The sequence below is a fragment of the Kribbella sp. NPDC059898 genome, assembly GCF_042730855.1.
Taxonomy (GTDB): Bacteria; Actinomycetota; Actinomycetes; order Propionibacteriales; family Kribbellaceae; genus Kribbella.
On record NZ_JBHWKR010000021.1, the window covers coordinates 1 to 57,059 of the forward strand.

51 protein-coding genes and 1 rRNA gene are annotated in these 57,059 nt (G+C 69.7%); 37 read left to right on the forward strand and 15 right to left on the reverse strand.

The features are described from left to right. Nucleotides 1–193: 193 nt before the first annotated feature. A 5S ribosomal RNA gene (gene rrf / locus ACFV9C_RS40015) occupies nt 194–311 on the forward strand. 61 nt (nt 312–372) lie between these two features. On the opposite strand, the gene ACFV9C_RS40020 is transcribed toward rrf, so the two are convergent. Next, nucleotides 373–1,308 carry an NADP-dependent oxidoreductase gene (locus ACFV9C_RS40020; protein ID WP_380202385.1) on the reverse strand — a complete coding sequence of 312 codons (936 nt, stop codon included), beginning with the start codon at nt 1,306–1,308 and terminating at the stop codon, nt 373–375. Between the two features lie 94 nt (nt 1,309–1,402). Here ACFV9C_RS40020 and ACFV9C_RS40025 point away from each other — a divergent pair, with 94 nt between their 5' ends. The 4 genes from ACFV9C_RS40025 (at nt 1,403) to ACFV9C_RS40040 (ending at nt 6,260) form a co-directional block, all read left to right on the forward strand. Beyond that, nucleotides 1,403–1,969 carry a TetR/AcrR family transcriptional regulator gene (locus ACFV9C_RS40025; RefSeq protein ID WP_380202387.1) on the forward strand — a complete coding sequence of 189 codons (567 nt, stop codon included), beginning with the start codon at nt 1,403–1,405 and terminating at the stop codon, nt 1,967–1,969. A 1,970-nt stretch (nt 1,970–3,939) separates the two neighbouring features. Then, nucleotides 3,940–4,488 (forward strand): hypothetical protein, encoded by a 549-nt coding sequence (locus tag ACFV9C_RS40030; protein ID WP_380202389.1) that lies wholly within the window; start codon nt 3,940–3,942, stop codon nt 4,486–4,488. Further along, the gene (locus ACFV9C_RS40035) at nt 4,485–5,396 is read left to right on the forward strand and encodes a hypothetical protein (RefSeq protein ID WP_380202391.1); all 912 of its coding nucleotides are present in this window, start codon (nt 4,485–4,487) and stop codon (nt 5,394–5,396) included. The genes ACFV9C_RS40030 and ACFV9C_RS40035 overlap by 4 nt, the downstream gene beginning before the upstream one ends. A gap of 3 nt (nt 5,397–5,399) precedes the next feature. Continuing rightward, nucleotides 5,400–6,260, forward strand: a complete 861-nt coding sequence (locus tag ACFV9C_RS40040; RefSeq protein ID WP_380202393.1) for a CHAD domain-containing protein — start codon at nt 5,400–5,402, stop codon at nt 6,258–6,260. A gap of 1 nt (nt 6,261) precedes the next feature. Here ACFV9C_RS40040 and ACFV9C_RS40045 read toward each other — a convergent pair whose 3' ends face one another. Continuing rightward, nucleotides 6,262–7,407 (reverse strand): DUF1015 family protein, encoded by a 1,146-nt coding sequence (locus ACFV9C_RS40045; protein ID WP_380202395.1) that lies wholly within the window; start codon nt 7,405–7,407, stop codon nt 6,262–6,264. A 24-nt stretch (nt 7,408–7,431) separates the two neighbouring features. On the opposite strand from ACFV9C_RS40045, the gene ACFV9C_RS40050 reads away from it, so the two are divergent. The 14 genes from ACFV9C_RS40050 to ACFV9C_RS40115 all read left to right on the forward strand — a co-directional run bounded on the left by ACFV9C_RS40050 (nt 7,432) and on the right by ACFV9C_RS40115 (nt 24,635). Next, a complete protein-coding gene (locus ACFV9C_RS40050; RefSeq protein ID WP_380202397.1) occupies nt 7,432–8,538 on the forward strand; it encodes an HAD-IIA family hydrolase in 1,107 nt (368 codons plus the stop codon). A 65-nt stretch (nt 8,539–8,603) separates the two neighbouring features. After that, nucleotides 8,604–9,146 (forward strand): polyhydroxyalkanoate synthesis protein PhaF, encoded by a 543-nt coding sequence (locus ACFV9C_RS40055; RefSeq protein WP_380202399.1) that lies wholly within the window; start codon nt 8,604–8,606, stop codon nt 9,144–9,146. 1 nt (nt 9,147) lies between these two features. Further along, a complete protein-coding gene (locus ACFV9C_RS40060) occupies nt 9,148–9,624 on the forward strand; it encodes a hypothetical protein (RefSeq protein ID WP_380202401.1) in 477 nt (158 codons plus the stop codon). 10 nt (nt 9,625–9,634) lie between these two features. Beyond that, nucleotides 9,635–10,450: a TlyA family RNA methyltransferase gene (locus ACFV9C_RS40065; protein ID WP_380202403.1), complete on the forward strand. Its 816-nt coding sequence runs from the start codon at nt 9,635–9,637 to the stop codon at nt 10,448–10,450. 9 nt (nt 10,451–10,459) lie between these two features. Further along, nucleotides 10,460–11,383 carry an NAD kinase gene (locus tag ACFV9C_RS40070; protein ID WP_380202405.1) on the forward strand — a complete coding sequence of 308 codons (924 nt, stop codon included), beginning with the start codon at nt 10,460–10,462 and terminating at the stop codon, nt 11,381–11,383. Nucleotides 11,384–11,386: 3 nt separating this feature from the next. Further along, nucleotides 11,387–13,117, forward strand: coding sequence for a DNA repair protein RecN (recN, locus tag ACFV9C_RS40075; RefSeq protein ID WP_380202407.1), 1,731 nt, complete (start codon nt 11,387–11,389; stop codon nt 13,115–13,117). Nucleotides 13,118–13,214: 97 nt separating this feature from the next. Beyond that, complete coding sequence (gene steA, locus ACFV9C_RS40080; RefSeq protein WP_380202409.1) at nt 13,215–14,396, forward strand: putative cytokinetic ring protein SteA; 1,182 nt, start codon at nt 13,215–13,217, stop codon at nt 14,394–14,396. Then, the gene (locus ACFV9C_RS40085) at nt 14,393–15,340 is read left to right on the forward strand and encodes a copper transporter (RefSeq protein WP_380202411.1); all 948 of its coding nucleotides are present in this window, start codon (nt 14,393–14,395) and stop codon (nt 15,338–15,340) included. Before steA ends, ACFV9C_RS40085 begins: the two co-directional genes overlap by 4 nt. Before the next feature lies 1 nt (nt 15,341). Next, a complete protein-coding gene (locus ACFV9C_RS40090; protein ID WP_380202413.1) occupies nt 15,342–16,151 on the forward strand; it encodes a hypothetical protein in 810 nt (269 codons plus the stop codon). Beyond that, a complete protein-coding gene (gene murJ / locus ACFV9C_RS40095) occupies nt 16,148–17,794 on the forward strand; it encodes a murein biosynthesis integral membrane protein MurJ (protein WP_380202415.1) in 1,647 nt (548 codons plus the stop codon). The genes ACFV9C_RS40090 and murJ overlap by 4 nt, the downstream gene beginning before the upstream one ends. After that, nucleotides 17,791–18,816, forward strand: coding sequence for a glycosyltransferase family 4 protein (locus ACFV9C_RS40100; protein ID WP_380202417.1), 1,026 nt, complete (start codon nt 17,791–17,793; stop codon nt 18,814–18,816). The genes murJ and ACFV9C_RS40100 overlap by 4 nt, the downstream gene beginning before the upstream one ends. Nucleotides 18,817–18,837: 21 nt before the next feature. After that, nucleotides 18,838–20,547: a CTP synthase gene (locus ACFV9C_RS40105; RefSeq protein WP_380202419.1), complete on the forward strand. Its 1,710-nt coding sequence runs from the start codon at nt 18,838–18,840 to the stop codon at nt 20,545–20,547. Further along, nucleotides 20,544–21,197, forward strand: coding sequence for an NUDIX domain-containing protein (locus ACFV9C_RS40110; protein ID WP_380202421.1), 654 nt, complete (start codon nt 20,544–20,546; stop codon nt 21,195–21,197). Before ACFV9C_RS40105 ends, ACFV9C_RS40110 begins: the two co-directional genes overlap by 4 nt. 87 nt (nt 21,198–21,284) lie before the next feature. Then, nucleotides 21,285–24,635, forward strand: a complete 3,351-nt coding sequence (locus tag ACFV9C_RS40115) for a GH92 family glycosyl hydrolase (RefSeq protein ID WP_380202423.1) — start codon at nt 21,285–21,287, stop codon at nt 24,633–24,635. On the opposite strand, the gene ACFV9C_RS40120 is transcribed toward ACFV9C_RS40115, so the two are convergent. After that, nucleotides 24,625–25,209, reverse strand: a complete 585-nt coding sequence (locus ACFV9C_RS40120) for a hypothetical protein (protein ID WP_380202425.1) — start codon at nt 25,207–25,209, stop codon at nt 24,625–24,627. The two genes, ACFV9C_RS40115 and ACFV9C_RS40120, sit on opposite strands and share 11 nt — an antisense overlap. A 116-nt stretch (nt 25,210–25,325) precedes the next feature. On the opposite strand from ACFV9C_RS40120, the gene ACFV9C_RS40125 reads away from it, so the two are divergent. Beyond that, a complete protein-coding gene (locus tag ACFV9C_RS40125) occupies nt 25,326–27,287 on the forward strand; it encodes a family 43 glycosylhydrolase (protein WP_380202427.1) in 1,962 nt (653 codons plus the stop codon). Between the two features lies 1 nt (nt 27,288). Here ACFV9C_RS40125 and ACFV9C_RS40130 read toward each other — a convergent pair whose 3' ends face one another. Together ACFV9C_RS40130 and ACFV9C_RS40135 are read right to left on the reverse strand one after the other, a co-directional pair. Further along, on the reverse strand, nt 27,289–27,987 hold the full coding sequence (locus ACFV9C_RS40130) for a hypothetical protein (protein ID WP_380202429.1): 699 nt from the start codon (nt 27,985–27,987) through the stop codon (nt 27,289–27,291). Between the two features lie 81 nt (nt 27,988–28,068). Continuing rightward, nucleotides 28,069–28,893 carry an LLM class F420-dependent oxidoreductase gene (locus tag ACFV9C_RS40135; RefSeq protein WP_380202431.1) on the reverse strand — a complete coding sequence of 275 codons (825 nt, stop codon included), beginning with the start codon at nt 28,891–28,893 and terminating at the stop codon, nt 28,069–28,071. 232 nt (nt 28,894–29,125) lie between these two features. Between ACFV9C_RS40135 and ald the strand changes: the two genes are divergently transcribed. The 8 genes from ald (at nt 29,126) to ACFV9C_RS40175 (ending at nt 37,332) form a co-directional block, all read left to right on the forward strand. Further along, entirely contained in the window at nt 29,126–30,241 is a 1,116-nt protein-coding gene (gene ald / locus ACFV9C_RS40140; protein WP_380202433.1) for an alanine dehydrogenase, read from the forward strand. Continuing rightward, nucleotides 30,238–31,173: a site-specific tyrosine recombinase XerD gene (gene xerD, locus ACFV9C_RS40145; RefSeq protein WP_380202572.1), complete on the forward strand. Its 936-nt coding sequence runs from the start codon at nt 30,238–30,240 to the stop codon at nt 31,171–31,173. The genes ald and xerD overlap by 4 nt, the downstream gene beginning before the upstream one ends. 11 nt (nt 31,174–31,184) lie before the next feature. After that, entirely contained in the window at nt 31,185–32,438 is a 1,254-nt protein-coding gene (locus tag ACFV9C_RS40150; RefSeq protein ID WP_380202435.1) for a low temperature requirement protein A, read from the forward strand. Nucleotides 32,439–32,783: 345 nt separating this feature from the next. After that, nucleotides 32,784–33,695 carry a ParA family protein gene (locus ACFV9C_RS40155; protein ID WP_380202574.1) on the forward strand — a complete coding sequence of 304 codons (912 nt, stop codon included), beginning with the start codon at nt 32,784–32,786 and terminating at the stop codon, nt 33,693–33,695. Next, on the forward strand, nt 33,680–34,042 hold the full coding sequence (locus tag ACFV9C_RS40160) for a hypothetical protein (protein WP_380202437.1): 363 nt from the start codon (nt 33,680–33,682) through the stop codon (nt 34,040–34,042). Before ACFV9C_RS40155 ends, ACFV9C_RS40160 begins: the two co-directional genes overlap by 16 nt. Nucleotides 34,043–34,044: 2 nt before the next feature. After that, complete coding sequence (locus tag ACFV9C_RS40165) at nt 34,045–35,001, forward strand: segregation and condensation protein A (protein ID WP_380202439.1); 957 nt, start codon at nt 34,045–34,047, stop codon at nt 34,999–35,001. After that, nucleotides 34,998–36,608 carry an SMC-Scp complex subunit ScpB gene (scpB, locus tag ACFV9C_RS40170; protein ID WP_380202441.1) on the forward strand — a complete coding sequence of 537 codons (1,611 nt, stop codon included), beginning with the start codon at nt 34,998–35,000 and terminating at the stop codon, nt 36,606–36,608. The genes ACFV9C_RS40165 and scpB overlap by 4 nt, the downstream gene beginning before the upstream one ends. Further along, nucleotides 36,598–37,332 carry a pseudouridine synthase gene (locus ACFV9C_RS40175; protein WP_380202443.1) on the forward strand — a complete coding sequence of 245 codons (735 nt, stop codon included), beginning with the start codon at nt 36,598–36,600 and terminating at the stop codon, nt 37,330–37,332. The genes scpB and ACFV9C_RS40175 overlap by 11 nt, the downstream gene beginning before the upstream one ends. Nucleotides 37,333–37,429: 97 nt before the next feature. Here ACFV9C_RS40175 and ACFV9C_RS40180 read toward each other — a convergent pair whose 3' ends face one another. After that, nucleotides 37,430–39,079: an APC family permease gene (locus ACFV9C_RS40180; RefSeq protein WP_380202445.1), complete on the reverse strand. Its 1,650-nt coding sequence runs from the start codon at nt 39,077–39,079 to the stop codon at nt 37,430–37,432. Nucleotides 39,080–39,244: 165 nt separating this feature from the next. Here ACFV9C_RS40180 and ACFV9C_RS40185 point away from each other — a divergent pair, with 165 nt between their 5' ends. From ACFV9C_RS40185 to ACFV9C_RS40195, 3 genes are read left to right on the forward strand one after another with little or no spacing between them, the layout of a single operon-like run. After that, entirely contained in the window at nt 39,245–40,354 is a 1,110-nt protein-coding gene (locus ACFV9C_RS40185) for a sugar ABC transporter substrate-binding protein (RefSeq protein WP_380202447.1), read from the forward strand. After that, nucleotides 40,351–41,109, forward strand: coding sequence for an ATP-binding cassette domain-containing protein (locus ACFV9C_RS40190; protein ID WP_380202449.1), 759 nt, complete (start codon nt 40,351–40,353; stop codon nt 41,107–41,109). The genes ACFV9C_RS40185 and ACFV9C_RS40190 overlap by 4 nt, the downstream gene beginning before the upstream one ends. Beyond that, entirely contained in the window at nt 41,106–42,386 is a 1,281-nt protein-coding gene (locus tag ACFV9C_RS40195; RefSeq protein ID WP_380202451.1) for a sugar ABC transporter permease, read from the forward strand. The genes ACFV9C_RS40190 and ACFV9C_RS40195 overlap by 4 nt, the downstream gene beginning before the upstream one ends. Before the next feature lie 14 nt (nt 42,387–42,400). Here the strand turns inward: ACFV9C_RS40195 and ACFV9C_RS40200 are convergent, their stop codons facing one another. From ACFV9C_RS40200 to ACFV9C_RS40225, 6 genes are all read right to left on the reverse strand, one after another. Next, nucleotides 42,401–42,751 (reverse strand): response regulator, encoded by a 351-nt coding sequence (locus ACFV9C_RS40200; RefSeq protein ID WP_380202453.1) that lies wholly within the window; start codon nt 42,749–42,751, stop codon nt 42,401–42,403. A gap of 49 nt (nt 42,752–42,800) precedes the next feature. After that, nucleotides 42,801–44,177: a CHASE3 domain-containing protein gene (locus tag ACFV9C_RS40205; protein WP_380202456.1), complete on the reverse strand. Its 1,377-nt coding sequence runs from the start codon at nt 44,175–44,177 to the stop codon at nt 42,801–42,803. Beyond that, nucleotides 44,177–44,830, reverse strand: coding sequence for a response regulator (locus ACFV9C_RS40210; protein WP_380202458.1), 654 nt, complete (start codon nt 44,828–44,830; stop codon nt 44,177–44,179). The genes ACFV9C_RS40205 and ACFV9C_RS40210 overlap by 1 nt, the downstream gene beginning before the upstream one ends. Nucleotides 44,831–44,879: 49 nt before the next feature. Then, a complete protein-coding gene (locus tag ACFV9C_RS40215; RefSeq protein ID WP_380202460.1) occupies nt 44,880–45,773 on the reverse strand; it encodes a hypothetical protein in 894 nt (297 codons plus the stop codon). A 42-nt stretch (nt 45,774–45,815) separates the two neighbouring features. Then, nucleotides 45,816–46,871, reverse strand: a complete 1,056-nt coding sequence (locus ACFV9C_RS40220; RefSeq protein ID WP_380202462.1) for an alpha/beta hydrolase — start codon at nt 46,869–46,871, stop codon at nt 45,816–45,818. 83 nt (nt 46,872–46,954) lie between these two features. Next, entirely contained in the window at nt 46,955–47,872 is a 918-nt protein-coding gene (locus tag ACFV9C_RS40225) for a hypothetical protein (protein WP_380202464.1), read from the reverse strand. A 132-nt stretch (nt 47,873–48,004) separates the two neighbouring features. Between ACFV9C_RS40225 and pafA the strand changes: the two genes are divergently transcribed. The 3 genes from pafA (at nt 48,005) to ACFV9C_RS40240 (ending at nt 51,798) form a co-directional block, all read left to right on the forward strand. Continuing rightward, nucleotides 48,005–49,366, forward strand: coding sequence for a Pup--protein ligase (gene pafA / locus ACFV9C_RS40230; RefSeq protein WP_380202466.1), 1,362 nt, complete (start codon nt 48,005–48,007; stop codon nt 49,364–49,366). Nucleotides 49,367–49,417: 51 nt separating this feature from the next. Then, on the forward strand, nt 49,418–50,683 hold the full coding sequence (locus ACFV9C_RS40235) for a GNAT family N-acetyltransferase (protein ID WP_380202468.1): 1,266 nt from the start codon (nt 49,418–49,420) through the stop codon (nt 50,681–50,683). A gap of 143 nt (nt 50,684–50,826) precedes the next feature. Next, nucleotides 50,827–51,798 carry an FKBP-type peptidyl-prolyl cis-trans isomerase gene (locus ACFV9C_RS40240; RefSeq protein ID WP_380202470.1) on the forward strand — a complete coding sequence of 324 codons (972 nt, stop codon included), beginning with the start codon at nt 50,827–50,829 and terminating at the stop codon, nt 51,796–51,798. Nucleotides 51,799–51,848: 50 nt separating this feature from the next. Here ACFV9C_RS40240 and ACFV9C_RS40245 read toward each other — a convergent pair whose 3' ends face one another. Both ACFV9C_RS40245 and ACFV9C_RS40250 read right to left on the reverse strand, forming a co-directional pair. Further along, on the reverse strand, nt 51,849–52,346 hold the full coding sequence (locus tag ACFV9C_RS40245; protein WP_380202472.1) for a hypothetical protein: 498 nt from the start codon (nt 52,344–52,346) through the stop codon (nt 51,849–51,851). A 76-nt stretch (nt 52,347–52,422) separates the two neighbouring features. Then, complete coding sequence (locus ACFV9C_RS40250) at nt 52,423–53,505, reverse strand: DUF3866 family protein (RefSeq protein WP_380202474.1); 1,083 nt, start codon at nt 53,503–53,505, stop codon at nt 52,423–52,425. A gap of 87 nt (nt 53,506–53,592) precedes the next feature. Between ACFV9C_RS40250 and ACFV9C_RS40255 the strand changes: the two genes are divergently transcribed. Together ACFV9C_RS40255 and ACFV9C_RS40260 are read left to right on the forward strand one after the other, a co-directional pair. Next, nucleotides 53,593–54,549: a helix-turn-helix transcriptional regulator gene (locus ACFV9C_RS40255; RefSeq protein WP_380202476.1), complete on the forward strand. Its 957-nt coding sequence runs from the start codon at nt 53,593–53,595 to the stop codon at nt 54,547–54,549. Next, on the forward strand, nt 54,546–55,517 hold the full coding sequence (locus tag ACFV9C_RS40260; protein WP_380202478.1) for a helix-turn-helix transcriptional regulator: 972 nt from the start codon (nt 54,546–54,548) through the stop codon (nt 55,515–55,517). The genes ACFV9C_RS40255 and ACFV9C_RS40260 overlap by 4 nt, the downstream gene beginning before the upstream one ends. A gap of 25 nt (nt 55,518–55,542) precedes the next feature. Here the strand turns inward: ACFV9C_RS40260 and ACFV9C_RS40265 are convergent, their stop codons facing one another. Further along, complete coding sequence (locus ACFV9C_RS40265; protein WP_380202480.1) at nt 55,543–56,733, reverse strand: winged helix DNA-binding domain-containing protein; 1,191 nt, start codon at nt 56,731–56,733, stop codon at nt 55,543–55,545. Nucleotides 56,734–56,861: 128 nt separating this feature from the next. Here ACFV9C_RS40265 and ACFV9C_RS40270 point away from each other — a divergent pair, with 128 nt between their 5' ends. After that, on the forward strand, nt 56,862–57,053 hold the full coding sequence (locus ACFV9C_RS40270; RefSeq protein ID WP_380202482.1) for a hypothetical protein: 192 nt from the start codon (nt 56,862–56,864) through the stop codon (nt 57,051–57,053). The last annotated feature ends 6 nt before the right edge of the window (nt 57,054–57,059 follow it).

A 57,059-nucleotide genomic window follows, 5' to 3' on the forward strand; every position in this document is an offset into this window, starting at 1 on the left:
ATAGGCCAGAGGTGGAAGCGCCGTGAGGTGTGGAGCTGACTGGTACTAATAGGCCGAGGGCTTGTCACTCACACAAACTTCAAGCTCAATGCGCTATGTAACGATGTTCGCGTTCACTGTACGGTTCCCAGGATACGGTCAACCCCAGCCTCTAGTGTGGCTTGTGTTGGTTGACATGTGTTCCTTATAGAGTTTCGGTGGCCATAGCGTCGGGGAAACACCCAGTCTCCATTCCGAACCTGGAAGTTAAGCCCTTCAGCGCCGATGGTACTGCGACCGGGAGGTCGTGGGAGAGTAGGACGCCGCCGGACATTCACACTGTTAAGGGCCACCCCCACTGGGGGTGGCCCTTAACATTTCCCCAGGCATTTTCTAGAGGTCGATGACGACCTTGCCGTGCACGTGTCGCCCGGCCTGAAGCTCAACCGCTCTGCGGATCTGCCCGACCGGATAGGTTGCTGCGATCGGCACGCGGAGCTGACCCGTGGCCACCAGGTCGGCGATCTCCTCGAGAGCACCCGGAGCGGCGTTGGCGCCGTTCGCCGGCGTGATCCCGTCGACCTGGGCGGCAATCGTGGTGATGTGCCGGTCGGGTACGCCGAGCTCGCGTGCCGCCTGTGCGGTATCGGTGCCGTGCAGGTCCATGACCGCATCGACGCCGGCGGGAGCCAGCGCGCGGATCCGGTCGACCAGTCCGTCGCCGTACGCGACCGGCTCGGCCCCGAGTGCTCGGAGGGCATCGGCCGAGGCCGCTGACCCTGTCCCGATGACCCGTGCGCCCGCAATCCGTGCGAGCTGGACGGCGAAGACACCTACGCCGCCGCCCGCACCGCCGATCAGCACCGTTTCACCTGGTGCCGGGTGGACCACGGCGAGAGCTGCGGCCGCCGTACGGCCGGCGATCGCGAGGGTTGCGGCGGTGCGGTCGTCGACGCCATCCGGCGTACGGTGTGCCTCGCCGCCCACTGCGATCGTGCCTGTTACGTCCACGACTACGTGGTCAGCAACTGCGCGCGACAGCGCCCCGCCGTACACGCGGTCACCGATCACGAACCCGCTCACTCCATCTCCGACCTGATCCACGATCCCGGCATAGTCGGTGCCGAATCCACACGGCAGGCTCAAGCCGAATCGCGCGGCGGTCTCCGCGTCTGAGGTCATGTACCAGTCCATAGGGTTGAGGCCGGCCGCGGTCACGCGTATGCGGATCTGTCCCGGGCCGGTCTGCGGCACGGGTACCTCACGGACGTTCAGGGTCGCCGGCCCGCCGAACGACTCGAACTGGACCGCCCGGCTCGTTTCCTTCATGCTCACCTGTCTCCCTTGCCAGCTCGTCGTCCGCCATAAACGGAGTATGCTCCGTTTCAGACTCGAATCTAGCATAAGTGGAGCGTGATCCGTTTTGCCTTCCGCGCAGAGCCGCCGACCGCGGGCGGACGCGACCCGCAATCGCCAACAGCTCCTCGACGTAGCGACCCAGCTGTTCGCCGCGGCCGACGCGGAGCCGTCGATGCGCGCGATCGCGAACGAAGCCGGCGTCGGCATCGCCACGCTGTACCGGCACTTTCCTACCCGCGAGTCGTTGGTCGACGCGGTCTATCAGGACCAGGTTCTGCGGCTTACAGCCGATGCCCGTGACCTGCTCACCGAGCTGGACCCGCCCGCGGCGCTGCGCCGCTGGATGGATCTGTTCGGGGACTGGATCGCAACCAAGAACGGCATGCTCGACACCCTGCTCGCCATGGTCGAATCGGGCGAGATCGCCCATGCCCACACCCGAACCCAGTTGCTCGCAGCCATCGACGAGATCCTCGAGGCGGGTCGCACGACCGGCGAACTCCGCGCCGACGTCCCCGCCGAAGACATCGCCGCCGCCCTCATCGGCATCTTCACCGTCGCGAGCTCACCCGACCACAAAGCACTCGCAGCCCGCCTGCTAAACCTCCTGATGGACGCCCTCCGACCCTAGGCGCTGAGGTAGTCGGCGACGGCGCATCGGCCACCGTCGGCGCGAAAGTTCGGCGCTGCTGTGTTCCCAACCGCAGCATCCCGAAGTACTCCCGGATCGATCCTGAAGAAGCCACAACTCGCCGGCCAGGCGGCTCCGGCCAGGGCGAAGCGCTCTACCTGGTGGCCAGCCCGCACAGACGACCCGCAACTGATCCCCGACACCGACTTCACCACCGAACACCTCACCCACCGAACCCTCCCACCCGCCACGCCCTCGCCACCCAAAGACACCGAGGCGCCGGAACCCACACCCACAACCCCATCCACGCCAAACCCAGCCACCCGAGCTCCACGGCCCGGTCCATCCACCCGCACCATCCACCCGCGCCGCTCACCCGGCCCACCCGCGCCGCTCACCCGGCCCACCCGCGCCGCTCACCCGCACCACGCGCGCCGCTCACCCCGCACCGTCCACCCGCACCACGCGCGCCGCTCACCCCGCACCGTCCACCCGCACCACGCGCGCCGCTCACCCCGCACCGTCCACCCGCACCACGCGCGCCGCTCACCCGCTGGTGCGAACGCGTGACGCCATCCGTGCACCACGGATGCCCACCGCCAACGGTCCAGCGTGGCGCCGGAAGCCACACCCGCGACACACCACCTGCCCCGGGCTGCTCACCTCTGGGCTCATGGCCACCACTCGCATGCCAGCGACCCGCTCCTCGTGACCCGCTCCTCGTGACCCGCTCCCCGTGACCCGCTCCTCGTGAGCGCTCTCGGTGTCCAGTGCCTCGTGGCCCGCTTCCTCGTGACCCGGTGACCCGTGACCGGGCCTCGTGACGCCGCTCCTCGTGACCGCTCTCGGTTCCTGGCGGCCCGCTGCTCGTGACCAGATGCTTCGTGACCAGGCCGGCGCGGGAACGTGGCGCTTCGCCAGATATGCCTACCGGCGGCTGGCCGATGCGGGGGTGGGGGATGAGGGGTGGGGTGTTCGGGGGGAGCGGGTGGGGGTTTGTGGGGCTTGGGGGTGGGGTTGGTGGGGAGGCGTCGATGCGGTGGATCGTTGGTGGGGACGGTAACGTTTGTCCGATTACTGTTCTTCAGCATTGTTAGGAGTCATCGTGGCGACGCCACCTCGCAATCCTCGCTCCGGTTCTGGGGACCGTCGCGGTTCCTCCGGGGGCGCCGGCCGTTCCGGCCGTGCCGGTGGTGGACGTTCTGACTCCGGCAATCGGTCGGGTTCTGGTGGGGCCGGTGGTGGCCGTTCCGGGGCTGGTGGTGCTGGGCGTTCGGGGGGCCGGCCGGCGGGTGGCGCTGGTGGGTCTGCGGGGGGCCGTGGTGGTGCCGGGGGTGCTGGCGGCGGTCGGGCTGGCGCTGGGCGTGGGGCTGCGGGGAGTGGGCGGTCCGGGGCTGGAACTGGTGCCGGTGCTGGGCGTGGTGGTTCGGGCGCTGGGCGGTCTGGGTCGGGTGCTGGCTGGTCGGATTCCGGCGGTGGTTGGTCGGGCGACGGCCGGTCCGGCGGTGGTCGGTCGGATGACGGTCGGTCGGGCGGTGGGACGTCGGGTGGTGGCCGGTCTGGGGGCGGGCCGCGGTCGGCCGGTGGGCCTCGGTCGGGTGGTGCGCCGCGGTCAGGTAGTGGGCCTCGGTCTAGTAGTGCACCGCGGTCGAGTGGTGGACCTCGGTCTGGCGGTGGGGCCCGGTCGGGTGGTGGGGCTCGGGCTGGTGGGATTGCCGGCGGGCGGTCGCGTGGGTCGGGGTACAGCGATCGGGATGAGAACTCGTTCGAGAACCGGCGGGGGTTCGTCGGGTCTCGGGGGGATGACAAGACGCGGCGGGATCCGTTCGGCGGGCAGATGTCCGGTGAGGGGCGGGACGAGCGCGGTGGGTACCGGCGGGACGAGCGCGGCGGGCGTGGGCCTGGTGCAGGCCGCGGGGTAGCCGGCTCGCGACGCGACGACCGCGGCGGGTATCGGCGGGACGAGCGTGGTGGGGACGATCGTGGATTCCGGCGCGATGAGCGTGGTGGGGATTCGCGGGGTGGTCAGGGCGCTGGTGGGTATCGGCGGGATGACCGTGGTGACAGTCGGGGTGCGTACCGGCGGGACGAGCGCGGTGGTGACGATCGTGGGTCTCGCCGTGATGAGCGGGGTGGTGATGACCGTGGGTTCCGCCGTGACGAGCGGGGTGGGGATTCGCGGGGCGGGTATCGGCGGGACGACCGTGGTGATGAGCGCGGGGGTTTCCGGCGGGACGAGCGCGGTGGTGATGATCGCGGGTTCCGGCGGGACGAGCGTGGTGGTGATGATCGCGGGTTCCGGCGGGATGAGCGGGGTGGGGATTCGCGGGGGCGTGGGGCTGGGGCCGGTGCGGCTGGGCGTGGGGCTGCTGGGCGCGGTGGGTTCCGGCGGGATGAGCGGGGGGACGAGCGGCGTGGGGGGCCGCGGCGGGAGGATCGGGAGGAGAAGGTTGGGCCTCGGCGCGACGATCCGAAGATTCCGGAGGGGATCACGGGGGCCGAGCTCGATCGCGGGGTGAAGGCCGAGCTGCGGTCGTTGCCGCGGACGCTGGCCGACCTGGTCGCGCAGCACCTGGTGGCGTCGGGGCGGTTCCTCGACGACGACGCGGAGCTTGCGTACCAGCACGCGCGGACCGCGCGGCGGTTGGCGGCGCGGCTCGGTGGGGTGCGCGAGGCGGTCGCGATCACGGCGTACCTGGCTGAGCACTACGACGAGGCGTTGACCGAGTTCCGGGCGGTACGGCGGATGACCGGGAACCACGAGGTGCTCGCGATGATGGCCGACTGCGAGCGTGCGCTCGGGCGGCCGGACAAGGCGCTGGCGCTGCTGAAGGACAAGCACGTTCGCGAGCTGTCGGAGCCGACGCAGATCGAGCTGCTGATCGTGGCGGCCGGTGCGCGGCGGGATCTCGGGCAGACGGCGGCGGCGGTCCAGATGCTCGACGTGCCGGAGCTGGCGAAGCGGACCCGGGCGGACTGGCTGCCGCGGCTTCGGTACGCGTACGCCGACGCGCTGGCGGAGGCCGGCCGTACCGATGACGCGCTCGTCTGGTTCCACCGGGCGGCCGGCGTCGACGGCGACGGGGTGACCGGTGCGGCCGAGCGGGCGGCGGAGCTGGAAGGGCTGGAGTTCACCGACCTCGAGGACGACGATGTGGTCGTGGAGGACGAGGACCTCGACGAGGACGATGTGGTTGTCGAGGACGAGGACGAGGACGAGGACTTCGACGAGGACGATGTGGTCGTGGAGGACGAGGACGACCTGGTCGAGGGCGACGAGGACCTCGACGACTTCGAGGACGACAACCCCGGCGACAACGACGACGACCTGGACGAGAAGCCGGGCGACGGCGACGAGCCGGACGTGAAGCCGGGCGACGAGCCAGACGTGAAGGCCGGCGGCAGCGACGAGGCGGGCGAGGAGTAGGTCGTGGGGGTTGCGGGCCTGGCGGCCGAGGACCCTGTCGGTGTGTTGGTGGCGGCCGCGCTCAGCAAGGGAACGCGGCGGCTGCAGAAGTCGGTGCGGATGGTGGCGGACGACGAGGACGACGCCATCCACCAGGTACGGGTGTCCTGCCGCCGGCTGCGGAGCGACCTGAAGCTGTTCCGCAAGCTGCTGGCGGGGGACTGGGCGACCGGTCTCCGGACAGAGCTCGCCGCGCTGGCCCAGGCCTGCGGTGAGGCCCGCGACCTCGAGGTGATCGCGGATCTCGTCCGGGAGAACACCACCAGCGAGGACAACGCCGAGCACGTCGACACGATCCTCACCACGCTCACCCTCGGCCTGGATCGCGCGGCTGCCCGTTCCGCCGAGGTCGTGCTGGGCGACTCGACCAAGGACCTGCTGGCAACCCTCGAGGCCGTCTCAGCAGCGCCTGACCTGAAACCCAAGGCAGACAAGCCCTGCGGCGAGGTCCTCCCGCAGTTGCTGCGGTCAGCCACCGACAAGTTCACCCAGGAAGCCGACAAGCTCCAGCCCTGGAGCCCTGACGACGACTGGCACGAGGTACGGCTGCTGGCCAAGCGTGTGCGGTACGCCGCCGACACCAGCGCCGACGTACTGGGTGACGAGGCGAAAGCCACCGCCACGCACGCTGCGACGTACCAAGAGTTGCTGGGGCAGCACCAGGACCACTGTGCCGCGGCGGACGCTCTAACGGCCATGGCAGAGGATGCTGCCGCTCAGGACGACCCAGAGCTCTCGTTCACGCTAGGACGGCTCACAGAGCGCCACAGGGCCGCGCGGAAGCCGCTACGCGAGCAGTTCCTCAGCCTTTACCGCCGGCCCTGACTCACAGCATCCGGAACAGCAGCCCTACTCGCGGCTTAGGGCCGAACGACGTGGCCTTCTGGGGCAGTACGACGCCTTGCGCCGCAGAACGCAGTACCTGGTCCATCCGAGGTGCTGTGAGCTCTACAGCGAGCTGTTGAGAGTCAGCGAGCGCCAATGCGTCTGCGAGAGTGTGGTGGAAGCTGAGCGTTTCCTCAGCGACTCCCCAGGCCGGCAACAGCACCTCGTGCAGCAACGCGACTGTGGGTGCGTCTGACGCCGCGTGCAGTGTCAGCCAGCTGGAACCGTCTGTCACCGAGATGCGGTTCGGGTCGCCCTCTACGCGACCGGGCTGCATCTGCCAGCCGGACGGCGTACGGCGCTGCACACTGGCGAGGTCGAGACCCGGTACGACGCGGTGGATCGGGTCCAGCGTCAACGGGTGCCGTACGTAGTCCACCAGCATCGCCAGCCCGACCTGTGTGCTGTCTCGGTACGGCTCCCGCAGTTGGCGTTCCAGGTATGCCGCATAGCGGTGGTGTCCGTCGGCGATGAGCGCCTCGTGCTTCGACAGCTCGTTCGAGATGTCGGCCAGCACCGCAGGGTCGGAGATGCGCCAGATGCGGTGTTCGGCCCCGTTGTAGGTCTCAGCCTCCACCCAGGGCTCGCCGGACCGTGCTGCGTCCACGGCATCGCTGGCGACGCCACCGTTCGAGTACGCGAGCAGGATCGGCTCCAGGTCCGCGTCTGTCGCCTCCATGAGCTGCAGGCGGTCGTCGACCCAGTGCGGCATCACGTCCTCGTGCGGCAGTACGACGTGACGCGTCGGATCCAGCTGCAACGAGCCGACGAGCCCGCACAGTACGGCGTCTCCCAGGCGCTGCTCGTACACGTACAGCGCGGGCTGCTCGTCCTGCACCACCACGCCGTCCCGCTGCCACCCGGACAGCCGGTGCGCCGGTTCGTCGTACCGGGCGGGTCCGAGGTCCGGATCGCGTGGAAGGATGAGCCTCACCATGTTGTGCAGATCAGAGTCAGTCAGCCGCCGGACGATGGCGGGTTCCAGCACGTCGTACGGCGGCGACGTGACCGCGCCCAGCGCGCTCACCTTGCCCGCCACGAACCGCCAGGCCCGCAAGGGATCGAGTCTCAGTACCGCATCCGGCATGCGCGGAATCGTACGGGGTGATTCATGAGCAAGGAACGAACCGCCCCAGAACCGCTGTCGGCGTGTGACGAACCGCTCGCGAGCCGGTACGACGTGGCGCTGCTGGACCTCGACGGCGTCGTGTACGTCGGCCCGGACCCGGTCCCGGACGCGCCCGAGAACCTGCGCAAGGCCGCCAAGGAAGGCATGCGGATCGGGTTCATCACGAACAACGCCAGCCGGCCGGCCGCGGTCGTTGCCGAGCACCTCGCGTCGTTCGGGCTGGACGTGATCGCCGACGACGTGGTGACGTCCGCGCAGGCCGCGGCGAAGCTGGTCGCGGGCGAGTTCCCGAAGGGCTCGCCGGTGCTCGTGGTCGGCGGCGAGGGGCTGTACGTCGCGCTCGAGGAGTACGGGCTGACGCCGGTGCGGAGCAGCGACGGGCACCCGGTCGCGGTCGTGCAGGGCTTCGACCCGGACGTGAACTGGGTGATGCTCGCCGACGGCGCGCACGCGATCAACGAGGGCGCGAAGTGGTTCGCGACCAACCTGGACGAGACGATCCCGACCGCGGCCGGCAAGGCGCCCGGGAACGGCATGCTCGTGCGGGCGATCCGGGCCGCCGTCGAGGTCGACCCGGTGGTCGCCGGGAAGCCCGAGCCGCCGCTGCTGGAGACCAGCATCGAACGGCTGGAAGCCAAGCGCCCGTTGATGATCGGGGACCGGCTCGACTCCGACATCGAGGGCGCGCACAACGTCGGCATCGCGAGTCTGTGGGTGGCGACCGGGGTGCACGACGCGTACGACCTGGCGCGGGCGCCGAAGAATCAGCGGCCGACGTACGTCGCGGCCGGGCTCGGCGCGTTGGCGGAGAAGCAGCCCGGAGTGACGGTCGAGGGTGGCAAGCACACCTGCAAGGGCTGGACGGCCGAGGTCGTGAACAACGCCGTCACGGTGAAGGGCGAGGGCGAGCCGTACGACGGTCTGCGGGCGATCCTGTCCGCGGTGTGGGCGGCTGTCGACGCGCCCGCCGAGCCGGCCAAGCCCGCGAAGGCGACCGCCCGGGGCCGCCGGCCGCGGCCGAAGCCTGCGCCGACAGCCGATTCGATCGCGCTCGACGCCGCGCTGCACCGGATCGGCCTCGACAAGTAGGCGGGGCCGGCTGGTATTGCGGGAGCGAGGCGATACCGTTGCTGGGACGACGCTAGGAGGCAGTCATGGTGATGGACGCGCTGCGCGGGTACGTACAACTGGCGAACGGGTTGACCGAGGTCACCAAGCAGAAGGCCCAATCGGCTGCGAAGGCGCTTTTGCAGCAGACCGGGGCGGACTCGCTGACGACCAGGGTGAGTGACCTGGCCGACGAGATCGTTGCCACCAGCAAGAGCAACCGTCAGCTGCTGCAGGCGATCGTGGCGAACGAGGTCGAGGGCGCGGTCGCGCGGCTCGGGTTCGTCCGGTCCGAGGAGGTCGCGGCGCTCACCCGGCGGGTGAAGGCGCTGGAGACCGAGCTCGCGGAGGCACACGCTGCCGCGGCGGAGCGGGCTGCCGCGCCGGCGCCGGTCGTCGAGGAGGTCGTCGAGGCGACGGTGGTCGAGGACGCGCCGGCTCCGGTCAAGAAGGCCGCTGCGAAGAAGGCTGCTGCCAAGAAGGTTGCGCCGGCCAAGAAGGTTGCCGCCACGAAGGTTGCGGCGAAGAAGGCTCCGGCGAAAAAGGTGGCCAAGAAGGTGCCGGCGAAGAAGACGGCGAAGAAGGCCTGAGATGACCGAGCATCCTGGCGAGCAGTTCCCGCCGGACGTGGATCCGGACGTCGAGCCCGGGTTCGATCCGTACCGGTCGGAGGAGACGCCGGAGCAGCCGGACTACGACACCGAGCCCGGTGCGCAGGACGTGCACGAGCATGTCGATCCGGCGGCGGTGGAGTTCGGCCCGGAGTTCGCGCGGGCGCCCGGCGAGGAGCACGAGCACTCCTTCGAGGCGGGCTCCGCCGAGGACCCGGCGTACGACGAGCCGGTCGCCGCGGGGCCGGCGTACGACGAGCCGGTTGCCGCGGGGCCGGCGTACGGCGGCAGCGTGGCTGAGGAAGGTGGGCATCCGTTGGTGGAGGAGACGATGGGGCGGTTGGACTCGTTGCGGGACAAGCCGGTCTCCGAGCACGGTGAGGTGTACGCCGACCTGCACGAGCGACTGCAGACCGCGCTGGTCGAGGCGGACGCCGAGCAGAGCGACCGGGGCTGAGCAGCCGCCGGTGGCCAAGGGAGTCAAGCGGTCGCGGCTCGATGCGGAGCTGGTACGGCGGGGCCTCGCGCGTTCCCGGGAGCATGCGAGCGAACTGATCGCGGCCGGCAAGGTGAAGGTGTCCGGCACCGTGGCCGGCAAGCCCGCGACCGGGGTCGGTGCGGACGCTCCGATCGTCGTCGACACGTCCGACCACGAGGACCCCGGGTACGCGAGCCGTGGTGCGCACAAGCTGATCGGCGCCCTCGAGGCGTTCCCGGACGTAAGGGTGAAGGGCCGCCGTGCCCTCGACGCCGGTGCCTCGACCGGCGGGTTCACCGACGTACTGCTGCGCAACGAGGCCGCGCAGGTGATCGCGGTCGACGTCGGGTACGGGCAGCTGGTCTGGGCGCTGCAGACCGACGACCGGGTCACCGTGATGGACCGGACCAATGTCCGGACGTTGACGCTGGCGGCGATCGGCGGCGATCCGGTCGACCTGGTGGTCAGCGACCTGAGCTTCATCAGCCTGACGCTCGTGCTGCCCGCGCTGCTGGGCGTGGTGAAGCCGGACGGGGAGCTGGTGCTGATGGTGAAGCCGCAGTTCGAGGTCGGCAAGGAGCGGCTCGGCAAGGGCGGCGTGGTCCGGGAGCCGGAGCTGCGGGCCGACGCGGTGCGTACAGTCGCGGGTAAAGCGCAGGAGCTCGGGTGGGGGATCGCGGGCGTTGCGGCCAGCCCGTTGCCTGGTCCGTCAGGAAATGTCGAATACTTCCTGTGGATACGCCGGAAAGCGTCGCCGCTCGATGAGACGATGCTCCGGACGGCCATCGACAACGGACCGCAATAGGAGGCAGGGGTGGCGGAGCACGAGCCACGGCGCGTGCTGCTGGTGACGCATACCGGCCGGGAGCAGGCGGTCGAGGTCGCGCGGGAGGCACACCGGCTGCTGACCGGCGCCGGGATGCAGGTCCGGCTGCTCGGCGGTGAGGCCGCGGAGCTCAAGCTCGACCCGGCCGAGATCGTCGACGACCCGGAGAAGGCGGCGAACGACGTCGAGCTGATCATGGTGCTCGGCGGCGACGGCTCGATCCTGCGCGGCGCCGAGCTGGCCCGCCCGCACGGTACGCCGGTGCTCGGGGTGAACCTGGGCCACGTCGGGTTCCTCGCCGAGGCCGAGGTGGACGACCTGGAGCGGATCGTCCAGGTGGTGGTGGACCGGACGTACACGGTCGAGGAGCGGATGACGCTCGCGGTCGACGTCCGGTACGACGACGAGCTGATCTTCGAGACCTGGGCGCTGAACGAGGCCAGCGTGGAGAAGGCGGCCCGGGAGAAGATGCTCGAGGTGCTGGTCGAGGTGGACGACCGGCCGCTGTCCCGCTGGGGCTGCGACGGGGTCGTGGTCGCCACGCCGACCGGCAGTACGGCGTACGCGTTCTCGGCCGGCGGGCCGATCGTCTGGCCCGAGGTGGAGGCGATCCTGATGGTGCCGCTGAGCGCGCACGCGCTGTTCTCGCGGCCGATCGTGGTGGCGCCGACGTCGCGGCTGTCGATCGAGCTGGTGCCGTCCTGGCACGGCCACGGGGTGCTGTGGTGCGACGGCCGGCGGATGGTCGAGGTGCCGCCCGGCGCCGAGATCCAGGTCCGCCGGGGTACGACGCCGGTCCGGCTGGCGCGCGCCCACGAGGCGCCGTTCACCGACCGGCTGGTGGCGAAGTTCGACCTCCCGGTGCTCGGCTGGCGCGGAGCCGCCGAGCGCAAACGCAACGGAAACGGATGACCCATGCTGTCAGAGATCCGCATCACCGGGCTGGGCGTGATCGAGGACGCGACGCTGGACCTCGACCCGGGTTTCACCGCGGTCACGGGTGAGACCGGCGCCGGCAAGACGATGGTCGTGACCGGGGTGAACATGCTGCTCGGCGGTCGTGCCGACAGCGGGCTGGTGCGGCACGGGACGCGGCGGGCGCGGGTCGAGGGCCGGGCGAGCGCCGTGCCGCGGGCGATCGTGCAGCAGGCCGAGGACCGGGGCGGCGAGCTGGACGACGACGAGTTGCTGATCGCGCGGGAGCTGTCGTCGGAGGGCCGTTCGCGGGCGTTCCTCGGTGGCGCGTCGGTGCCGGTGTCGGTGCTGGGCGAGGTGTCGGGCGACCTTGTCGCGATCCACGGGCAGGCGGACCAGTGGCGGCTGCTGCAGCCGGCGCGGCAGCGGGAGACGCTGGACACCTTTGCGGGCAAGGCGGTTCTGGTCCCGCTGCAGGAGTACGCCGCGGCGTACAAACGGCACCGCGAGGTCGAGGCCGAGCTGACCGAGCTGACCACTCGCGAGCGCGATCGGCTCGCCGAGGCGGACCTGTTGCGGTTCGGGCTGGACGAGGTCGCGAAGGCGGAGCCGTTGCCCGGCGAGGATCTCGAGCTGGCGGCCGAGGAGCAGCGGCTCGCGTACGCCGACGGTCTCCGGCGGGCGGCCACCACCGCCGCGGACGCGATCGCTTCCGAGGACCTCGACTCGACCCGGCCGAACGACGTACTCGGCCTGCTGGCGTTGACGAAACAGGTCCTCGACGGCGAGCGCGAGCACGACCCGAAGCTTGCCGAGCTGGCCGACCGGGCGGGCGAGCTGGGCTACCTGGCGGCCGACCTGGCGCAGGAGCTTTCGTCGTACGCCGCGGATGTCGACACCGATCCGGCGCGGCTGTCCGTGGTGAGCGAACGGCGGTCGCTGCTGACTGCTCTGGTGCGGAAGTACGGCGCCGACGAGGGGATCGTCGACGAGGTCCTGGAGTGGGCGAAGCGGTCCGCGACCCGGCTGGCCGACCTGGACGGCAGCGACGAACGCGTCGAGCAGTTGAACGCCGAGCTGGCCGAGCTGGACGCGACCCTGGCGGACCTCGGGCAGCAGATGCGGGACGCCCGGATCGAGGCGGCCGAGCGGCTCGGCGTCGCGGTGTCGGAGGAGCTGACCGGGCTGGCGATGCCGCACGCGAAGCTGTCGGTCGAGGTGCACGAGACGGCCGCCGGCCCGTTCGGGATCGACGAGGTCGAGTTCTGCTTCGCGGCGAACCCGGGCAGCCCGGCGCGCCCGCTGCAGCGGGCCGCGTCCGGCGGTGAGCTGTCCCGGGTGATGCTCGCGCTCGAGGTGATCCTGTCCGACACCCACCCGGTGCCGACGCTGGTGTTCGACGAGATCGACGCCGGGATCGGCGGCCGCGCCGCGGTCGAGGTCGGCAAGCGGCTCGCGCGGCTGGCGGAGAAGACCCAGGTGATCGTGGTGACGCACCTGCCGCAGGTGGCGGCGTTCGCGGATCGTCATGCCGTCGTACTGAAGAGTGACGACGGCTCGGTCACTACCAGCGGCCTGGTCGCTCTGGACGACGACGCCCGGCTCAAGGAACTGTCGCGGATGATGGCCGGCCTGGAGAACTCCGAGGCCGCGCAGACGCACGCCGAGGAGTTGCTCGCACTCGCCGCGAAGCGGCACAAACCGCGCCGGAAAACTCGTTCCAAAGGATGATTTGACGGACAGTCACCGTTAATTCGGTGCGTGAACAAGGGGCCTGCCGGGTAAATGCGCAGGTAAGGGGCTCTTGACATGGCAGGATAAGAGCGCGATGAAACTGCCCAGCCTGCGGAGAGCACGTACCACTGAACTGCCCGGCGTCACCGGCGTGGTCCGGCTGGATCGGCGTACCAAGAATCTCACCAAGCGGCTCAAGCCGGGTGAGATCGCGGTCATCGATCACGTCGACCTGGACCGGGTGAGCGCCGAGGCGCTGGTCGACTGCAAGGTCGCCGGGGTGGTGAACGTGGCCGACTCGATCAGCGGCCGGTACCCGAACCTCGGGCCGGAGATCCTTGTCGAGGCGGGCATCCCGCTGGTCGACGGGGTCGGTCGCGAGGTGTTCTCGGTGCTGCACGAGGGCGAACACGTCCGGCTCGACGAGGGCACGCTGTACCGCGGCGGCGAGGCGGTCGCGAAGGGTGTCGCCCAGGACAGCCAGACGGTCGCGGAGCTGATGGACGACGCGCGGTCCGGGCTGTCCACCCAGCTCGAGGCGTTCACCGCGAACACGCTGGAGTACCTGCGGCGCGAGAAGGACCTGCTGCTGGACGGTGTCGGCGTACCGGCGATCCACACGCCGATGGAGGGCAAGCACGTCCTGATCGTGGTCCGCGGGTACGACTACCGCGACGACCTGGTCGCGCTGAAGCCGTACATCCGCGAGTACCGGCCGGTGCTGATCGGGGTGGACGGCGGCGCGGACGCCCTGGTCGAGAACGGGTACGTCCCGGACCTGATCGTCGGCGACATGGACTCGGTCAAGGACGAGACGCTGAAGTGCGGCGCCGAGGTGATCGTGCACGCGTACCGCGACGGCCGCGCGCCCGGGTCCGAGCGGCTGGAGCGGCTCGGCGTGGACTCGATCGAGTTCCCGGCCACCGGCACCAGCGAGGACGTCGCGATGCTGCTGGCCGACTCCAAGGGCGCCTCGCTGATCGTCGCGGTCGGCACCCACAACTCGCTGGTGGAGTTCCTCGACAAGGGCCGCTCCGGGATGGCGAGCACCTTCATCACCCGGCTGCGGGTCGGTGCCAAGCTGGTGGACGCGAAGGGCGTCGGCCGGCTGTACCGGAGCCGGGTCTCGACGTTCCAGGTGGCCGCGCTGATCGTGGCCGGCCTGTTCGCGGTCGGCATGGCGCTGGTCGCCATCGGCGCCGACGATGTGCTCTGGTCGATCCTGCGGGCGCGCTGGAACGACCTCGTCTACTGGATCCGGGAGCTGTTCGCGTGATCGACTTTCGTTACCACATCGTCTCGATCGTGGCGATCTTCTTCGCCCTGGGCGCCGGTGTGGTGCTCGGGGCCGGCCCGTTGAAGGGCACCGGAGACCAGTTCGTCGCCAGCCAGGCCGAGAAGGACCGCCAGCAGCTCGCCGACGCCCGGGCGGAGCTGGTCCAGGTGAAGGCGCTGGACAAGTACCGCGACGACTACGTCGCCAAGGTGACCGCCGGGCTGACCGACGGCAAGCTCGCGAACAAGAAGATCACGATCGTCTCGATGCCGAACGCCGACAGCGACCTGAGCGACGGCGTCCAGGCCGAGCTGGAGAAGGCCGGCGGCACGGTCTCCACGAAGGTCTCGCTGGACGCGAAGCTGTTCGACAGCGGGCAGCGCCAGCTGGTCGAGACGCTGGTCCAGCAGCTCGTCACCGCGGACATGAACTTCCCGGCGAACAGTACGACGTACCAGCGGGCCGGGCTGCTGCTCGCCCGCGGCGTGGCCGCCAAGGAAGAGGGCAAGACCGTCGACGCGGACGCGACCAAGGTGCTCAGCGGGCTGACCGGCGCGAAGCTGCTGTCACTGAAGCCGTCGACGGTGAAGGACCGGTCCAGCCTGATCGTGGTGATCGCCGCGGACCCGCCGACGCCGGTCCCGGACAACTCGACGTACACCGATGCCGTGGACTTCATCAAGGGCCTGGACCTGGGCAGCGGCGGGGTCGTCGTGGCCGGTACGCCGGCCGCGGCGAACGACGGCGGACTGATCAAGGCCTTGCGGAGTGACTCCGACGCCACCAAGATCGTTTCCTCGGTGGACGTGGCCGATCTCCCCGCCGGCCAGATGACGGTGGTGTTCGCACTCGCGGAGCAGCTGACCGGGAAGGCGGGGCAGTACGGCGCGATCAACGCGAAGAACGGCATCGCGCCGGCGGCCGTACAGACCAAGGGAAACTGACGTGGGACTTCTGAGCGCGGCCGTCGCGGCGGCCGCTGTTTCCGGGCTCGAGCGCGCGGCGGAGAAGCTGCCGAAGGAGAACCGGGAGCCCTTCGAGCGCACGAACCACCGCGGTGAGCCGGTGACGCTGCTCGAGGGACCGGGCGCGGTGCTCGGCGCACTGGCCGGGGTGCTCGCCTCCCGCGGCAGCAACAAGGTCAAGGCGGCCGCCGTGGTCGCGGGTGCGGTGTCGGGCGCGGTCGGCGCGTACGACGACCTGCGCGGGACCACGCAGGCCAAGGGTTTCCGCGGCCACCTGAGCGCGTTGCGGCGCGGCGAGGTGACCAGCGGCGCGGTGAAGATCCTCGGCGTCGGCGCGGCCGGAATCGCCGCCGCCGCGCTGCTGCCGCGCAGGTCGCGCGGTGTGAAGGGCTTCGCCGGGGTCGTTGCCGACGGCGCCTTGATCGCCGGTACGGCGAACCTCACCAACCTGCTGGATCTCCGTCCGGGCCGCGCGCTGAAGGCCGTGACCGCGCTGAACGCACCGCTCGCCGTGGTCAACGGCCCCGCCGGCGCGGTCGTCGGCGCCGCGGCTGCTTCGGCCCCGGCGGACCTCGGCGAACGCGCGATGCTCGGCGACTGCGGCGCGAACGGCCTCGGCGCGATCACCGGTACGGCGCTCGCCGCCTCGCTGCCGCGCCCGCTGAAGACGCTCGCCCTGGCACTGGTCGTCGGACTCAACCTGGCCAGCGAGAAGGTCAGCTTCACCAAGGTCATCGCCGACACCCCTGCCCTGGACAAGATCGACCAGTGGGGCCGACGACCCCGGTGAGTGAAGACGGCCGGGGCGCCGACCGCCCGGCCGACGCCCCGCACACCTCCTCCGCGCAGAACGGTTCGCCGGGTGGGTTCGGGGGCGCGCGGATCGCGCAGGCCGCGTTGCTGGTGGCTGCTGTCACCGTGCTCGCGCGGGTTGTCGGTTTCGGCCGGTGGCTGGTGTTCTCGAAGACCGTCGGCGCGGGGTGCCTGGCGGAGGCGTACACGACCGCCAACCAGCTGCCCAATATCCTGTTCGAGGTTGTTGCCGGTGGCGCGTTGGCGGGCGCGGTGATCCCGGTGCTGGCCGGTCCGGTCGCCCGGGACGACAAGGCGGCGCAGGGGCGGATCATCGGTGCGCTGTTGTCCTGGTCGTTCGTGCTGCTCGCGCCGGTCGCCGTTCTGGCGTGGTTGCTTGCCGGCCGGTACACCGACGCGATGCTGGACCCGGGCGCCGAGTGCGGTGGCTCGACGGCGACTGCGACCCGGATGCTGGCGATCTTCGTACCGCAGATCTTCGGGTACGCCGTGGCCGTGATCGCGACCGCGGTTCTCCAGTCTCACAAGCGTTTCGCGGCCGGCGCGCTGGCTCCGCTGATCTCCAGCCTGGTCGTGGTCGGGACGTACTTCGTGTTCGCGGCCGCCGCTCCGGACGCGGACCACGCCTCGCAGGGTGCCAACGACGTACTGGCCTGGGGCACCACGGCCGGTGTGCTCGCGCTTGCGCTCACGGTCCTCGTCCCGATGCTCGTGCTGCGCCTACCGATCAAGCCGACGCTCAGGCTCGACCCTGGCGTCGGCCCGGTACTGCGGCGGCTCGCATTCGCCGGACTTGCCGTACTGGTCGCGCAGCAGCTCACGTTCGTCGTCACGACGTACCTGGCCAATCACCGTGGCGTAGCGGGCAGCATTGCCGTTTACACGTGGGCCAACGCGATCTACCTCCTGCCGTACGCCGTCTTGGCTGTGCCGATCACCACTGCGGTCTTCCCGCGCCTGGCAACGGCTTTCGAGGCAGGGGAGGGGTTCGACCGGTACGCGGCCACCTCCACGCGGGCCGTGATGCTGGCGGGCGGTGCGGGCGCGGCCCTGCTGATCGGTACGGCGGTACCGGTCGCCAGGATCTTCGCGTACGACCACGGCGCGGTACAGGCGGACAAGGCGACCTCACTGGCCAACGGCCTGCTGGCGTTCGCGCCGGCGGCCATCGGGTTCGCCGTACTCATGCATCTCGGTCGTGTGCTGTACGCGCGCCACTCGGCGCGTGAGGTGGCTGTTGTGACCTCGGGCGCCTGGGTGCTCGTAGCGGTAGCCGGTGTGGTGCTCACGGCCCGCTGGGACGCCGTACCGGCGCTGGCTGCGGCTATGTCGATCGGCATGGTCGTCGGGGCGTTCGTACTGCTGCTGGTGCTGCGTCGTGAGGCAGGCCCGGGTGTACTGACCGGGGTGCCGCGTGCGCACCTCACAGCGCTCGCAGGTGCTGCCCTGGCGGGTGCTGCGGGCTGGGTGGTCGCCCTGCCTGCAGGACACGGCGGAGTCGGCAAGGCGGTCCTGTTCGCGCTCCTGTCCGGGCTGGCCGTTGTCGTCGTGTACGCCGTTGTCGTGCTTGCATTGGACCGCGCGGACGCTCGCGCCCTCGTACGACGGGAGAAATCATGAGGATCGGGCTGCTGCTCGCGGAATCGCGGGGCGGGATCGGGCAGCACGTTGCCTCGCTGGTGCCGCGGTTCGTCAGTGCCGGGCACGAGGTCGTGGTGTGTGCCCCGCCTGGTACGGCGGAGCACTTCGACTTCGGGCCCGCGACCGTTGTGACCCAGGCGACCGGGCTGCGCGGCTGCGACGTCATCCACGCCCACGGGTACCGGGCCGGCATGGCCGCGCTGCGGGATAGATCCCGTTTGCGGCCTCTTGTCGTCACTTGGCACAACGCGGTGATCGCGCCCGGCCCACGGGGGTTGGTGATGCGCATGGGGCAGCGGCTGGTTGCCAAGGGCGCTGATCTGACGCTGGGCGCCTCCAGCGACCTCGTGGAGCTGGCCAAGAGCCTCGGCGCCCGTAACGCCCAGCTGGCGCCAGTAGCCGCTCCTGCGATGCCTACGGTGCGTACGTCGCGTGCGGCGGTCCGTCGTGAGCTAGGCCTCCGCGACCAGCCCGTCGTACTCACGGTCGGCCGGCTGGCGTCGCAGAAGGACTACCCGACGCTCCTGTCGGTAGCGGCGCGCGTACACGAGTCCACGCCGGACGCGGTGTTCGTAGTCGTCGGTGACGGGCCGTTGCGGGACAACCTGCAGGCGCGGATCGACGCCGAGCAGCTGCCGGTCCGCCTGCTGGGACACCGCAACGACGTGGCGGATCTTCTCGGGGCCGCGGACGTGTTTCTGCTCACGTCGCACTGGGAGGCGCGGGCACTGGTACTCCAGGAGGCCATGCAGGTCGGCGTACCGGTCGTCGCCACGGCCGTCGGCGGGGTGCCGGAACTGGTCGACGACAGCGCAGTACTGGCGTTTCCCGGCGACGCGGACGGTCTGGCGGACGGGGTCCGGGCGGTGCTGTCCGAGCCCGACACGGCGAACGCTATGCGGACACGGGGCCGGGAGTTGGCCGCCAGATGGATGGACGAGGACGCGGTGGCAAAGAATCTGCTCGACATCTACGCGGGTCTCGTCGCGACCGGTGCTTGACAGGAGGTAGGCTGGAGACCCGTGGACAGGGCTTCGACTTCCCAGCAGACCAAGCACGTATTCGTCACCGGTGGCGTGGCATCCAGTCTCGGTAAAGGACTGACAGCGTCCAGCCTCGGCAGTCTGCTGACGGCTCGGGGCATCCGCGTCACGATGCAGAAGCTGGATCCGTATCTGAATGTGGATCCCGGCACGATGAACCCGTTCCAGCACGGCGAGGTGTTCGTCACCAACGACGGCGCCGAGACCGACCTCGACATCGGCCACTACGAGCGCTTCCTGGACCGGGACCTGTCGGCCGTCGCCAATGTGACGACCGGTCAGATCTACTCCAGCGTGATCGCCAAGGAGCGCCGCGGCGAGTACCTGGGCGACACCGTCCAGGTGATCCCGCACATCACCAACGAGATCAAGGAACGGATGCTCGCGATGGCGGGCCCGGACGTCGACGTCGTACTGCACGAGATCGGCGGTACGGTCGGTGACATCGAGTCGCTGCCGTTCCTCGAGGCGGCTCGGCAGGTGCGGCACGACGTCGGCCGCGACAACGTGTTCTTCCTGCACATCTCGCTGGTGCCGTACATGGCGCCGAGCGGTGAGCTGAAGACCAAGCCGACCCAGCACTCGGTGGCCGCGCTGCGCTCGATCGGTATCCAGCCGGACGCGATCGTGTGCCGGGCCGACCGGCCGATCCCGGACAGCGTGAAGCGGAAGATCTCGCTGATGTGCGACGTCGACGTGGAGGCCGTGGTGGCCGCCGTCGACGCGCCGTCGATCTACGACATCCCCAAGGTGGTGCACGCCGAGGGCCTGGACGCGTACGTCGTACGCCGGCTGAACCTGCAGTTCCGGGACGTCGACTGGACCCGCTGGGACGAGCTGCTGCGGGTCGTGCACCACCCGAAGGACGAGGTCACGGTCGCGCTGGTCGGCAAGTACATCGACCTGCCGGACGCGTACCTGTCGGTCGCCGAGGCGCTGCGCGCGGGCGGGTTCGACAACGACGCCCGGGTGAACCTGCGCTGGATCGCCTCCGACGAGTGCGCCACCCCCGAGGCGGCGGCCCGGCTGCTCGGCGACGTCGACGCGATCTGCATCCCGGGCGGGTTCGGGGTGCGCGGCATCGAGGGCAAGATCGGCGCGATCCGGTATGCCCGCGAGCAGGGCGTCCCGATCCTGGGCCTGTGCCTCGGCCTGCAGTGCATGGTGATCGAGGTGGCCCGCGACCTGGCCGGGCTCGACCAGGCGAACTCCAGCGAGTTCGACCCGGACGCCGAGCAGCCGGTGATCGCGACCATGGAGGAGCAGAAGCACATCGTCGACGGCTCCGGCGACCTGGGCGGCACGATGCGGCTCGGGTTGTACCCGGCGAACCTGACCGAGGGCTCGATCGTCCGCGGCCTGTACGGCGCTCCGTCGATCCAGGAGCGGCACCGGCACCGCTACGAGGTGAACAACGCGTACCGGGACAAGCTGGAGGCGGCCGGGCTGGTGTTCAGCGGGCTGTCGCCGGACCACGAACTGGTCGAGTTCATCGAGCTGGACCGGGCCGTCCACCCGTACTTCGTGGCCACCCAGGCGCACCCGGAGCTGCGGTCCCGGCCGACCAAGCCGCACCCGCTGTTCTCCGGCCTGGTCGCGGCCGCCCTCGACCGGCAGCGCGAGTCCCGGCTCCCGGTGGAGGACCCGAAGCCGGCCGCCGCGTCGAAGAAGGCCACGGTCAAGGCGTGAAGAAGGACTACCCCGAGCTCCGGTTCGGCGCCGGCCTCGCCGACCGGCCGGAGCACTGGCCGGTCTCCGCCTCCGAGGTGGTGCACCGGACCGGCCGGGTGATCTCGGTCCGCCGGGACACCATCGAGCCCCCGGGCGGTACGCCGTTCGTCCGCGACGTCGTCGTACATCCCGGAGCCGTCGGCGTGGTGGCGCTGGACGAGAACAACCGGATGCTGCTGGTCCGCCAGTACCGCCACCCCGTCGGCCACAAGCTGCTGGAGGCACCCGCCGGGCTGCTCGACGTCCAGGGCGAGCAGTACCGCCTGGGCGCCGAACGCGAGCTGTGGGAGGAAACCGCGACCAAGGCCGCCGACTGGCGGATCCTGGTCGACGCCTTCACCTCGCCCGGCCTGACGAACGAGGCCGTCCGGATCTTCCTGGCCCGCGACCTCTCGCCCGCCGACGAGTCCTTCGAACGCGAGGCCGAGGAAGCCGACATGGAAACCGTCTGGGCCCCGCTCATTGACGTGGTCGGCGCGGTCCTGGCCGGCCAGCTCCAGAACCCCATCCTCATCATGGGCGCATTGGCCGCCTGGACCGCCCTCAACGGCCCGGGCTTCGACACCCTCCGCCCAGCGGACGCCCCCTGGCCCGCAAAGGACCGCTGAACTACGCGGAGGGCTTGACCGGTTGCGGTGGGTGCGGGTATTTGTTGCTGACAACGATGTCACCCATCCGTGAAGGTTGGTCCGCCCATGCGTCGTTCTGTGCTGTCGCGTTTTCTGCTGGCTGGTGCGTTGGTGGTGGGGGTTGCTCCCGCCGCGCATGCCATTCCGTCACCGTCGCCGTCACCTACGGCCTCTCGTCCGACGACTGCGACGCCGCCTGATCCGTTGGCGGCGCGGTCATTCGGGCCGGAGGCGGTGGGGAAGAGCCGGATCACCGGGAGTTCGGGGGATCCGACGGAGCACGTGGATCCGTTGGTGGGGACCTCCAACGCGGGGGACACCTTTCCGGGTGCGGTGATGCCGTTCGGGATGTTCTCGTTCAGCCCGGAGACGAGCCGGGGGAACGCCTACCGGACGGCGGCGCCGGGTGGGTACCTGTACTCGGCGACGAAGATCCGCGGGTTCAGCCTCACGCACATGAGCGGGTCCGGTTGTGCGGGCGGGTCGGGGGACATCCCGATCTTCCCGCTGGCAGGCGACGTGACGACCTCGCCGCAGAGTGACGCGAAGGACGCGGTCTACGCCTCGACGTTCAGCCATGCCAACGAGGACGCGAAGCCGGGGTACTACAAGGTCGGTCTCGACTCCGGCGTGACGGCCGAGCTGGCCGCGACGACCCGGACCGGTTCGGCAGCCTTCACGTTCCCGGCGGACAAGGCCAAGACGCTGATGTTCCGTACGTCGAACTCCGAGGTCGGGTCGAGCGACGCGCAGCTCAGCATCGACCCGGCGCACCGGTCCGTCAGCGGCTCGGTGACCAGCGGCAATTTCTGCGGGTACCTGGCCAGCGTCGGGCAGCGCAGCTACTACACGTTGCACTTCGTCGCCGAGTTCGACCAGCCGTTCGCGAACCAGGGCACCTGGACCGACACGACCGTGACGCCGGGCAGCACGAGCGCCCGGGGCGGGACGACGTACGGCAAGGACGGCTGGATGCCGGCGGACCAGGGCTCCGGCGGGTACGTCGGGTTCGCGAGCGACAAGGTGACGATGCGGATCGGCATTTCGTACGTCAGCGAGGCCAACGCCCGGCAGAACCTCCGTGCGGAGAACCCGCGCGGTACGTCGGTCAACGTGACCGCTCTGAAGGCCGAGCAGGCCTGGCGACAGCAACTGGGCCGCATCGAGGCGACAGGCGGTACGACGGACCAGCGCACCACGTTCTACACCGCGCTGTACCACGCCCTGCTGCATCCCAACGTGTTCAGCGACGTCAACGGTCAGTACTGGGGCTTCGACCAGAAACCGCACACGGTGTCCCGCGGGCAGCAGGCGCAGTACGCGACCTTCTCCGGCTGGGACGTGTACCGCTCACAGCTCCAGCTACTGACTCTCCTCGAACCACGCCGCGCCGGTGACATCGCACAGTCCCTGTACAACCAGGCCTCACAGAACGATGGCGTCTGGGACCGTTGGACGCACGCCTCGGGCAGTACTGCGGTGATGACGGGCGACCCGTCGGCGCCGGCCATGGCGGGCATCTACGCGTTCGGCGGCACGAACTTCGACGTTCAGAAGGCTTTGAAGTCGTTGGTACAGGCCGCGAGCGTCCCGACCGCGAAGGACCTGAGCTCGGCCGGTAAGCCGGTGATGTCGATCGGTCAGCGCCCGTCGCTGGACAAGTACCTGGCGCTGCACTACATCCCGACCAAGTCGAACGCGTGGGGCGGTGCGGTCGAGACGCTCGAGGACGTGACCGACGACTTCGCGCTCGCCCAGTTGGCGCAGCGGACCGGCGACACCTCGACGTACCAGAGGTTCCTGACCAGGTCGCAGTACTGGCAGAACGTGTTCAACCCGGACAACGGCGGCTACGTGCAGAACCGGGACGACAACGGTGCCTGGCCCGCGTTCACGCCGTCGACGTACGACGGGTTCGCGGAGGGCAGCAGTGCGCAGTACACGTGGATGGTGCCGCACAACCGGGCCGGGCTGATCGAGGCGATGGGCGGGACCGACGCGGTGAACCAGCGGCTGGACGCGTTCTTCAAGAACCCCGACGGGACCTGGGCGCTGACCGGTGCGGGTGAACTGCACGCGGAGATGGACAACGAGCCGTCGATCAACACGCCCTGGATCTACAACTACACGGGCCGTCCGTACCAGACGCAGGAGACGTTGCGGCAGGCAATGAACCAGCTCTGGAACACCAGCACCGGTGGGATCCCGGGGAACGACGACCTGGGTGAGATGTCCTCCTGGTACGTGTGGACCGCGCTGGGCCTCTACCCGGACGTGCCGAGCCGGGCAGAGCTGCAGGTTGCTGCTCCGCTGTTCGAGCGGACCGTGATCCACCGCGACGGCGGCAAGACGATCCGGATCAACGCTCCCGGCGCGGACGCGCAGTACGTGCAGTCCTTGAAGGTCAACGGGAAGCCTACGAACCAGCCGTGGCTGCCGGAATCCTTTGTGCAGCACGGGGGAACGCTGGACTTCACTCTTGGTACGACGGCCAACAAGAGCTGGGGTACCGGGCAGGCACCGCCGTCGTGGCGGACCGGCGAGATCCTGTTCCAGACCTCTACCGACACCAGTCGAGTTGTCGTGGCTCCCGGTACCAGTGCATCGATCAAGCTGCAGGCGCACCGGTTGAGTGGAACCGCACAGGACGTCACCTACACGGTTAACGCGCCCGCAGGCCTCACAGCAACGCCTGCTACGGGCACCTTCCATGTGGACCAGAAGGGGAGTGCGGCGGTCACTATTACCGCCCCGGCCGGCACGCCAGACGGCCGCTATGCGGTCACAGTGCAGATGAAGGCAGCAGACGGAACCGCCTTGCCACAGGTCGGTTTCACCGTGGTCGTGGGCCAGCCGAACTCGTTCTTCGTACTACGGGAAGGTGCAGGCATCTCTGACGACAACGGCGACCACACCGAGGCCGATTACGACGGCGGCGGCGTCAGCTACTCCCGCCAGGCGCTGGCCGCAGCAGGGCTGACTCCTGGCGGCACAGGCACCGTGCAGGGCCTCAGCTTCACGTGGCCCGACGTACCGTCCGGCGACCCCGACAACGTGCCCGCCGACGGCCAGCTGCTCAACCTGAACCTGCCCGCCGGTACGACGAAGCTGTCCTTCATCGGCAGCGCCGTCAACGGCAACCAGCAGACCACCGCGACGCTCAACTACGCGGACGGTACGACGTCGCAAATCGACCTGTCTTTCAGTGACTGGACCCTCGGCGGTGGCGGCGACACCCTGCACTACGGCAACGTGATCGTCGCCACGACGCCGTACCGCAACGAGTCCGGCGGCGGCAAGGACAACGTGACGACCCACATCTTCGCCACGGCCCCCGTCACGTTGACTCAGACCCCGGTCAGCATCACCCTCCCCAAGAACCGGGACCTGCGCCTGTTCACGCTCGCTAGCGGCTGATCGCCTCGCCGCCGCCCTGCGCCAGGGCGGTGGCGACCTGACGGGCGTTCGCGGCGAACTCGTCCGCGGGGATCGGCGGCAACAGGTCGTCCCAGGCCGCGATCATCGCGCCGCGGAGCTGCATCATCCCGAGCGGGCGAGCCTGGAACCACAGGTGGAAGTGTTCGCTGCCGTCGCCCCAGCGGTTGAAGTGGGTGCGGGCGACCGGGTCGAGGTCCTGGATCGCCTTCGCGACCCGCTGGATCGTCGGGCCGAGGGTGGCGGTGAGTTCGGGCGGCAGGTTGTCGAGGCGGTAGTGCGTCCGCGGCTCGAGGATCGCGACGAACGGCAAGCCGCTCGGCTTGAACGCCTTCAGCTTCCACTGGGCGTCCCGCCAGATCACGTCGCGGTCCGGGTCCGCGCACGACCAGCAGTCCTCGCCGTTCTCACCACCGCGCGGCGGCTCGGGGAGCACCGGCTCGTCCAGCGGTACCACCTGGACGTCGCCCTCGAACGGGAAGAACGGGTGGCCGACGAGCGGCTCGGCGGACAGGCGCTCGCCGTACGGGAGCCGGCGGTGGTAGTCGGAGGTCATGCCCGCACTCTGCCGCAGCGGCGGGGCGCGGAGAAGTTTCGGTCGTGGTTTCACTGGTTGACGGGGTGCCGGGCGAACGGTCACGCTGCGGGGAATCGATTTCCGTGAGGTGGCTGATGGAGCTGAGGCGGCGGACTGTGGTGCTGGGCGGACTAGGGCTGGCGGCCACCGGGCTGATCGGGCTACCCGCGGAGGCGGCGGCGTTGGCGTGGGTAGGGGCCGGGCCGTTGCGGCATGTGTACGACCCGACGCCGGACGGGCCGCCGTACGAGTACCTGAACGACCACTGCGTGGTCCAGGGCCCGGACGGCACGTGGCACCTGTACGGGATCATCGGCGACTCCGCACCGCCCGGCGGCTTCCCCGACGGCGCGAAGGAGATCCACTTCGCGCACGCGACCGCTCCCGCGCTGGACGGGCCGTGGACGACGCAGCCGCCCGTACTGACGGTCGACCCGAACTACTACGGCGAAGTACACCTCTGGGCGCCGCATGTGATCGAAAGCGGCGGCACGTACTACATGTACTACGCCGCCGGCGGTAACGGCTGTGCGATCAACCTGGCAACGTCCACGGACCTCTTCACCTGGACACGGATCCCGCAAGGCCCGGTGTTCCGCGGCCTGGTCGCGCGGGACCCGTACGTGACCCGCATCGGTGACCAGTGGGTCATGTACTACTGCGAGCTGAAGGACTGGCAGTCGAACCACATCGTCGCGGCCCGCACCAGCACCGACCTGATCCACTGGAGCGCCGCACGGACCGTCTTCACCGACCCGAGCACCGACGCGAACGCCTCGGTCACCGAATCGCCGGTCGTGGTCGAGCGCGACGGCACCTATTACCTGTTCATCGGCCCACGCTTCGGGTACGTCGGTACCGATGTGTTCCGCAGTACCGACCCGTTCAACTTCCAGCTGTCCAACTACGCCGGCCACGTCCCCGGGCACGCCATTGAGGTCGTAGGGGACCACGTGACCGCGGCAGGCTCGTTCCAGCACGGTATCTACCTGGCCGACCTGCAATGGCGCAGTACGCCGCCTGTCTGGCACAGCCCGGACAACCCGGCCGCCGGCCTGAACCCGCAGGGCGCCATCGAACTGTTTGCCCTCGACAACAACCACCGGATCGTACGGCGGATGCTGCCGGGGGACTGGGAGTTGTTCAGTGACGAGGTGACCACCGTGCCGACCGTAGGCCGCAACACGGACGGCAGGCTGGAGCTCTTCACGGTTGCGAAGGATCAGGGCCTCATCCACCGCGTCCAGCGAGCAGACGGGACCTGGGGCGACTGGGAGGTGTTCGGAGGCGCTGCAGGTGCCGCACCGACCGTGTCACGCAACGCGGACGGCCGTCTCGAGGTGTTCGCGCTCGGCCCGGCCGGGGCGTACATCACGCACCGCTGGCAGAACGGGGGCGGCTCTACAACCTGGAGTGACTGGGAGAGCTTCGGCGGCCCAGCTGGAGCACCACCGGTCGTCGGTGTGAACGCAGACGGCCGCATGGAGGTCTTCGCGCTAGGCCCTGGCGGTGCGTACGTCGCACACCGTTGGCAGAACGCACCGAACGGCGGTTGGAGCTCCTGGGACACGTCGTTCGGTGGACCGGCTGCTGCACTCAGTACGGTCAACCGCGACGGCCGTGGGCTGCTCAACGTGTTCGCGCTCGCTCCGGTGAGTACCGGCGTACACAGGAGAGTGCAGGCCGCACCGAGCGGTGGCTGGGCCGGTTGGCAGCAGGCGGACTCGTGGGCCGACGCCTCCGCGCGTACCGCGGTCAACGCGGACGGCCGGCTCGAGATGTTCTGCATCCCGCCCGGTGGCGCACAGATCACGCACCGCTGGCAGACGACACCAACCAGCGGTACGTGGAGCAGCAGCGAGGTGTTCGACACACAGCCGGTCGCAGCCGGCCCCACGGTGATCGTGGACGCGAGCGGCCGTCAGCACGTGTTCGCCGTGTCGCCGGACGGCGTACTGCGCGAACGCGTCCAGGTCGCCCCGAGCAGCGGCTGGGGACCCTGGCAGACGTTGCCAGGAGCCCCCATCCTGCCGCTGCCGACAGGCCACCCCTCCTAGTTCACATCTGCGGTACGGCGGTCTCCGGGCCGGTGGTGAGCTCCGGGAGGTGTTCGCGGACCATGTAGCCGCTCGCCGCCAGCACCCAGATCGCGGACACCAGCAACGGGACGGTGCTCATCAACCAGCCGCCCGCCACGAACGCGCCGCTGGTGGCGAACACACCGAACGCGCCGAGGAAGGACACCACGGCGGCCAGCAGGGACAGGTAGCCGAGCCAGTCCGGCATCACGTGCGTCCGCAGTACGCCGATGCCGGCCGCGCCCAGCGGGAGCGCCGCGGCGAAGCCGATCAGCGTCGTCGTCAGCGCGCTGAGCTGGAACATCGACAGCGTGATCGCCGCATCCCGCCCGCTGATCCCGGACGCCAGCGCGGCCTGCATGCCGGCGTTCACGAAGATCGCGCCGCCGACCAGGACCGCTCCGGCCATCAGGGCGAGGTGGACGTCGCTGCGCTCGGCCCGCTCGCGCATCGCCTCGGCGAAGGCCACCGCGAACCAGATCACCAACCCGGCGGCGGCCGCCCACAACAGCGAACTGAACAGGATCGTGGTCCGGTGGTCGCTGACCCAGCTCGAGATCGTGCTGTCCGAGTCACCGACCGTCGGAGGGTTACCGGGCAGGAACCTGCCCAGCATTGCCAGGACGACGAAGGCCAGTCCGGCGAAGCCGCCCCATCGCAACTCGTGCCGCTCAGTCATGGGGAAACACCTCCAACGCGCACCACACCGATGTGGTGCACCTACTGCCGATGTTCCCCCGTTTCAGCCGGGAATCAAGACCTATCCGAGCACGGTCGCGAGCGCCTCGTAGCCGGGCAGCAGATCGATCCCTTCGTGGCCCAGTTGCTGGATCGCGACGTGGTCGGCGCCGGCGTCCAGGTGTGCCTTCAGGCCGGTCGCGACCTCGACCGCGGAGCCGTGCAGCACCATCGCGTCGACGAGCCGGTCGCTGCCGCCGTTCGCGAAGTCCTCCGCGGTGAACCCGAGCCGCTGGAAGTTGGTCGTGTAGTTGCTCAGCTGCAGGTACCGCTCCAGCCAGTCGCGGCCGGTCGCGCGGGCGATCTCCGGATCGGTCTCCAGCACGATCGCCTGCCCGGGCGCCAGCAGTACGCCGCCGCCGAGGATCCGCCGCGCCTCCCGGGTGTGCTCCGGCGTGACCAGGTACGGGAGCGCGCCGGCCGTCCGCGCGCCGGACAGCTGCAGCACCTTCGGGCCGAGCGCCGCGAGGGCCCGCCGGTCCTCCGGCACCTTCGCGTCGTCGAGTTCGTCCAGGTAGCCGACGATCGTCCGGTACGGGGACCTGTACTCGCCGGTCGCCTCCCGGTGCCCGATCCCGACGCCGAGCAGGAACCGCCCGGGGTGCTCGTCCTCGAGCCGGTGGTACGACGCCGCGACCTCGGCCGCCGGCGACTTCCAGATGTTGACGATGCTGGTGCCGACGGCAACCGAAGACGTTGCGGCCAGCAACACCTCGGCGTCGCGGAGGCCCGCCTCCGGCGAGCCGCCCAGCCAGAGCGTGCCGTACCCGGCGCGCTCGAGTCCGGCCGCCAGCTCCGGGCCGTGGTGGTGCCCCGCGTGCCAGATCCCGTAGCGTCCCAGTTCCATCGCCACTCCCGTGTTCCTCTCGTCGAGCGTCCTGGTCAAAGCATCCCTGACCACTACGAATAGCCGTCAATGATGGTTGCCGTGTCAGCCGCAGTACCATCAGACCATCCGGCCGAGTGGTATGAACCCGACAGGCATACACTCGGCAGCGACCTGGCAGCGTCCCCTCAACCGCCGGGCCGCGGACACAACGATGTGGGCCGCACACCTGGACGGGAAAGAAGGGCGTGTTGTGAAGGTCGGAGTTCCCAAGGAAGTCAAGAACCACGAGTACCGGGTGGCGATCACCCCGTCCGGCGTGCACGAGTTCGTGCGTGGCGGGCACGAGGTTCTGATCGAGCAGGGGGCAGGCAACGGTTCACTGATCCCGGACGAGGAGTACGTAGCCGCCGGGGCACGGATCGTGGCCGCAGCGGACGACGTCTGGGCGGACGCGGAGCTGGTGCTCAAGGTGAAGGAGCCGGTGGCGGAGGAGTACCACCGGATGCGCAAGGACCAGGTGCTGTTCACCTACCTGCACCTCGCCGCCAGCCAGGACACCACCGAGGCACTGCTCGAGTCCGGCATCACCGGCATCGCGTACGAGACGGTGCAGTTGCCGGACGGCACGCTCCCGTTGCTGGCGCCGATGAGCGAGGTGGCCGGCCGGCTCGCCCCGCAGTCCGGCGCGTACCACCTGATGGCGCAGGGGGGCGGCCGCGGCGTACTGCTCGGTGGCGTGTCCGGCGTCCACCCGGCGCGGGTGGTGATCCTCGGCGCAGGCGTCTCCGGGATGAACGCGGCCGCGATCGCGCTCGGTATGCAGGCGCAGGTGCAGTTGTTCGACCGGAACATCGCGCGGCTCCGGCTCGCCGACCAGATCTACCAGGGCCACCTGCTGACGATCGCCTCGAACGCGTACGAGATCGAGCGCGCGGTCCTCGAGGCCGACCTGGTCATCGGCGCGGTGCTGGTGGTCGGTGCGAAGGCGCCGAAGCTGGTCACCAACGACATGGTCAGCAGGATGAAGCCCGGCAGCGTGCTGGTGGACATCGCGATCGACCAGGGTGGCTGCTTCGAGGACTCGCGGCCGACCACGCACGCCGACCCGGTGTACAAGGTCCACAACTCGCTGTTCTACTGCGTCGCGAACATGCCCGGCGCGGTGCCGAACACGTCGACGTACGCGCTCACCAACGTGACACTGCCGTACGCGATCGAGCTGGCGAACCTGGGCTGGCGTGAGGCGCTGAAGTCGGACCACAGCCTGGCGCTGGGGCTGAACACGTTCGACGGCCACGTCACGTACGGACCGGTCGCGGACGCGCACAACCTGTCACAGCTCAAGCTCGACGAGGTGCTGGTCTGAGCATCACCAGAGCGGTTGGCGCATACCTGGACCACCTCACGGTGGAACGCGGCCTGGCCGCCAACACTCTGGCGTCGTACCGGCGCGACCTGCGCCGGTACGGCGGCTATCTGGCGGCTGTGGGCATCGACAGCCTCGGCGGGATCACGGAGGCCGTGGTCGCCGACTTCCTGATGCGGCTGCGCGAGGGCGACGCGGACCACCCGCCGCTCACCGCTTCCAGCGCCGGACGGACCGTTGTGGCGGTCCGCGGGTTCCATAAGTTCTGCGTACGCGAGGGACTGACCGCAGTGGACCCTGCCGCGGCCGTGAAGCCCCCTGTGCCGCCACAACGGCTGCCCAAGGCACTGTCTGTCGACGAGGTCACCCGGATCCTCACAGCGGCGGCTGGCGCCGAGGCTGAGCCGGCCGTTTTGGCCACTCGTGACGCCGCGTTGCTGGAGTTCTTGTACGGCACAGGCGCCCGTATCTCGGAGGCGGTCGGGCTGGACGTCGACGACATCGACGTAGACGCCGGTGGGGTCCTGCTGCGCGGCAAGGGCAGCAAAGAGCGGGTGGTGCCTGTCGGTACGTACGCCCGCGACGCCCTGTCGGCGTACCTGGTCCGTGGCCGTCCTGATCTCGTCGCACGCGGCCGTGGGACCCCAGCACTGTTCTTGAACGCCAGAGGTGGCCGTTTGTCCCGGCAGAGCGCCTGGACGGTACTGCGTCGCGCTGCGCAACGTGCAGGCATCTCCAAGGAGATCTCGCCGCACACGCTCCGTCACTCGTACGCAACGCACCTGCTGGACGGTGGGGCCGACGTACGTGTAGTCCAGGAGCTCCTGGGGCACGCGTCCGTGACAACGACCCAGGTGTACACCCTGGTCACCGTCGACAAGCTGCGCGAGGTCTACGCGACGTCGCATCCACGGGCCCTCTCCTCGTCGTAGTCTTGGCGGCCGTGGCTGACCAAGCTGAGGAACGGCACGCCAGCTGGCTCGAGCTGTTCTTCGATCTGACTGTCGTGGCGGCTGCCGCCCAGATTGCCCACCGGCTGCACCAGGCCGAGACCGTTGGGCAGGTGGCCGCGTGTGCTGCGATGTTCTACGCGGTCTGGAGCGTGTGGACGACGACCAGCGTGTACGCGAACGTGGCTGGTGCGCGTACCCGTCGCAGGGCGGTACTGCGGACCATGCTGGGCGTCGGCGTGATGGCTGCCGCCGTACCGGGCGTCTTTCCCGGGCTGCTGCCGCACCACGGTGAGACCGACCTGCAGGATCGTACTGCGGCGTTCACGGTCGCCTTCATCATCTGTAGAGGCATCGCGTCGCGGGCTGCGTCACGTGACGGGCAGGTGATCGCCTTCTGGCCGGCTACGCAGACGGCCGTGGCAGCGCCGTTCATCGTCTCGCTGTTCACCGATGAGCCCGTGACGTACTGGCTGTGGGGTGTGGGCGTCGTACTCGACCTCGTGACGTCTGTGCTCGGCGCGCGGAACCCCCGCTCGATGGAGGAGCGCGCCAAGCGCATCAGGCACGACCTGGAGCAGGGACAGCACCGCAGCCAGTGGCTCAGCCGGTTGCTGCGTGGTGGTTCGTCTTCAGAGCCTGCGACGCCCGCATTGGTCACAGTTGCGCAGGCAGAGCGCGGTCACCTCGACGAGCGGCTCGGTCTGTTCGTGATCATCGTCCTGGGCGAGGCCGTGGCCCAGGTCGTCACTGCGGACACCGGCAAGCCCTGGAACGGTGCTGTGGTGCTCTCGTCCGTCGCGGCGTTCTTCCTGGTCGTCATCCTGTGGCAGCTGACCACGCTGTACGGGTTCACCCCGGCGCCCCGCAGTACCAAACCGCTCGAGCCGTGGCAGGCGCTGCCCGCACACCTGGGAGTGACAGCGGCGATCGTCTCCGTCGCCGCCGGCCTCGGTGCGCTCATCCCGGAGGCGGAGGGGCACCTGCTCACGAGGGACCGCTGGCTGATCTTCGGCGGGCTCGCGTTGTACTTGGTCAGCAGCGTCGGCGCAGGTGTCGCCGGGCGGGCGCCGCTGCGGTGGTACGCCGGGTGGGCCGGGCCGAGCCTGGTGGCCGCCGTACTGCTCGGTGTCCTGGGGCACGGGCTGGAGGCGTGGCTGCTGGCGTCGCTGGCGGTGGTCGTGCTGGGCTGGTTCGCGCTGTACAACTGGTTCGCGAAGGGCCGGACCCCGGTATCCGTGACCTAGAAACCGTGTGCGATCATCTGGTGACGGTTGGTCACTCCGGGAGGGCGACCGGCCGCGTTCGGAGCTTTGTCGACAAACAGCCCCACCCCGGTGCGGAGTGGCTGGTTGAGAGTGCTTGAATGCACGCTTACAGTCGCTGGGATCGCCCGTATCGGTTGAAAGGTTTGACGAGTCATGAACGAGTCGACATTCCCGGGCACCGAACACGTGATGGGCCACTACGCCGCCCCGGAGCAGGCCCATTCGATCAGCACGCCCCTGAACCCTCAGGAGCAGCCCCAGCACAGCACCCCGCCCCGTCCGGCACCCGTGCCGGCGCGAGCCCTGCCCGACAACTATGCGGAGATGCCGAAGCCGACGGCCAAGCTCACCGCGGAGGACCTTGCACCCGTGAAAGACCCGAACGGCCCGCGTCACACGATCGGGCCGACCGGCCGGCCGATGCCCGACCTGCCGGAGCCGCAGCCCCCGACCAGGACCGGTCCGGCGCAGGTGATCGCGATGTGCAACCAGAAGGGCGGCGTCGGCAAGACCACCACGACGATCAACCTCGGCGCGGCGATCGCCGAGACCGGTCGCAAGGTGCTGCTGATCGACTTCGACCCGCAGGGATCCGCCTCGATCGGCCTCGGCGTCCAGCCGCACGACCTCGAGCTGTCGGTCTACAACCTGCTGATGCAGCGCGACATCACTCCGGACGAGGTGATCCAGCCGACCCGGGTGGAGAACCTCGACCTGCTGCCGGCCAACATCGACCTGTCCGCGGCCGAGGTGCAGCTGGTCCAGGAGGTCGCCCGGGAGTACACGCTGCAGCGCGTCCTGGACCCGATCATCCCGCTGTACGACGTGATCCTGATCGACTGCGCCCCGTCGCTCGGGCTGCTCACCGTGAACGCGCTGACCGCGTCGAACGGCATCGTCGTACCGCTCGAGTGCGAGTTCTTCGCGCTCCGCGGGCTGGCCATGCTGACCGACACGATCGCCAAGGTCCAGGACCGGCTGAACCCGAAGCTCGAGATCGTCGGGATCCTCGGCACCATGTTCGACGGGCGGACGACGCACGCCCGGGAGGTCCTCGACCGGGTGGTCCAGGCCTTCGACGAACGCGTCTTCCACACAGTCATCCGGCGTACCGTGAAGTTCCCCGAGACCACGGTCGTCGGCGAGCCGATCACGACGTACGCCCCGTCATCGAGCGCGGCCGCGCAGTACCGCGATCTCGCCAAGGAGGTGCTGGCGCGTTGTCCCGCCGGGTGAGCCTGCCAGGTGCCAGTGAACTCTTCGGGGGTGCGGCACCTCAGCAGACCAGACCCGAGAAGCGCACCACCACCACCGAAGGGCCCGGCACCGTCCGGGCCCGGACGACGGTCGTCGACGACCGGAAGTCGAGTGGTCGGATCCGGCACGACACGAAGATCACCGTGTACGTGACGGAGGAGGAGCTGCTCGGCCTGGAACAGACCAGACTCGCGCTGCGCGCGGAGCACGGCCTGACGGCCGACCGGGGCCGGATCGTCCGGGAGGCGATCGACGTCCTGCTCGCCGACTTCGTCGACCACGGGCCGGACTCGGTGCTGGTACGGCGGTTGAAGGCCTCGGAGTGACCGTGTCCGCCACGGACCCGCTGGACCCGCCCGCCGAAGGTGCTGTTGCCGAGGGCAAGGGGTTCAGCGTTCACCTGGTGAACTTCGAAGGACCGTTCGACCTGCTGCTGCAGCTGATCTCGAAACACAAGCTGGACATCACCGAGATCGCGCTGTCGGTGATCACCGACGACTTCATCGCGCACATCAAGGCGCTGGGGTCGGAGTGGGACCTCGACCAGACGTCGGAGTTCCTGCTGATCGCGGCGACGCTGCTCGATCTGAAAGCGGCCCGGCTGCTGCCCAAGGGCGAGGTCGAGGACGACGAGGACCTGGCGCTGCTGGAGGCGCGCGACCTGCTGTTCGCGCGGCTGCTGCAGTACCGGGCGTTCAAGCAGATCGCGGCGCTGATGCAGGAGCGGATGGCGCTCGAGGCGCGGCGGTTCCCGCGGGCCGTCGGGGTGGAGCCGCGGTTCGCGGAGCTGCTGCCCGAGGTACTGCTCGGGATCGACCCGGCCGGCCTGGCCGCGCTCGCGGCGCGGGCGCTGGCGCCGAAGGACGACGTACCGCCCGGGGTCTCGCTGGCGCACCTGCACGCGCCGGCCGTCACGGTGCGGGAGCAGGCGATCGTGATCGTCGACCGGCTGCGCCGGCAGCGGAGCGCGACGTTCCGGTCGCTGGTGGCGGACTCGCCGGACACGGTGACGACGGTCTGCCGGTTCCTGGCGTTGCTGGAGCTGTTCCGTGAGGCGGCGGTGTCGTTCGACCAGGTGACACCGTTGGGTGAGCTGACGATCCGGTGGACCGGCACCGACGAGGGCGAGATCGACGTCAGCGACGAGTTCGACGAAGAACACCAACCCGAGGACGAGTCCGGCGAGGCTCCCCGCGTCGAAGAAGACCCCACCTTCCTCGAGCCCGGCGCCAGCCTCACCGACGAATCCGACCTCCCCACACCCGACGAGACGGCAAACCAGTGACCGACAACTCCAACCCTGAGGCCACACCCACCGAGCAACCTGCCGCCACAGACGGGCCGACCACCGAAGCACCTGAGGACCACCAGGCGCCGGTTGCAGCGGACGCCGACCAGACTCCTACCTCCACCGACCAGCCGACGCAGGATGCACCCACCGCGGGCAACGAAGCGGACGAGGACGACCGGACGCCACTCGCAGACGACGAGACCCCTCCCGCCTCCACCGACCAGTCGGCACCCGAAGCACCCGCCGACAGCACGACCACGGACGCCGCGGACGGCGCCGACGAGGCGGACGAGGCGTCGGGGGACGGCCGCGGTACGACCGGGAACGGCCGCGGTACGACCGGGAACGGCCGCGGTACGACCGGGAACGGCCGCGGTGCGACCGGGAACGGCGACGGTGCTGTCGATGGCTCGTCCGGTAGCGAGGAGGACGAGCAGCCCTCCACCGCCGATGACCAGCCGACACCGGCCGCGGGTGAGGGGTCGGACGAGGGCGAGCGGGCGGTGGCGGGTGCGTCGGCTGGTGGGTCTTCCGGTGGGGGTGATGAGGAGTTCTTGCCGGCGGGGCAGATGGTGTTGGGGGATGAGGTTGTTGTCGACGACGACACGATGCGGCGGGCGGTCGAGGCGATCTTGATGGTGACGGACGAGCCGTTGCCGGTGTTGACGCTGGCGCGGGCGGTGGGGCGGCCTACCGGGGATATTGCGGCGGCGCTCGCGGGGCTGGCGGCGGAGTACACCGAGCAGGGGCGCGGGTTCGACCTGCGGGAGGTCGGCGGCGGGTGGCGGTACTACACGCGCCCGGAGGCCGCGCAGTACGTCGAACGCTTCGTCCTCGACGGCCAGCAGTCGCGGATCACCCAGGCGGCGCTCGAAACGCTTGCGGTGGTCGCGTACAAACAGCCGGTCAGCCGGGCGCGCGTCTCCGCGATCCGCGGCGTGAACGTCGACGGCGTCATGCGTACGCTCGTCGCCCGCGGCCTGGTGGAGGAGGCAGGCGCGGACACGGAGTCGCAGGCCACGCTTTATCGCACCACGACGTACTTCCTGGAACGCATGGGCATGCAGTCCCTCGACGACCTCCCGGAACTGGCGCCGTACCTCCCGGAGATGGACGACATCGAGGAAGAACTGGCCGCTCAAGCCCTCCCACCGACTTCGTCCCCGGAGGACGGAGAAGCGGCCGGCGAGCCCGCCGCCGAACAACCCCACCTGACCTCCGAGCCCTCGGACAACGCGGACGATGAACTCGAGCCGGGTACGCCGCAGCCCGCGACGTCCGGCGATGTCACACCCGACCAGGCGCCGACCGACGAGCCCGCGGATGATGCACAGGCCGACGACGCGCTGGCCGAGGAAGCGCTGGCCGACGACACGAGCGACGAGCCCGGTACGCACGCGCCGGAGCACGTCGTGGTGGAGGACCACGAGGAGCCGACGGGTGCTGCCACGGACGATGACGCCGTAGGTGATGCGCAGGCGGATGCGTCCGAGGATGAGTCTGGTGTGGCGGAGGACGGCGGAGTATCCGTGGAAGACGGCGCGGTAGATGGGGCGGGCGTTCGCGACCCGGCCGAGGATGGGGTGCGGCATGGGGGATGAGGCCGGGGTTCGGTTGCAGAAGGTTCTGGCTCGGGCGGGCGTCGCTTCGCGGCGGACCGCGGAGTTGATGATCGAGGAGGGGCGGGTCGAGGTCGACGGGCGGGTGGTGACCGAGTTCGGGGTGCGGGTGGACCCGGAGAGCGCGGTGATCCGGGTGGACGGCGAGCGGATTCCGCCGGTCAGTGCGAACGTCTACCTGGTGCTCAACAAACCCCGCGGCGTCGTCACCACGATGTCCGACCCGCAGGGGCGGCCTTGTATCACCGACTTCGTGCAGGACCGGCCGGAGCGGCTGTTCCACATCGGGCGGCTGGACACCGACACGGAGGGGCTGCTGCTGCTCACCAACCACGGTGAGTTCGCGCACCGTCTCGCGCATCCGTCGTACGAGGTCTCCAAGACGTACGTCGCCGAGGTCGACGGCAACGTCAAACCGGCGGTACTGCGCCGGCTCCTGGACGGCGTGGAGCTCGAGGACGGTCCGGCGCGCGCCGACACCGTGAAGATCGTGTCCACCGTCCCGGGCCGGACGCTTGTGGAGATCAGCCTGCACGAGGGCCGGAACCGGATCGTACGGCGGATGTTCGACGCCGTCGGGCATCCGGTGAAGCGGCTGACCCGCACCGCGATCGGCCCGGTCCGCCGCGGCAACCTGCACACCGGGGAGCTGCGCGAGCTCGATCCCAAGGAACTCGGGCAGCTGCTAGACCTGGTTGAGCTGTAGGGGCGGATCTGCAGGCCATCACAACCGCACACGATCGGCGCAGCTGAGCGTGGATCAGCTGCGCCGACGGCGATTGTGATGGCCTGGGGATCCGCCCCTACGCCTGCAGGTCCGCCTCCTCCGGCAGCACAACCTGGTTGACCATGTCGGTGATCCGCTCGGACGGCAGCGCGACCGCCATCGCCCAGAAGTAGATGACCAGGCTGAACACCGCCACCGCGGCGATGTCCCACCAGAGCGGGAACCACGGGTGCTTGAGCGGCCCGAAGTCGCTCAGGTACACGATCAGCCCCATCCCGACCAGGTAGACGGGCAGCCACTGCGCGGCCTTCAGGTCGAGCTGCGGCGTGATCGGGTTCATCTTGAACACCCGGTTCGCGACCAGGATCACGTACCCGATCAGGATCGCGACGCCGAGCTTCCAGTCGGTGACCCAGCCGGACCACAGGATCAGCAGGTTCGCGACCACGAACGCCAGCGGCGACATCCACGTTGCCCCCGGCAACCGGTACGGGCGGGTCGCCTCGGGCAGCCGGCGGCGGAACACGCCGAGCGACAGCGGCGCCCCGGCGTACATCAGCACGCTGGCGCTGGTGATCAGCCCGACCAGCGACCGCCAGCTCGGGAACGGCAGGAAGCACACGCACCCGATGACGAAGGCGGTGATCAGGCCGACCCACGGTACGCCGCGCTCGTTGGTCTTCTCGAACACCGACGGGACGTACCCGTTGCGGCTCAGCCCGTACGAGACCCGCGAGCTGCCGGTGATGTAGATCAGGCCGGTACCTCCTGGCGAGATGATCGCGTCGATGTACAGGATCGTGGCCAGCCAGCCGAGTGACGCCAGTGTCGCGACCTGCGCGAACGGGCCGGTCAGCGTGTTGAACGCCGCGGTCGCCCAGGTGCCCTGGACCTGCGACGCGGGCAGCGCACCGAGGAACGCGACCTGCAGCGCGATGTAGATCAGCGCACCGATCACGATCGAGCCGATCACCGCGCGCGGGATGTCGCGGCGCGGGTTGCTGCTCTCACCGGCGAGCTGGTCGGCCTGTTCGAAGCCGAGCAGGGCGAAGATGATGCCGCTGGTGGAGACCGCGGACAGGATGCCCTTCGCGCCACCGGGGTTGAAGCCGTCGGCGGCGGTGAAGTTGCTGCCGTGGAACTGCGCGATCGCCAGCACGAAGATGGTCAGCAGCGGGATGCCGACCTTCCACCAGGTGGCGACGCTGTTGGTCCGGGCGAGCAGCCGGATGCTGAGGAAGTTGATCGCGGTGATCGCGGCCATCAGCAGCACGGCCACCACGATTCCGGGTCCGGTGAGGATGTGCTCGCCGCCGCTGGTCCGCTCCCAGCCCCTCGCGAACGAGTAGTGGGTGCCGTAGGTGATCATCGCCAGCACCTCGATCGGTGCCACGGTGGCGGCCTGCAGCCAGGAGAACCAGCCGAACGACGCCCCGGCCGCGCCACCGAAGGCGTAGTGCGGGAACCGCGCCGTACCGCCGGAGACCGGGTACATGCCGCCGAGTTCGGCGTGCGTCAGCGCCAGGATGAGGATCGCGACACCGCCGATCACCCACGAGATGATCGCCGCGGGGCCGGCGGTCGCCAGCGCCCCCTGCGCTCCGAACAGCCAGCCGGAGCCGATGATCGACCCCTCGGACGCCCAGATCAGGCCGACGAAACCGATGTCGCGTCGCAGTCCGGGCCGGTTCCGCTCCGTCGAGGGATGTGCAATGGAAGTGGCCATACCTGCACGATCGCTCCGGTCCGCGACGCGTGCAGTCACGCTGGCTGGAGATCCGCCCCCCTGCTAGCAGGTACGGCGGTGTTCCGGCCTGCTGCGAGGACGCGACGGCGTACCGGATCGCATGCTGGCGGGGAGAGAACACTGCGGCGATCACGAAGGACGCACATGCGAACATTATCCAGAGCTGTCGCGCTGACCGGGACCACCGTGGTACTGCTGGCCGGCCTTGTTGCCTGTGGCAACAGCAACAACAATTCGTCCTCGAGCGGCGGTACGTCGGCGCCGCCGGCGAACGCGAAGGTCGGCGTCCTGCTGCCGGACACCGCGACCTCGCCCCGCTGGGTGTCGGCGGACCCGAACGAGCTGCGCAAGCAGTGCACCGACAACAAGCTGACCTGCTACATCGACAACGCCAACGGCAGCGCGACGAACATGGAGTCGCAGGCCCAGGCGCTGATCAACAAGGGCGTCGGCGTGCTGCTGGTGACGAACCTGGACTCCGGCTCCGGCAAGGCGATCGAGTCGCTGGCCAAGCAGCACAACGTCGTCACGATCGACTACGACCGGCTGACGGCCGGCGGCTCCGCGGCGTACTACGTCTCGTTCGACGGTGTGAAGGTCGGCGAGGAGCAGGGTACGGCGCTGACCGCCTGCCCGCAGGTGGCGGGCAAGAGCGCGGTCGGGTACGTCGAGATCGACGGCGCGCCGACCGACAACAACGCGACGCTGTTCGCGGAGGGCTACAACTCGGTGCTGTCCAAGCAGAAGGGCTGGACGAAGCTCGGCGACCAGACCGGCAACTGGGATCCGGCGACCGCGCAGGCGGTGTTCACCACGATGCTCGGCAAGAACCCGAACCTCGGCGCGGTGATGGTCGCGAACGACACCATGGCGCAGTCGGTGATCAACGTGCTGAAGTCGCAGAACCTGTCCGGCAAGGTGGCGGTGTCCGGTCAGGACGCGACCGCGGGCGGCCTGGACAACGTGATGTCCGGCACCCAGTGCTTCACGATCTACAAGCCGGTCGCCGGTGAGGCGGACGTGGCGATCAAGCTGGCGGGCCAGATCCTGGCCGGCCAGAAGCCGACCGCGCCGGCCACGATCAAGGACCCGGCGAGCGGCCGTCAGGTCCCGTCGTACCTGGCGACGCCGACCGTGATCACGAAGAAGAACGTGGCGCTGCCGGTGACGGACGGGTACGTGCCGGCGAAGTCGGTCTGCCCGACGCCCGCGCTGGTGCAGCTGTGCGCCCAGAACGGGATCCACACCCCGTGAGAACCCTGGAACTGCACGGCATCGGCAAGTCGTTCGGCCCGGTGATGGCGCTGACGTCGGTGGACTTCGGCGCCGAGGCCGGGGAGGTGACCGCCCTGGTCGGGGACAACGGCGCGGGCAAGTCAACGCTGGTGAAGTGCATCGGCGGCATCTACCGGATCGACGAGGGCGAGATCCTGGTCGACGGTACGGCGCAGCAGCTGCACGAGCCGCGGGACGCCGCCCATCTGGGCATCGAGATCGTCCACCAGGACCTGGCGCTCTGTGACAACCTCGATGTCGTCGGCAACATGTTCCTCGGCCGCGAGCGGATCAGCCGGCTGCACACGCTGGACGAGAACTCGATGGAGCAGCTGGCCGCGCAGACGCTGGCGTCGCTGTCGGTCCGGACGGTGCGTTCGGTCCGGCAGAAGGTGGCCAGCCTGTCCGGTGGCCAGCGGCAGACGGTGGCGATCGCGAAGTCGGTGCTGTGGAGTTCGAAGATCGTCATCCTGGACGAGCCGACCGCGGCCCTCGGCGTCGCGCAGACCGAGCAGGTGCTGGAGCTGGTCCGGCGGCTCGCGGACCGCGGCGTGGCGGTCGTGCTGGTGTCGCACAACATGAACGACGTGATGCAGGTGGCGGACTCGATCGCGGTGCTGTTCCTGGGCCGGATGGCGACTCAGGTACGGCGTTCGGACGTGACGCAGACGCAGGTCGTCGAGCTGATCACGTCCGGCCGATCGGGTGACCTGGGACTGGCGGGAGCCGTATGAACACGGTGGTTGCCGACACACCACGGCACGACGACAAGGCGCCGCGGCACCGGGAGGCTGCCGCGCTGAGCTCCTACCTGCGCGACTACCTGGCCCGGCTGCGCGGCGGCGAGCTCGGGTCCGCGCCGGCGATCGTCGGGCTGATCGTGATCACGGCGTTCTTCGCGATCGTCCACCAGGGCTTCCTGAGCGCGTACAACCTGGAGGCGCTGGTGATCCAGGCCGCGCCGATCATCGTGATGGCGATGGGCCTGGTGTTCGTGCTGCTGCTCGGTGAGATCGACCTGTCGGCCGGGACGACCGGTGGTCTGTGCTCGGCGATCACGGCGGTGCTGATGCTGCGGCACGGGTGGTACTGGTGGCTGGCGATCCTGGCCGGGCTCGCGGTCGGGCTGGTGATCGGGTTCGTGATGGGCTGGTTGCGGGCGAGGGCGGGGATCCCGTCGTTCGTGATCACGCTGGCGACGTTCCTGGCGTTCCAGGGCCTGACGCTGATCCTGATCGGCGGCCAGGGCTCGGTGACGCTGCCGGCCGGTACGCCGTTGATCTCGCTGGAGAACAGCTTCGTGCCGCTGTGGCTCGGCTGGGTCCTGCTCGGCGTGTTCGTGCTCGGGTACGCCGCGGTGAAGCTGATCGACGCGCAGTCGCGGCGGCGGAACGGTCTGTCCGCGACGCCGGTGGTGGTGATCGCCGCGAAGGTGATCGGCGTGGCCGTCCTCGGCGTCGCGTTCACCTACGAGATGGGCATCAACCGGAACCTGGTCAGCAACGCGTTCTTCAGCAACAAGGCGCAGGGCGAGCCGTGGGTCGTCGTACTGCTGGCGGTGCTGTTCGTGGTCTGGCACTTCACGCTCAGCCGGACGCGGTACGGGCGGCACGTGTACGCCGTCGGCGGCAACGAGGAGGCGTCCCGGCGCGGCGGCGTCGCGGTCTCCCGGATCCGGATCTCGGTGTTCGTGCTGTGCTCCGGGATGGCGGCGATCTCGGGCCTGGTCGCGGCGTCGCTGCTGCAGTCCGTGCAGTCGAACGCGGGCGCCGGGAACACGCTGCTGCTCGCGGTCGGCGCGGCGGTGATCGGCGGTACGTCGTTGTTCGGCGGCCGTGGGCGGATGATCGACGCGATCCTCGGCGGTCTCGTGGTGGCGGTGATCATCAACGGGATGAGCGACCTGATCCAGGGCTCGAACTCGTCCGGGTACGAGTGGGTCGTGACCGGCGCGGTCCTGCTGCTGGCGGCCGGGTTCGACGCCGTCGTACGGCGTGGCCGAACAGCATGATGGAGACGGCGTGATCAGCTGCTGAGCAGGCGGCGGATCGCGCCGGCCGAGAGGCTGGTCTTGGCGACGAACCCGATCGCCGGGCTGGCCGCGATCAGCTCCGCGTAGTCCTGCTCGGCGTGGCTGGAGATCAGGATCATCGGCGCGGACTCGCCGGCCGCGCGCAGCCGGGCGATCAGGTCGAACCCGCTCTCGCCGCCGAGGTCGATGTCGACCAGTACGACGTCCGGGCGGAGCTGCCCGATCAGTCCGGTGGCCTCGGCGGTCGTGGTCGCGGTACCGACGACCGCGACGCCCTCGCGGACCAGCAGTCGGTGAGCCGCGTCCAGGAAGCGCCGGCTGTCGTCGACGATCACGCACCGCATGGCACCAGGATCGCAGGGCCGGACCGCGGCGGCATCCCTGCTGCCTGTACTACACCGGCAGTGTCGCGGTGAGCGTAGTGCCTTTACCTGAAGGGCTTTCGACTTTCAGCGTGCCGTCGAGCGTCGCGATCCGGTCGGCGAGTCCGACCAGACCGGAACCCTTCGCCGGGTCCGCGCCGCCCCGGCCGTCGTCGCGGACCGAGAGCCGCAGCCGGTCCTGTTCGAGCCGTACGTCGACCACCGCGGCGGACGCGTCCGCGTGCTTGGCGGCGTTCGTCAGCGCCTCGGAGACCACGTAGTACGCCGCGGCCTCGACCGGTTCGGGGAGCCGGGCCGGTACGTCGACCGTGACCTCGACCGGGAGCTTCGAGCGGCGGGCCAGCATCCGGACCGCCGGGGCGATCCCGCCCTGGGTGAGGATCGCCGGATGGATGCCGCGGGCAATCTCCCGGAGCTCGTCCAGGGCGGCCGCCAGGCCGTTGGCGATGCCATCGAGTTCGGCGGCCGCGCCGTCCGCCTGCAGGGCGCGGACGTCGAGGGTGAGCGAGACCAGCCGCTGCTGGATGCCGTCGTGCAGGTCGCGCTCGATCCGCCGCCTGGTCTCGTCGGCGGACCGGACGATCCGGGCCCGGGACGCCTCCAGGTCGGCGCTCGCCCGGCCGAGGGAGGCCGCCATCGTGTTGAAGGTCCGCTCCAGCGTGTGGATCTCGCCGACGCCCGTCTCCGGGACCCGGACGGCGAGGTCGCCCGCGGCCAGCCGGTTCGCCATCTCGGCGGTGACCCGGACCGGCCGGACGATCGCGCGGGTCAGGTACATGGTGAACCCGAGCACCAGGAGGACGGAGCCGGCCAGCCCCTCGACCGCCGCCACCACCGCGCGGTCCGCGATCGTGTCCGTCTTCTGCTGCTGAGTTGTGGACAGCTGCTGTTCGGACGTGATCAGCGCGTCGAGCACCGAACGGATCGCGCTGACCCGTTGGGTGCCTTCGGCAATGGCTGCCGCGGTCCGCGCCGAGTCCGGGTCCTTCTGGGCCGCCTCGATCTGCGGGAGCGAGTAGCCCTGCAGGTACGACGTGATCATGCGCCCGGCCGTCTGTACACGGGCGAGCTCGTCAGGGGTGCCGGCTACCAACTGCTGCAGGTCCTTGGTCTGGGCAGGCAGCGCCTCGGCCGCCTGTTCCCATGGCTGCAGGAACCGCTTCTGACCGGTGATGACGAAATCACGTTGCCCTGCAGCCAGATCGGACACCAGCCGCTCCACCTGGTGCGCGCTGGTCAGGACTGCGGACGTGTGCTGCGCCTGGTGCTCCGACGTACGCAGACCCTGAACAGACACCAGCAGTACGACGAAGCCGGAGCCGACCAGCACCATCAGCAGGCCGCTGGCGATCACCACCCGTCCGGCAACACCGGCGTGGCGGTTCATCAGCGACCGTCCAGGTACCTCAGGACGGCCAGGACGCGACGGTGGTCGTCAGTGGTCTCCGGAAGGTCCAGCTTGGTCAGGATGCTGCGGACGTGTTTCTCCACGGTGCCTTCGGTGACCCAGAGCCGGCGGGCCACCCCGGCGTTCGAGCGGCCTTGTGCGACGAGCGAGAGCACCTCCCGCTCGCGCTCGCTCAGCACGGCCAGCGGATCATTGCGGTGCTGGGCGTCGACCAGCTCCTGCACCAACGCCGGGTCGACGACGGACCCGCCGCGGGCAACGCGGCGGAGGCTCTCCAGGAACTCCTCGACGTCGGTCACACGGCTCTTCAAGAGGTAACCCACGCCGTGTCCCGCGGCCATGAGTTGCAGGGCGTGCTCGACCTCGACGTGCGCGGACAGCAGTACGACGGCGGTGTCCGGGCGCTCGCGGCGGATCACGTCCGCCGCGTCCAGTCCTTCGGTGAGGTGCTCCGGGGGCATGCGGATGTCCACCACGACCAGGTCCGGCCCGTGCCGGCGTACCAGCTCCAGCAGCTCCGGGCCGTCGCCCGCCGTACCGAGGACCGCGAACCCGGAGCGCTCGAGCAGGCTGGCAAGTCCCTCGCGCAGCAGGACGTCGTCGTCAGCAATAGCCACTCGGGTCCGGGTCACGGTCTACCCCTTGGTTGCCTGGTGGTTCCAGTGTCACCAGGCACTCAAGTCACTCTCCGTACAGCAATGCGTCCGCTTCTGTGCTCGACGGGTAGTAGCGGAAGTACGCCTTGTCCTCGGGGGCCGCCAGCTGGCCGCCGACCTGGCCGAGGCCCTTGATGACGGTGGCCGCGCCGTTGGCGTGGCTCACGGCGTACAGGTACCCGACCCTGGTGTCCTTGTCGATCGCCAGCAGCAGGGTGCTCTGCTTGCCGCACCTCTCCGCGACGAGGGTCTCGAACTTCTGCCAGGTCGCCGTACGCACCTTCTTGACCACAGGGGCACCGCTAGACGGGATGCGAATCGTGTAGAGCGCCCCGCCGCGCGTGTTGGCCAGGAACGTGTCGTACGTCCGCGTCTGACTGAGCAGGGCCATCGTCTTGACGGCCGAGAACCCGGTGTATGTCGCCTTGTTGCGCCAGACGGACCCCTCCACTGTCCAGCGCGTGATGACGTTGCCTTCCAACGCGTACGTGTGGTTCGCCGAGTTCTCGAAGTACGTCTGGTGGATCCAGCCGCCGCCCACCTTCGTCTTCTCGAAAGACGTCGGGTCGAGCTGGCCGGTTGTCACGTCCGTGACGTAACGGAATCGGTAGACGTCGTTGACGATCGTTAGGTACCCGCTGTTCGCCATGCCCGACGGCGGGTCCGGTTCCCAGCCGACCGACGACGCGAGTCGTACCTGGTCCACCGGGAACAGCGCCTTCGGCCCCACATGGGGCGCCCCGACCGTCACCGGTGTGGTCGCCGTGATCCGCTGGAACTTGTGGTCGCCCTGCACGGTCACAGTGCCCAGGGTCATCGAACAGGCAGCTGTTGCCTGCTCAGTGGTGGCTTGTGCGGGCACAGGTACCAGCGCCGCCACCGTCATCACCGCCCCCACGGCGATCGCCGTTCTGGCCATCCGGCCTCCTTCGGAGAGTCGTGTCACCCACCTCGATGCACGTCAGCGCCGAAAGGTTGGGCCGAAGAATCCGCGGACCAGGCGCCGTACTTCGGGGACGCCGCAGGAGGACGAGCCGATCAGCTTGGCGCGTTGAGCCGCGGTCATCAGGCCGGCTGACTGCAGCTGGGGTGCCAGCGCCGCGTAGTCGCTCCAGATCCAGTGGTTGGCGTTCGACAGTTCGACCCGGCGTACCGGACCGCCCTGGGCCATCACTGCGGACCAGCTGCGGTCGAAACGGGCGTCGCGGAAGCCATCGGTCCCGGCCAGCAGCAAGGGCTTCTTGGCGATGTCGTAGAGCTCGCCTTCGAGTGTGTCGAGATAGCCCTCCAGGTTGACGGCTGCACGCACCTTTGGATGTGCCAACGACACCGCGGCGGTCGCACCGCCGGCCGAGTGCCCGTACACGCCGACAGGCTCGTCCAGCTGGTCCAGGACGAAGCGCATGTCCGCGAAGCGCGTGTCCATCATCAACCGCGACTGCACTGGGTCCGTTTGAACGTCAGGGCTGATCTCGATGACCCGTAGGCGTCCGTCCGGGAAGACGACCTCGCTGGCTTCACCAGGGTGGTCCATGGTCATCACGACGTACCCGTGGCTCGCCAGGTCCTCGGCCAGTGACGTGCCGACGGTCCGTGGGTCCGCACCGGCCGGGCTGTAGAGCAGGGTCGGGCGCCGGCCGGGCCGAGCGGGCGCGTCGACGTACGAGTGCGTCAGAGTGGCGGCCCAGTCCACACCGCTCGCGGGGAGCTCTGGATGCAGTACGCCGGCGTCCAGCTGCTTGAACACGTCAGCCGCGGCAGGGGCGAGCTGTGGAGCGCGTTGACATCCACGTACGCCGGTTGCCGGGTAGAAGACGGTCAACACGATCTCGCGGGTGGGCGAGCCGTTCCACGGATCGGAACGCGTCCGGTCGGTCAGCGCGCGGGTCGTCGTACCGACAGGCCACGGGCCGGTCGGTACGGGGAGGCGCAGGATGCGGTCGGTGGCCGCGGACGCCGTCTGGATCCCTGTCAGCGAAGCGCCGGCGACCGAAGCGAGAAATGTACGTCGTCTCATGCCTCCGACGCTGTCAGTCGCCGACCGGGCACGTCAGTAGCCGTCAGGGCATCTCCACCCGGACTTCCAGCCCCGGGTGGAGGTCAGGCCCCGGTGAGGACGGTGCCGCCGGCGTAGTAGCGGAAGTAGGAGTCGGCCGCAGGGAAGGTGGCCGGAACCTTGCCAAGGCCCTTGATGACGGTGGCCGCACCGTCCGCGTGGCCGACGGCGTACAAGTAGCCGGTGCCGGTGTCCTTGTCGATTCCGAGCAGCAGCGTCCCGTAGTTGCCGCACTTCTCCGCGATGAGCGTTTCGAACCCCTGCCACGTCGACGTGCGGACCTTGGTCACCACCGCCTTGCCGGACCCTGTGGGGACCTTGACGGTGTAGAGGGCACCGCCCTTGGTGGTCGCGAGGAACGTGTCGTACGTGCTGCCCTGACCGATCAGCACCATCGTCTTGACAGCACCGAAGCCGGCGAAGGTCGTGTAGTACTTCCAGCCGTCCGGCGTCACAGTCCACCGAGCGATCAGCCCGTCGGTGAACTGGTTGATCAGCGAGTAGACGTTCGAGCGCTCGATTCCTCCGGGAGCGGCATGGCTCAGCTCGACGTACTTGTGCAGGTCGTCCCAGCCCCCACCGATCAGGGTCTGCTTCAGAGTCCGCGGTACGACGGCTGTGCCGCTCGCGTCGGCGAAATAGCTCGTCGCGTACATCCGGACGCCGAGCACGACCAGACCTTCGCGCTGCTCGAGGCCGTCCCACGGCTGGAACGAAGTCCGCACGGCGGTCGGCAGGCGCGCCTGGCCGTCCGGGTACAGGTCCTTCGGCCCCACCGTGCGCGCACTTGCTGACGGCGCAGCGGTGATGGTCTGGACCGTGTGGTCGCCACCGGTGGTGACGGAGCCGAGCCGCAGCGAGCAGGCCGCGGTGGTGGTGGCCGGTGCGGCGTGGGCCGGAGAGGCGGCGAGGCCGGCGGCGAGCAGCGCCCCGGCGGCGAGCGTTCGCCCGTATCTGATCATCTGAACACCTTTCGTCACACGTCTCGATGCGGGCGGTCGCAGCATTGTTGCGGGCATCAAAGGGGTAACGGGGGACGACGGCGCGCCTGGGACAGCACCCGGTTGTCGGAGGGGCGCCGTAGTGTGGGTGATGTGAACCGGCGAATCTTCGGTCTCGAGAACGAGTACGGCGTCACCTGTACGTTCCGCGGGCAGCGGCGACTGACCCCGGACGAGGTCGCGCGGTACCTCTTCCGGCGCGTCGTGTCCTGGGGACGGAGCAGCAACGTCTTCCTCCGCAACGGCGCCCGGCTGTACCTAGACGTGGGCTCGCACCCGGAGTACGCGACCGGCGAGTGCGACTCGGTCACCGACCTGATCGCACACGACAAGGCCGGTGAGCGGATCCTCGAGGGCCTGCTGGTGGACGCGCAGAAGCGGCTGCACGACGAGGGCATCTTCGGCGACGTCTACCTGTTCAAGAACAACACCGACTCGGCCGGCAACAGCTACGGCTGCCACGAGAACTACCTGGTCTCCCGGCACGGCGACTTCGCCAAGCTCGCCGACGTGCTGATCCCGTTCCTGGTCACCCGGCAGCTGATCTGCGGTGCCGGCAAGGTGCTGCAGACGCCGCGCGGCGCGGTGTACTCGGTGTCCCAGCGCGCCGAGCACATCTGGGAGGGCGTGTCGTCCGCGACCACCCGGTCCCGGCCGATCATCAACACCCGCGACGAGCCGCACGCGGACGCCGAACGGTTCCGCCGGCTGCACGTGATCGTCGGCGACTCGAACATGTCCGAGACCACCATGCTGCTCAAGGTGGCCAGCACCGACCTGGTGCTGCGGATGATCGAGGCCGGCATCGTGATGCGCGACCTGACCCTGGACAACCCGATCCGGGCGATCCGCGAGATCAGCCACGACATGACCGGCCGCCGCGAGGTCCGGCTGGCGAACGGCCGCGAGGCGAGCGCCCTCGACATCCAGACGGAGTACCTGACCAAGGCGCGGGACTTCGTCGACCGCCGCGAGCTGGGGACGCCGGACGTGGAGCGGGCGCTGTCTCTGTGGGAGCGGACGCTGAAGGCGATCGAGTCCGGCGACCTGTCCGGGATCGAGCGCGAGATCGACTGGGTGATCAAGTACCGGCTGATCGAGCGCTACCGTTCGCAGAACAACCTCGGCCTGGCGAGCCCGCGGGTCGCGCAGCTCGACCTGGCGTACCACGACATCCACCGGCCGCGCGGGCTGTACTACCTGCTCGAGCGCCGGGGCGCGGTCACCCGGGTCGTCGACGACCTTCGGGTGTTCGAGGCCAAGTCGGTGCCGCCGCAGACCACGCGGGCCCGGCTGCGCGGCGAGTTCATCAAGCGCGCCCAGGAGCGGCGCCGCGACTTCACCGTCGACTGGGTGCACCTGAAGCTGAACGACCAGGCCCAGCGGACGGTGCTGTGCAAGGACCCGTTCAAGTCCCACGACGAGCGAGTCGAAAAGCTCATCGCCAGCATGTAGGTCCCGGCTAAATGCCGTGCCAGGTCGTCGTGCGCTGCTTAGAAAGAGCGCATGACGATCGAGGTGCGGCCGATCACGGCCGATGAAGCGACCGAGTACTTGCGTGTTCTGCCGTACGTGAACGGCTTTCCGCAGGAGGAGCCGGAGCCGTCGGCCTGGTACGCCGGGAGTGCCGCCTGGCCGCCGCAGGTCCCGAAGACAGCTGCTGACCTGGAGCGGTACGCCGAGGAGCTGCAGGCGGACTGGTTCCGCCCGCAGGCCGCGTTCGTGGACGGGAAGATCGCGGGCGGGTCGGCGATCGTCTCGGTCCAGTTGACCGTTCCGGGCGGCCGGCAGGTGGCCCTGGGCGGCGTGACCTCGACGGCCGTGCTGCCGACGTACCGGCGGCGCGGGTTGTTGCGGAAGATCATGGCCGCGATGCTGGACGACTGCCGCGAGCGCGGTGAGTTCCTGGCGGGGCTGAGCGCCAGCGAGGGGACCATCTACGGGCGGTACGGGTTCTCGCCGGCCACGTTCCAGCACCGGTGGGAGGTACGGCGTACCGACGCGGCGTTCCGCGACGACTTCACGGATCCCGGTCAGCTCGAACTGGTCGATGCCGGAACGGCAGCTGAGGTGTGGCCGGTGCTGCACGAGCAGGTGCGGGCCGAACGCGTGGGGGAGATCAGCCCGCTGCCAGGCAAGTGGGACGGGCTGGACGGGCTGCCCGCGGACGGCTCCGGCCCGGCGCACCACCTCGTCCATCGGGACGTGTCCGGTGCGGTCGATGGCGCCGCGATCTTCCGGCTGCCGTGGTCGCCGGACCCGGCGCAGGCCGGCGTACTGCGGGTGGAGGCGTTCGAGGCGTTGACGGCTGACGCTTACCGAGCGCTGTGGGGCCTGTTGCTCGACTTCGACCTGACCAAGCGGGTCGTGGCCGCGCGCAGACCGGTGGACGAGCCGCTGCGGTGGATGCTGACGAACCCGCGGGCGCTCAAGCTCACCCGTACCCGGGACAACCTGTGGCTGCGGATTCTCGACGTACCGGCTGCTCTCGAGGCACGTACGTACGCCGCGAGCGCCGCGTTGGTGCTGGCGGTGGAGTCGGGGCGATGGCTGTTGGACGCGGGGCCGGACGGTGCCAGTTGTACGGCGACCGACCGGGCCGCGGACCTCACGCTCGGCGTGAACGAACTGGGCTCGCTGTACCTGGGCGGCGTACGGGCGAGTGAGTTCGCCTACTCGCGCCGTGTCGTCGAGCACACACCGGGAGCCGTGTCCCGGCTGGACGCGATGCTGCGCCCGGATCGCGCCCCGCACAACGCCGTGGGTTTCTGACCGCTGTGACTGTGTGTGGTGTGACGCAATGGTGACTCGGGCGGCTGCGCTTCCGGTTGAATCCGCAAGCTAGGGTGGTCGGCGTCGTTGACCGGAGGCAATCGGCGCACACTCGCGCCGGGATGGTTCGAGGTGCTGGTTTCGTGCGCAAGCTGTTGAGTCTGGTCGTTGTCGCGGCGCTGGGGTCGTCCCTGGTGGCGTGCGGATCGGACAAGAAGAACGATTTCGACGCCGCCGGATTCAAGGTGACCTCGGACTTCGGGCAGAAGCCGACCATCACGCACCGCGAGGGTGACCCCGACAAGCAGCTGGTCACCGAGGTCCTCAAGCAGGGCGACGGCCCCGAGGTGAAGAAGGGCGAGCTGCTCACCGCGAACTACCTCGGCCAGATCTGGCGGGACGGCAAGGTCTTCGACAACTCCTACGACCGCGGCGCGCCGTCGTCGTTCCCGATCGGCGTGGGCAGCGTCATCGGCGGCTGGGACGAGGGCCTGGTCGGCAAGAAGATCGGCAGCCGGGTGCTGCTCTCGGTCCCGTCCGACAAGGGCTACAAGTCCACGGGCAACTCGCAGGCCGGCATCACCGGCACCGACACGCTGATCTTCATCGTCGACCTGGTCGGCGCGGCCGGCAACGACACCCCGCTGAACGCCGCACCGGTGACCCCGTCGACGCCGACGAAGATCAGCGTCACCGGCGCCCTGGACGCCGAGCCGAAGGTCACCGTCGCGCCCGGCACCAAGCCGCCGGCGAAGCCCGGCAAGCCGATCGTGTTCGCGCTCGGCAAGGGCAAGCCGATCGAGAAGTCCAGCCAGATCATCGGCCGCTACGTGGTGTACGACTACACCGGCAAGAAGCAGGCCAGCACCTGGGACGCGCAGCCGGCGACCGCGCAGAGCGCCGCGCAGCCGGCCGCGCCGACCGACCAGCTCCAGGTCGGTCCGGGTCCGAACGGTCAGACCGGCGCCCTGGACGGGCTGGCCGGCGTCCCGGTCGGCAGCCGCGTGCTGGTCGAACTCCCGGCCTCGAAGGACCAGGCCGGCAAGATGGTCAACGCCTTTGCCGTGATCGACATCCTCAACTCGTTCCCCGCCGCGAAGTCGACCGGACAGTAAGCGCATCCTGAAGGACCGGCTCCCTGTGTGGGAGCCGGTCCTTTGGCGTTTCAGTGGGTACGGCGGACCGCGCGGCGGCTGAACCAGCGGTTCGCGTCGGGGTGGAAGCTGAGCAGGATCGCCGTGATCACCGCGGTGAGGTGCACACAACGAACGGCGCCGAACGCGATGAACGAGGCCGACCAGTGCAGCGTTCCGAAGTCGCCGTTGTGCAGCAGCCAGCCGATCGGTCCGACCACCAGCGACGCGATGCCGACCGTGCCGAGGAGACCGGTCAGCAGCCAGCGCGACCAGCCGACCCCGGGCTGGAAGTAGCGGTCGATGACGACGAACAGGCCGCCGTACACGACGGCCCGGAAGGCGATCTGCATCAGCAGGCCGAGCAGTGGGGCGCCGTCGACGACAGCGCCGGCGACACCGAGGACCGACTCGGCGACACCGGCACCGACAGCGGCGAGCCACAGCGCGGTCGCTCCCCGGACGGCGAGCGGCGGCTGCGGCCGGGCGACGTCGTGGATCGTGAGGTGGCGGTGCTTGGTGCTGTTCATACCACCACTGTCGCGGCGGACGGCCTCCCGATCAGGAGTGCTGCGACCCCAGCCCGGGTAGACCTGGATCCACTGCTCAGCTACGTGCAGGCACGTCCACCAGCCCGGCGGCGTGGCGTCCGGCGGCGGCAGCGGCCTCGAAGTACGCACGGTCCTCGTCCAGACCGCGGCCCATCGTCGACAGCTTCACTGGCGCGGCCTGCATCGCCTCGTACAGCCCGTCGACGCCTACGCGGACCACGTGGTGTCTAGCCTTCAAAGGCTCGGCCGCGTCGCGTACGGCGTCCCCGAAGTCGCCGTCCAGATCCGGTACGACGACATCGGCCGGCTGGAGCGCTACCCGGCCGTACGCGGTCAGGCTGTGGTGGGAGATGCCACGGTGTCGCGGCCGCGGGTCTGCCTCGGAGATGCGCAGTGAAGCGACTGCGCGGCCGCCCAGCGTGCCTACGGCGTTCACGGCCTCGCCTGATTGCACACCGGAGAAGCCCCAACGCGTACCTGTCCCCAGGTTGCCGGGGCCTTGCGTGATGACGACCAACTCAGCTGCCAGCACCTGTACGGCGGTCAGGAGCCCGGTGTGGACCGTTACGGCCTCACGGTCTCCGCCGTACGCCTGGCCGACCGTCACGGTGCCGCTGAGCCAGCCCGCGTCCCGTAGCGTCGCGACGTTCCGGGAGAACGCCAGGGGGAGCGCACCGCCGTCTGTCATCACGTACACGACCCGTGTGGTCGGCCGCACCTCGTAGACCCCGGCCAGCACTGCCGGTAGTGCGGAGTGCAGGTCGGCGACCACTACCGGCGTACCAAAGAGGTCGTCCGCGTCCCGTAGTACGTCGTGGTCGGGGGAGTCCTGCTCGTCGGCGCCCATCACCATGGCCTGCAGCGGTGTGTAGCGCGCCTTCACCAGGTGGCCGTGCTCCGGCGGGTCCTCCGGGAGCCTGTCCGGTACGGCGACCACCAGGGCGTAGCCACCCGTACCCAGGCCGCGGTCCAGCGCGCCCACGTTCAACAGCACGCGGTCGCCCACAACCGGCGTACCAACGAGCTCCGGGTACGCCAACGCGCGCACGGCCTGTTCTCCGACCGTCACACTCAGCTCCAGCGCCCCGGCCCAGCTCTTCCCAACCCGTGAGACCACACCGTCCCGCCAACGAATCACACGAAGGACCCTACTGGGTCGAACCGGTGTTCGAAGTTTCGGTGCGGTCAGGCGGGCTTTGGACGCCTGAGGCCGTAAGGTGGTCGGGTGTCGGCGCGGAAGAGTGAGCGACTGCTCAACGTGGTCATCTGCCTCCTGGTCGCGCGCACCTATGTGACCAAGGAGCGGATCCGCGAGGTCGTCGAGGGGTACGCGGGGCAGACCGACGACGCCTTCGAGAAGATGTTCGAGCGGGACAAGGACGAGCTGCGCGACCTCGGCATCCCGATCGAGATGGGCACGATCGACAAGTTCTTCTCCGACGACGTCGGGTACCGGATCCGCCGCGACGTGTTCGAGCTCCCCGAGGTGCACCTGGAGCCGGACGAGGCGGCCGTGCTGGGGGTCGCCGCCCGGGTCTGGCAGCACGCCGGCCTGTCCGAGGCGACCACGTCCGCGGTGCTGAAGCTCAAGGCGGCCGGCATCCAGACCGACCAGTCGGCGCTGAGCGCGATCGAGCCGCACGTCGGCGCGTCCGAGCCGGCGTTCGACCCGCTGTGGGCGGCCGTGGTGGCGCGGCAGGCGGTCCGGTTCCAGCACCTGCGCAGCGGCGCGTCCGAGCCGACCACGCGCACCCTCGAACCGTGGGGGATCGTCTCGTGGCACGGCCGCTGGTACGTCGTCGGCCGCGACCGCGACCGGCAGGCGACCAGGATGTTCCGGATGTCGCGGATCGGCGGCGCGGTGAAGACGGTCGGCCAGCCCGGCGCGTTCACTGTGCCGGCCGGGACGGATCTGCGCTCGCTGGTGACCGAACTGGCCCCGCCGCGGCCGACCTCCGAGGCGAAAGTGCGGGCGCGGACCGGCTCCTGCGTGAGCCTGCGGCGCCGCGCGAACGCCATCGAGGCGTACGAGGAGGGCTGGGACCTGCTGCACGTCCCGTACGCCGACTCGTCGGTGCTGGCCGAGGAGATCGCGTCGTACGGCACGGACGCGGTCGTGGAGGGCCCGGGCAACGTACTGGACGGCGTCCTGTGGCGGTTGCGGACGGTGGCGGCCGGATGAGCAGCGCGCGTGACCAGGTGCAGCGGCTGCTGGCGTTGGTGCCGTACCTGCAGGAGAACGACGGGGCCCGCGTCGACGACGTCGCCAAGGAGTTCGGTGTCCGGCCGAAGCAGATCATCGCGGATCTGAAGGTGCTGTGGTTCTGCGGGCTGCCCGGTGCGCAGATGGGCGACCTGATCGAGATCGACATCGAGGCGGCTGAGGGCGACGGCGTCATCCACATCAACAACGCCGACTACCTGGCCCGCCCGCTGCGGCTGGCCGCGGACGAGGCGCTCGCACTGCTGACCGCGCTCCGCACCCTGCGGGAGGTCACGGCCGGCCCGGACCGGGACGCCGTCGACCGGGCGATCGCGAAGCTGGAACGCGCCGCCGGTGAGGCGGCCGCCGCGAGCGAGGGCGCCGCGGCGCACGTCCACGTCGAGCCGGCCGCGCCGGAGATCGCCGAGACCGTCAACCGCGGCCTCGCGACCAAGCGCCGCCTGCACCTGACGTACGACGTACCGTCGCGCGACGAGACGACCGAGCGGGACGTGGACCCGATGCGGCTGGTGGTGTCCGAGGGCCGCACGTACCTCGAGGCCTGGTGCCGCCTGGCCGAGGACGTCCGGCTGTTCCGTCTCGACCGGATCGCGGACGTCAAACTCCTCGACCTCCCGAGCGAACCGCCGCCCGAGGCGACCCCGCGCGACCTGTCGAACGGCATGTTCCAGCCCTCCGAACAGGACCTCCTGGCGACCCTCCGCCTGGCCCCGCCCGCCCGCTGGGTCGCGGAGTACTACCCGAACGAGTCCGTCGAAGAAGGCCCGGAGAACTCCCTCATCGTCAAGCTCCGCGTCGCCGATACCAACTGGCTGCAACGCCTGGTCCTCCGCCTCGGCGGCGCCGCCACGGTCCTCGACCCGCCCGACCTCACCACCCAGATCGCCGCCACCGCCCGCGACGCCCTCTCGGCCTACGACATCTAGCCGCTCCCACCAGGCAGCGTCGTGGTTAGGTCTTGCTGAGCTGCTTCTCCAAGGGGGAGCGGAAGCGGGGCGTGACGCGGACCCCGGCCAGCCAGGTGGTCCAGCGGTTCGCCTCGGTCTCGACGAGCGTGGTGACGTCGGCGCCGACGTCCTCGAGCAGTTCGTACCGGACCTCACCCGACTCCGGCTGACCCCAGCCGCCGATGATGCGGCCGTCGGACCAGATTGTCGGGCCGATGTTGCCGGTGGTGTCGAACAGCTTCGACTTGTGCGGGCCGAGGAACCAGTCGCGTTCCTTCCAGCCCATCGGCGTCGGGTCCAGACCGGGCAGGAACGCGACCCACGGATCGACCGCGGCCTCGGGCTCCTCGTCACCGGGCAGCACGTACCCAACCTGGCCGTCCAGCTCCACCTCGACGGCCTCCACAGCAGCCAGCACCTTACGGGTCTGCCCGAGCGTCCATCCGGCGTACCACTGCAGGTCAGCCGCAGTACCAGGACCGAACGAGGTCAGCCACGCCCGCGCAAGCGTCGTACGTGCCTCCTCTGCCGGCGGCTTGTCGCCGAGCCCACCCGGCAGCCAGTCCGCGGACGGTGACCACTGATGCTGGCCGCTCAGCCAGGTCCCGATCGGGCGGCCGCGGACGATTCGGCCGTCGGCGGAGAGTTGGAACAGGACGCGGCTCGTCACGTACGGCTGGGCGGCGTACGACTTGCCGGCCGCCATGCTCAGCCGGGTCCGCAGCCGCGGCTCGTCGGCGGACAGTTCCTGCGCGGTCGCGGACCCCCGCAGCGCCAGCGCGGTCGCCGTGGACTCCTCGACGGCCGCGAGCCAGCGCCCACAGCTCTCCGCGTCCTCGGCGACCCCGGCCTCGGCCAGGTGCTTGACCAGCAGTTTCCGCTGTTTCACCGCGATGTCGTCCGTACACGCGGCCTGGACGACCGGAGCGAACGGTGTCGGTACGACGAACACGGTCCGGCGCATGCCCAGCATCCGGATCAGCGCCCGATCGTCGTACAGAGCACGCTCCGTGCCCGCGACCTCACTCCCTGGCACCCGCGCGGCCACGCTCAGGTGCACGGTGGCCGGGTCGGTCGCGTGCAGCGCGACCATCGACGCCGCCGCCTCGACCGCGTCCGCCGCCTGGCAGCCCGCGCCGAGCCGGTGCCGGCGCCCCAGCCGGGCCTGCCGCTCCGTCACCCCGATCCGCCTCATCCGCACCCTCTCAGCCCGTTGGAATCCCTGCGCGACACTCGGTTTTACCATCACGTTCCGACACCGTTGTCCGCGGAGACGCACCGCGGGTCGTGGGCCCCGGGCCGGAACCGGCTAGGCTCCTGGGTATGTACTGGTTCCTGCTCTTCGTCGCAGTGGTGGTGGTGTGGACGGTCGTCCTCGCCCTGCTCGCGCTGAAGCTGTGGCGCCAGGGCAAGGCACTGACGCGTGAGTTGGTCGCCGCCCAGTCCAAGCTGGAAGCTGCGCAGTCCACGGCCGGGTCTGGACAGACCCGTGATCGCTCAGCAGCCCCGGCGTAGTATTCG

What these genes read in the sequence shown, in the direction of transcription:
- ACFV9C_RS40195 (WP_380202451.1), top strand. Translation starts at nt 41,106, where the DNA reads ATGAACACGGTGGTTGCCGACACACCACGGCACGACGACAAGGCGCCG.
- recN (WP_380202407.1), top strand. Translation starts at nt 11,387, where the DNA reads ATGCTGTCAGAGATCCGCATCACCGGGCTGGGCGTGATCGAGGACGCG.
- ACFV9C_RS40180 (WP_380202445.1), bottom strand. Translation starts at nt 39,079, where the DNA reads ATGGCCACTTCCATTGCACATCCCTCGACGGAGCGGAACCGGCCCGGA.
- ACFV9C_RS40270 (WP_380202482.1), top strand. Translation starts at nt 56,862, where the DNA reads ATGTACTGGTTCCTGCTCTTCGTCGCAGTGGTGGTGGTGTGGACGGTC.
- ACFV9C_RS40265 (WP_380202480.1), bottom strand. Translation starts at nt 56,733, where the DNA reads ATGAGGCGGATCGGGGTGACGGAGCGGCAGGCCCGGCTGGGGCGCCGG.
- ACFV9C_RS40215 (WP_380202460.1), bottom strand. Translation starts at nt 45,773, where the DNA reads ATGGCCAGAACGGCGATCGCCGTGGGGGCGGTGATGACGGTGGCGGCG.
- ACFV9C_RS40175 (WP_380202443.1), top strand. Translation starts at nt 36,598, where the DNA reads ATGGGGGATGAGGCCGGGGTTCGGTTGCAGAAGGTTCTGGCTCGGGCG.
- ACFV9C_RS40235 (WP_380202468.1), top strand. Translation starts at nt 49,418, where the DNA reads ATGACGATCGAGGTGCGGCCGATCACGGCCGATGAAGCGACCGAGTAC.
- ACFV9C_RS40120 (WP_380202425.1), bottom strand. Translation starts at nt 25,209, where the DNA reads ATGACCTCCGACTACCACCGCCGGCTCCCGTACGGCGAGCGCCTGTCC.
- steA (WP_380202409.1), top strand. Translation starts at nt 13,215, where the DNA reads ATGAAACTGCCCAGCCTGCGGAGAGCACGTACCACTGAACTGCCCGGC.
- ACFV9C_RS40220 (WP_380202462.1), bottom strand. Translation starts at nt 46,871, where the DNA reads ATGAGACGACGTACATTTCTCGCTTCGGTCGCCGGCGCTTCGCTGACA.
- ACFV9C_RS40060 (WP_380202401.1), top strand. Translation starts at nt 9,148, where the DNA reads ATGACCGAGCATCCTGGCGAGCAGTTCCCGCCGGACGTGGATCCGGAC.
- ACFV9C_RS40055 (WP_380202399.1), top strand. Translation starts at nt 8,604, where the DNA reads ATGGTGATGGACGCGCTGCGCGGGTACGTACAACTGGCGAACGGGTTG.
- ACFV9C_RS40100 (WP_380202417.1), top strand. Translation starts at nt 17,791, where the DNA reads ATGAGGATCGGGCTGCTGCTCGCGGAATCGCGGGGCGGGATCGGGCAG.
- ACFV9C_RS40125 (WP_380202427.1), top strand. Translation starts at nt 25,326, where the DNA reads ATGGAGCTGAGGCGGCGGACTGTGGTGCTGGGCGGACTAGGGCTGGCG.
- ACFV9C_RS40200 (WP_380202453.1), bottom strand. Translation starts at nt 42,751, where the DNA reads ATGCGGTGCGTGATCGTCGACGACAGCCGGCGCTTCCTGGACGCGGCT.
- ACFV9C_RS40260 (WP_380202478.1), top strand. Translation starts at nt 54,546, where the DNA reads ATGAGCAGCGCGCGTGACCAGGTGCAGCGGCTGCTGGCGTTGGTGCCG.
- ACFV9C_RS40130 (WP_380202429.1), bottom strand. Translation starts at nt 27,987, where the DNA reads ATGACTGAGCGGCACGAGTTGCGATGGGGCGGCTTCGCCGGACTGGCC.
- ACFV9C_RS40020 (WP_380202385.1), bottom strand. Translation starts at nt 1,308, where the DNA reads ATGAAGGAAACGAGCCGGGCGGTCCAGTTCGAGTCGTTCGGCGGGCCG.
- ACFV9C_RS40050 (WP_380202397.1), top strand. Translation starts at nt 7,432, where the DNA reads ATGAGCAAGGAACGAACCGCCCCAGAACCGCTGTCGGCGTGTGACGAA.
- ACFV9C_RS40225 (WP_380202464.1), bottom strand. Translation starts at nt 47,872, where the DNA reads ATGATCAGATACGGGCGAACGCTCGCCGCCGGGGCGCTGCTCGCCGCC.
- ACFV9C_RS40245 (WP_380202472.1), bottom strand. Translation starts at nt 52,346, where the DNA reads ATGAACAGCACCAAGCACCGCCACCTCACGATCCACGACGTCGCCCGG.
- ACFV9C_RS40205 (WP_380202456.1), bottom strand. Translation starts at nt 44,177, where the DNA reads ATGAACCGCCACGCCGGTGTTGCCGGACGGGTGGTGATCGCCAGCGGC.
- ACFV9C_RS40135 (WP_380202431.1), bottom strand. Translation starts at nt 28,893, where the DNA reads ATGGAACTGGGACGCTACGGGATCTGGCACGCGGGGCACCACCACGGC.
- ACFV9C_RS40045 (WP_380202395.1), bottom strand. Translation starts at nt 7,407, where the DNA reads ATGCCGGATGCGGTACTGAGACTCGATCCCTTGCGGGCCTGGCGGTTC.
- ACFV9C_RS40115 (WP_380202423.1), top strand. Translation starts at nt 21,285, where the DNA reads ATGCGTCGTTCTGTGCTGTCGCGTTTTCTGCTGGCTGGTGCGTTGGTG.
- ACFV9C_RS40185 (WP_380202447.1), top strand. Translation starts at nt 39,245, where the DNA reads ATGCGAACATTATCCAGAGCTGTCGCGCTGACCGGGACCACCGTGGTA.
- ACFV9C_RS40155 (WP_380202574.1), top strand. Translation starts at nt 32,784, where the DNA reads ATGCCGAAGCCGACGGCCAAGCTCACCGCGGAGGACCTTGCACCCGTG.